The 57,383-nt window shown below is 54.7% G+C and carries 49 protein-coding genes and 1 pseudogene (2 of these 50 running past the window's edge); 29 read left to right on the top strand and 21 right to left on the bottom strand.

The annotated features are described in order from the left end of the window. Positions 1 to 779, top strand: partial view of a hypothetical protein gene (locus tag ACLRDN_RS27190; protein WP_413460525.1) — the 3' portion only. The gene continues 124 nt to the left of window position 1, outside the view; the window shows 779 of its 903 coding nt (coding positions 125-903); the start codon falls outside the window, past its left edge; its stop codon occupies positions 777 to 779. A gap of 127 nt (positions 780 to 906) precedes the next feature. On the opposite strand, the gene ACLRDN_RS27185 is transcribed toward ACLRDN_RS27190, so the two are convergent. Next, entirely contained in the window at positions 907 to 1,152 is a 246-nt protein-coding gene (locus ACLRDN_RS27185) for a helix-turn-helix domain-containing protein (RefSeq protein WP_413460524.1), read from the bottom strand. Between the two features lie 168 nt (positions 1,153 to 1,320). Here ACLRDN_RS27185 and ACLRDN_RS27180 point away from each other — a divergent pair, with 168 nt between their 5' ends. Beyond that, positions 1,321 to 1,980, top strand: a complete 660-nt coding sequence (locus tag ACLRDN_RS27180) for a hypothetical protein (RefSeq protein ID WP_413460523.1) — start codon at positions 1,321 to 1,323, stop codon at positions 1,978 to 1,980. Positions 1,981 to 2,063: 83 nt separating this feature from the next. Here ACLRDN_RS27180 and ACLRDN_RS27175 read toward each other — a convergent pair whose 3' ends face one another. Next, complete coding sequence (locus tag ACLRDN_RS27175; protein WP_413460522.1) at positions 2,064 to 2,990, bottom strand: hypothetical protein; 927 nt, start codon at positions 2,988 to 2,990, stop codon at positions 2,064 to 2,066. Positions 2,991 to 3,684: 694 nt separating this feature from the next. On the opposite strand from ACLRDN_RS27175, the gene ACLRDN_RS27170 reads away from it, so the two are divergent. The 3 genes from ACLRDN_RS27170 to ACLRDN_RS27160 are packed head-to-tail and all read left to right on the top strand — an operon-like array spanning position 3,685 to position 8,151. Continuing rightward, positions 3,685 to 4,608: a hypothetical protein gene (locus ACLRDN_RS27170; protein WP_413460521.1), complete on the top strand. Its 924-nt coding sequence runs from the start codon at positions 3,685 to 3,687 to the stop codon at positions 4,606 to 4,608. Positions 4,609 to 4,615: 7 nt separating this feature from the next. Further along, positions 4,616 to 6,847 (top strand): hypothetical protein, encoded by a 2,232-nt coding sequence (locus ACLRDN_RS27165; RefSeq protein ID WP_413460520.1) that lies wholly within the window; start codon positions 4,616 to 4,618, stop codon positions 6,845 to 6,847. Continuing rightward, complete coding sequence (locus ACLRDN_RS27160; protein ID WP_413460519.1) at positions 6,844 to 8,151, top strand: AAA family ATPase; 1,308 nt, start codon at positions 6,844 to 6,846, stop codon at positions 8,149 to 8,151. Before ACLRDN_RS27165 ends, ACLRDN_RS27160 begins: the two co-directional genes overlap by 4 nt. 26 nt (positions 8,152 to 8,177) lie before the next feature. On the opposite strand, the gene ACLRDN_RS27155 is transcribed toward ACLRDN_RS27160, so the two are convergent. Then, positions 8,178 to 9,485, bottom strand: a complete 1,308-nt coding sequence (locus ACLRDN_RS27155) for a TniQ family protein (protein WP_413460518.1) — start codon at positions 9,483 to 9,485, stop codon at positions 8,178 to 8,180. 126 nt (positions 9,486 to 9,611) lie between these two features. On the opposite strand from ACLRDN_RS27155, the gene ACLRDN_RS27150 reads away from it, so the two are divergent. The 3 genes from ACLRDN_RS27150 to ACLRDN_RS27140 all read left to right on the top strand — a co-directional run bounded on the left by ACLRDN_RS27150 (position 9,612) and on the right by ACLRDN_RS27140 (position 13,676). Then, entirely contained in the window at positions 9,612 to 10,544 is a 933-nt protein-coding gene (locus ACLRDN_RS27150) for a TniQ family protein (RefSeq protein WP_413460517.1), read from the top strand. 429 nt (positions 10,545 to 10,973) lie between these two features. Then, the gene (locus ACLRDN_RS27145) at positions 10,974 to 12,530 is read left to right on the top strand and encodes a hypothetical protein (RefSeq protein ID WP_413460516.1); all 1,557 of its coding nucleotides are present in this window, start codon (positions 10,974 to 10,976) and stop codon (positions 12,528 to 12,530) included. A 510-nt stretch (positions 12,531 to 13,040) separates the two neighbouring features. Continuing rightward, complete coding sequence (locus ACLRDN_RS27140; RefSeq protein ID WP_413460515.1) at positions 13,041 to 13,676, top strand: hypothetical protein; 636 nt, start codon at positions 13,041 to 13,043, stop codon at positions 13,674 to 13,676. A gap of 376 nt (positions 13,677 to 14,052) precedes the next feature. Here the strand turns inward: ACLRDN_RS27140 and drt2 are convergent, their stop codons facing one another. Then, the gene (drt2, locus tag ACLRDN_RS27135; protein WP_413460514.1) at positions 14,053 to 15,327 is read right to left on the bottom strand and encodes an antiviral reverse transcriptase Drt2; all 1,275 of its coding nucleotides are present in this window, start codon (positions 15,325 to 15,327) and stop codon (positions 14,053 to 14,055) included. Between the two features lie 775 nt (positions 15,328 to 16,102). Between drt2 and ACLRDN_RS27130 the strand changes: the two genes are divergently transcribed. From ACLRDN_RS27130 to ACLRDN_RS27120, 3 genes are read left to right on the top strand one after another with little or no spacing between them, the layout of a single operon-like run. Continuing rightward, positions 16,103 to 17,347 (top strand): aconitase X, encoded by a 1,245-nt coding sequence (locus tag ACLRDN_RS27130; protein ID WP_413460513.1) that lies wholly within the window; start codon positions 16,103 to 16,105, stop codon positions 17,345 to 17,347. Continuing rightward, positions 17,344 to 17,835: an aconitase X swivel domain-containing protein gene (locus ACLRDN_RS27125; protein WP_413460512.1), complete on the top strand. Its 492-nt coding sequence runs from the start codon at positions 17,344 to 17,346 to the stop codon at positions 17,833 to 17,835. The genes ACLRDN_RS27130 and ACLRDN_RS27125 overlap by 4 nt, the downstream gene beginning before the upstream one ends. A 17-nt stretch (positions 17,836 to 17,852) precedes the next feature. Further along, entirely contained in the window at positions 17,853 to 19,589 is a 1,737-nt protein-coding gene (locus tag ACLRDN_RS27120) for a ClcB-like voltage-gated chloride channel protein (protein WP_413460511.1), read from the top strand. Positions 19,590 to 19,600: 11 nt separating this feature from the next. Here ACLRDN_RS27120 and ACLRDN_RS27115 read toward each other — a convergent pair whose 3' ends face one another. After that, positions 19,601 to 20,380, bottom strand: a complete 780-nt coding sequence (locus ACLRDN_RS27115) for an IclR family transcriptional regulator (protein ID WP_413460510.1) — start codon at positions 20,378 to 20,380, stop codon at positions 19,601 to 19,603. A 252-nt stretch (positions 20,381 to 20,632) separates the two neighbouring features. Between ACLRDN_RS27115 and ACLRDN_RS27110 the strand changes: the two genes are divergently transcribed. Together ACLRDN_RS27110 and ACLRDN_RS27105 are read left to right on the top strand one after the other, a co-directional pair. Next, positions 20,633 to 21,205: a thiamine pyrophosphate-binding protein gene (locus ACLRDN_RS27110; protein ID WP_413460509.1), complete on the top strand. Its 573-nt coding sequence runs from the start codon at positions 20,633 to 20,635 to the stop codon at positions 21,203 to 21,205. A gap of 10 nt (positions 21,206 to 21,215) precedes the next feature. Continuing rightward, positions 21,216 to 21,815 carry a thiamine pyrophosphate-dependent enzyme gene (locus ACLRDN_RS27105; RefSeq protein WP_413460508.1) on the top strand — a complete coding sequence of 200 codons (600 nt, stop codon included), beginning with the start codon at positions 21,216 to 21,218 and terminating at the stop codon, positions 21,813 to 21,815. A 59-nt stretch (positions 21,816 to 21,874) separates the two neighbouring features. Here the strand turns inward: ACLRDN_RS27105 and ACLRDN_RS27100 are convergent, their stop codons facing one another. After that, positions 21,875 to 22,681 (bottom strand): GntR family transcriptional regulator, encoded by an 807-nt coding sequence (locus tag ACLRDN_RS27100; protein ID WP_413460507.1) that lies wholly within the window; start codon positions 22,679 to 22,681, stop codon positions 21,875 to 21,877. Positions 22,682 to 22,877: 196 nt separating this feature from the next. Between ACLRDN_RS27100 and ACLRDN_RS27095 the strand changes: the two genes are divergently transcribed. From ACLRDN_RS27095 to ACLRDN_RS27075, 5 genes are all read left to right on the top strand, one after another. After that, positions 22,878 to 24,557, top strand: a complete 1,680-nt coding sequence (locus ACLRDN_RS27095) for a GMC family oxidoreductase (RefSeq protein ID WP_413460506.1) — start codon at positions 22,878 to 22,880, stop codon at positions 24,555 to 24,557. Between the two features lie 91 nt (positions 24,558 to 24,648). Continuing rightward, on the top strand, positions 24,649 to 26,007 hold the full coding sequence (locus tag ACLRDN_RS27090) for an MFS transporter (protein WP_413460505.1): 1,359 nt from the start codon (positions 24,649 to 24,651) through the stop codon (positions 26,005 to 26,007). A gap of 136 nt (positions 26,008 to 26,143) precedes the next feature. After that, a complete protein-coding gene (locus ACLRDN_RS27085) occupies positions 26,144 to 27,574 on the top strand; it encodes an NAD-dependent succinate-semialdehyde dehydrogenase (protein ID WP_413460504.1) in 1,431 nt (476 codons plus the stop codon). Between the two features lie 34 nt (positions 27,575 to 27,608). Next, a complete protein-coding gene (locus ACLRDN_RS27080) occupies positions 27,609 to 27,905 on the top strand; it encodes a hypothetical protein (RefSeq protein WP_413460503.1) in 297 nt (98 codons plus the stop codon). Then, positions 27,892 to 28,581 carry a winged helix-turn-helix domain-containing protein gene (locus tag ACLRDN_RS27075; RefSeq protein ID WP_413460502.1) on the top strand — a complete coding sequence of 230 codons (690 nt, stop codon included), beginning with the start codon at positions 27,892 to 27,894 and terminating at the stop codon, positions 28,579 to 28,581. Before ACLRDN_RS27080 ends, ACLRDN_RS27075 begins: the two co-directional genes overlap by 14 nt. Before the next feature lie 254 nt (positions 28,582 to 28,835). On the opposite strand, the gene ACLRDN_RS27070 is transcribed toward ACLRDN_RS27075, so the two are convergent. Beyond that, complete coding sequence (locus ACLRDN_RS27070) at positions 28,836 to 30,791, bottom strand: methyl-accepting chemotaxis protein (RefSeq protein ID WP_413460501.1); 1,956 nt, start codon at positions 30,789 to 30,791, stop codon at positions 28,836 to 28,838. A gap of 1,440 nt (positions 30,792 to 32,231) precedes the next feature. Between ACLRDN_RS27070 and ACLRDN_RS27065 the strand changes: the two genes are divergently transcribed. Then, positions 32,232 to 33,587, top strand: a complete 1,356-nt coding sequence (locus ACLRDN_RS27065) for an SLC13 family permease (protein ID WP_413460500.1) — start codon at positions 32,232 to 32,234, stop codon at positions 33,585 to 33,587. A gap of 134 nt (positions 33,588 to 33,721) precedes the next feature. Here ACLRDN_RS27065 and ACLRDN_RS27060 read toward each other — a convergent pair whose 3' ends face one another. Further along, complete coding sequence (locus ACLRDN_RS27060) at positions 33,722 to 34,621, bottom strand: LysR substrate-binding domain-containing protein (RefSeq protein ID WP_413460499.1); 900 nt, start codon at positions 34,619 to 34,621, stop codon at positions 33,722 to 33,724. 279 nt (positions 34,622 to 34,900) lie between these two features. On the opposite strand from ACLRDN_RS27060, the gene gcl reads away from it, so the two are divergent. From gcl to glxR, 3 genes are all read left to right on the top strand, one after another. Then, positions 34,901 to 36,691, top strand: coding sequence for a glyoxylate carboligase (gcl, locus tag ACLRDN_RS27055; protein WP_413460498.1), 1,791 nt, complete (start codon positions 34,901 to 34,903; stop codon positions 36,689 to 36,691). A gap of 79 nt (positions 36,692 to 36,770) precedes the next feature. Beyond that, positions 36,771 to 37,547, top strand: coding sequence for a hydroxypyruvate isomerase (hyi, locus tag ACLRDN_RS27050; protein WP_413460497.1), 777 nt, complete (start codon positions 36,771 to 36,773; stop codon positions 37,545 to 37,547). Positions 37,548 to 37,631: 84 nt separating this feature from the next. Next, entirely contained in the window at positions 37,632 to 38,489 is an 858-nt protein-coding gene (glxR, locus tag ACLRDN_RS27045; protein WP_413460842.1) for a 2-hydroxy-3-oxopropionate reductase, read from the top strand. A 943-nt stretch (positions 38,490 to 39,432) separates the two neighbouring features. Here glxR and ACLRDN_RS27040 read toward each other — a convergent pair. The 8 genes from ACLRDN_RS27040 to ACLRDN_RS27005 form a co-directional block, all read right to left on the bottom strand. Further along, positions 39,433 to 40,224 (bottom strand): HNH endonuclease, encoded by a 792-nt coding sequence (locus ACLRDN_RS27040; RefSeq protein WP_413460496.1) that lies wholly within the window; start codon positions 40,222 to 40,224, stop codon positions 39,433 to 39,435. Next, positions 40,217 to 41,293, bottom strand: a complete 1,077-nt coding sequence (locus tag ACLRDN_RS27035; protein ID WP_413460495.1) for an AAA family ATPase — start codon at positions 41,291 to 41,293, stop codon at positions 40,217 to 40,219. The genes ACLRDN_RS27040 and ACLRDN_RS27035 overlap by 8 nt, the downstream gene beginning before the upstream one ends. A gap of 77 nt (positions 41,294 to 41,370) precedes the next feature. Next, entirely contained in the window at positions 41,371 to 41,862 is a 492-nt protein-coding gene (locus ACLRDN_RS27030; RefSeq protein ID WP_413460494.1) for a hypothetical protein, read from the bottom strand. 379 nt (positions 41,863 to 42,241) lie between these two features. Continuing rightward, positions 42,242 to 43,198: a hypothetical protein gene (locus tag ACLRDN_RS27025; RefSeq protein WP_050470055.1), complete on the bottom strand. Its 957-nt coding sequence runs from the start codon at positions 43,196 to 43,198 to the stop codon at positions 42,242 to 42,244. A gap of 70 nt (positions 43,199 to 43,268) precedes the next feature. Then, positions 43,269 to 44,510, bottom strand: a complete 1,242-nt coding sequence (locus tag ACLRDN_RS27020) for a TolC family protein (RefSeq protein WP_050470053.1) — start codon at positions 44,508 to 44,510, stop codon at positions 43,269 to 43,271. Continuing rightward, positions 44,507 to 44,809, bottom strand: a complete 303-nt coding sequence (locus ACLRDN_RS27015; protein WP_050470052.1) for a DUF3240 family protein — start codon at positions 44,807 to 44,809, stop codon at positions 44,507 to 44,509. The genes ACLRDN_RS27020 and ACLRDN_RS27015 overlap by 4 nt, the downstream gene beginning before the upstream one ends. Continuing rightward, positions 44,802 to 47,897 (bottom strand): efflux RND transporter permease subunit, encoded by a 3,096-nt coding sequence (locus ACLRDN_RS27010; protein ID WP_061286720.1) that lies wholly within the window; start codon positions 47,895 to 47,897, stop codon positions 44,802 to 44,804. Before ACLRDN_RS27010 ends, ACLRDN_RS27015 begins: the two co-directional genes overlap by 8 nt. Beyond that, on the bottom strand, positions 47,897 to 49,000 hold the full coding sequence (locus ACLRDN_RS27005) for an efflux RND transporter periplasmic adaptor subunit (protein WP_050470050.1): 1,104 nt from the start codon (positions 48,998 to 49,000) through the stop codon (positions 47,897 to 47,899). Before ACLRDN_RS27005 ends, ACLRDN_RS27010 begins: the two co-directional genes overlap by 1 nt. A gap of 324 nt (positions 49,001 to 49,324) precedes the next feature. Here ACLRDN_RS27005 and ACLRDN_RS27000 point away from each other — a divergent pair, with 324 nt between their 5' ends. Beyond that, complete coding sequence (locus ACLRDN_RS27000; protein ID WP_050470049.1) at positions 49,325 to 49,507, top strand: hypothetical protein; 183 nt, start codon at positions 49,325 to 49,327, stop codon at positions 49,505 to 49,507. A gap of 221 nt (positions 49,508 to 49,728) precedes the next feature. On the opposite strand, the gene ACLRDN_RS26995 is transcribed toward ACLRDN_RS27000, so the two are convergent. From ACLRDN_RS26995 to ACLRDN_RS26985, 3 genes are read right to left on the bottom strand one after another with little or no spacing between them, the layout of a single operon-like run. Beyond that, positions 49,729 to 51,033, bottom strand: a complete 1,305-nt coding sequence (locus ACLRDN_RS26995) for an MFS transporter (protein WP_050470046.1) — start codon at positions 51,031 to 51,033, stop codon at positions 49,729 to 49,731. Positions 51,034 to 51,046: 13 nt separating this feature from the next. Beyond that, on the bottom strand, positions 51,047 to 52,144 hold the full coding sequence (locus tag ACLRDN_RS26990; RefSeq protein WP_050470042.1) for a nickel/cobalt efflux transporter: 1,098 nt from the start codon (positions 52,142 to 52,144) through the stop codon (positions 51,047 to 51,049). 9 nt (positions 52,145 to 52,153) lie between these two features. After that, positions 52,154 to 52,423, bottom strand: coding sequence for a metal-sensing transcriptional repressor (locus ACLRDN_RS26985; RefSeq protein WP_050470040.1), 270 nt, complete (start codon positions 52,421 to 52,423; stop codon positions 52,154 to 52,156). Between the two features lie 112 nt (positions 52,424 to 52,535). On the opposite strand from ACLRDN_RS26985, the gene ACLRDN_RS26980 reads away from it, so the two are divergent. The 6 genes and pseudogenes from ACLRDN_RS26980 to ACLRDN_RS26955 all read left to right on the top strand — a co-directional run bounded on the left by ACLRDN_RS26980 (position 52,536) and on the right by ACLRDN_RS26955 (position 56,483). Beyond that, complete coding sequence (locus ACLRDN_RS26980; RefSeq protein WP_050470039.1) at positions 52,536 to 53,495, top strand: chromate resistance protein ChrB domain-containing protein; 960 nt, start codon at positions 52,536 to 52,538, stop codon at positions 53,493 to 53,495. Further along, positions 53,492 to 53,857 (top strand): annotated as a pseudogene (locus ACLRDN_RS26975) (chromate transporter); the annotation flags it as partial. The gene ACLRDN_RS26980 and the pseudogene ACLRDN_RS26975, both read left to right, overlap by 4 nt. 143 nt (positions 53,858 to 54,000) lie before the next feature. Next, positions 54,001 to 54,336, top strand: coding sequence for a PepSY domain-containing protein (locus ACLRDN_RS26970; protein WP_050470036.1), 336 nt, complete (start codon positions 54,001 to 54,003; stop codon positions 54,334 to 54,336). Positions 54,337 to 54,393: 57 nt separating this feature from the next. After that, positions 54,394 to 54,579, top strand: coding sequence for a hypothetical protein (locus tag ACLRDN_RS26965; RefSeq protein ID WP_050470034.1), 186 nt, complete (start codon positions 54,394 to 54,396; stop codon positions 54,577 to 54,579). Position 54,580: 1 nt separating this feature from the next. Continuing rightward, positions 54,581 to 55,798 (top strand): TniQ family protein, encoded by a 1,218-nt coding sequence (locus ACLRDN_RS26960; RefSeq protein WP_050470032.1) that lies wholly within the window; start codon positions 54,581 to 54,583, stop codon positions 55,796 to 55,798. Positions 55,799 to 55,859: 61 nt separating this feature from the next. After that, entirely contained in the window at positions 55,860 to 56,483 is a 624-nt protein-coding gene (locus tag ACLRDN_RS26955) for a recombinase family protein (protein WP_003155741.1), read from the top strand. A gap of 248 nt (positions 56,484 to 56,731) precedes the next feature. On the opposite strand, the gene ACLRDN_RS26950 is transcribed toward ACLRDN_RS26955, so the two are convergent. Both ACLRDN_RS26950 and ACLRDN_RS26945 read right to left on the bottom strand, forming a co-directional pair. Next, positions 56,732 to 57,103: a hypothetical protein gene (locus tag ACLRDN_RS26950; RefSeq protein WP_071040654.1), complete on the bottom strand. Its 372-nt coding sequence runs from the start codon at positions 57,101 to 57,103 to the stop codon at positions 56,732 to 56,734. Next, a protein-coding gene (locus ACLRDN_RS26945) for a transposase (RefSeq protein ID WP_071040855.1) crosses the window boundary here: on the bottom strand, positions 57,100 to 57,383 show its 3' portion. 217 nt of this gene lie beyond the right edge of the window; only the last 284 of its 501 coding nucleotides appear in the window; its start codon lies beyond the right edge, outside the window; its stop codon occupies positions 57,100 to 57,102. The genes ACLRDN_RS26950 and ACLRDN_RS26945 overlap by 4 nt, the downstream gene beginning before the upstream one ends.

Below are 57,383 nucleotides of genomic sequence, written 5' to 3'. Positions count from 1 at the left end.
CTTTTCTTGTATTTCTCTATTGTTTTGCTGAGGGAATTCGTCCGAATAACCTTTCTGTGTCTGACACGATCACGTTGCTTTACGCCTTATTCTCTTTCGCTGTTGTTCTTGCGGTAGGAATCGGGGTCGGCATCTGTTCAAGCATTTGGCTCATCCGATTATTTCAATGGGTAGAAAAAAAGCGTAATCGGCCTAATATCGTTAAGTTTATCTGGTCCGAGTTAGATAGATGGTATGTATCCTCGTTGTCAATTTTGGCGACCCTCATATTGGCATTTTTCCCTATCAGCGCAGATCAAGCTACGGAGTATTACCACATTGTGGCCTTTTTCTACGTCGTTGGATTTTTCTTTGCGCTGTTCTATTTGTGTGATGGACCTAAACTTCCCGCTAAGGAAGCCAAGGTCTATTTCGCAATTGCTGTATTTTTTGGTACCTCAGCTATCTTTACGCCAAAGCTACTTAATTTCACCTTTTCTGTGATCGGAATTCGTTCAGCACAAAGTGATGTAATTCAGCTTGATGAAAAAACGCAAAAGGAACTAGCGGGTCACTTCAAGAATATCAAGCGCAGATGGCTTGCGTGCCCATCGGCAGATGGCGTGCATTGGATTACAACGGATATCAAAGCCATTTGGACAGGATTTGGCGATACCAGTTATGTCAGGTTAATTGGGCGAGAGGAGATAGAGACGCGACATCCGATCCAACCATTGGTGCCTGTTGCCAGTGGCGGAATACAACTGCTACGAGGTGCTCGGTCGGTTATGGTTTGCTGAACTTGGACCTGGACAAGCAGCTGCGGTGGCAGCCTGCCCGTCTTTAGTCGCTAAATCAAATCAATGATTAATAGACACAGAGACTGCGTAGGGCTGTTGGAATAGCCGATGAGACTCTCAGCGGAGCTTACAGTCCTGTTTTTTCGATGATGATGGCCAAGCGAATGTCTAGAGCATTGGCAATTCGCAGCAGGTTGACGACGCTCACGTTTCGTTCGCCTCGCTCAATTTTTCCCATGTGACTGCGGTCGATCTCTGACCGATCAGCCAATTCTTCTTGCGAAAATCCCCGTTCCTTGCGCAGCGTTCGGATCGTTGATCCCAATGCTGGCAAGGCATTTTCATAATCGACTTTGACGGAGGCTCTTGGCATCCCGTAATCGTCGGATTACAATGCAAAAACGGCCACGGCATTTACGACCCATTTATGTAAGGAGCGCTCGCTTGGGGGCGTGCGCAACTGCCGGCTGAGATCAAGATCTCAGCGCCGATTCCTGAAAGTCTCTATTCATTCCCGTCTCATATTGATCTCGGAGCTCTAATGCATTCCGCTGTTGCATGCTGCGCGCGAGCGCTGACGTTGGTCGCCACATCCATGGCATTGTTTGCTTGTTCAAGTTCCGTCGAATTGACGCCGGATAGCGCTAAGAGAGCGTTGGACGAGTACTACAAGGTCAATGGAGACCTCTGCGTATATTTGGGGAAATTACCGATCTCGGTGTCTGAGCGAGAGCTAAAGCCAGCAGTCTTGTCCATCATGACTGATGATCCTCCTGCGAAATTGCTGGCGCTCGAGCAGCTCGGCATAGTCTCGCGAGAGAAGGGCGGTAAGGATTTTACGAACTCACCAACGGTCCGTTTTGACGTCACAGAGAAAGGGCGGAGTAGCGTTCGCAACGTTGATCGTCAGGTTTTGACGCTGCGGGGGCCGCAAACCGTGAATCGCGATGAATTTTGCTTTGCGAAGCTGAGGGTTGCGAACGTGCTCAAAGTCGAGGAGAAGGAGGGGGCAGACAAGCAGCCCCAGAGAGGGTTGGTCACCTACAAGGTTGAGGTGTCTGACTTTGCAGTTTGGGCCGATGATGCTGCAGTCATGAAATCATTTCCTGAGATTCGTGCAGCGCGCAAGTTACCTGAAAAGGAGATGGCGAAGGGCGTCATGTTCACGAACGGGAAATGGGAAGTGGGAACCTCTTTCTGATCTCAGACTGAACACAAACGAGGTTTTTGGCCCGCGAAACTTCCCGGCTGGCGTGCTTTTTTAACCTCGTTCCTAGATGGATCTCAGGCAGACAGATCTGTCTTGGCTTCTTGGAATTCTTGTTCCAAATCGGTTCCTTCTTTGGTTGGAGGGCCGATATCAAGCAACGGCCGGCGTGGCGGAGTGATCTCGCAAGGCTGGCCAGGAAGATCACCTAGCACAGCGTGCATTATGTTGTACTCATGACGATGATGTTGCTGCCCAGGCCGTCGCGATACTGCGTAGACGACCATCTCCGTGGCGCCGCATATGTTCTCAAATTCATACAGATCCCACTGACGGCAATATCGCCCGTCTGTCGCATATTTCAGAACGCGATCGACGTAGACACGATAAATGAGGGTTCCCACTTTGCCTTTTTCGAATGTGACATTTAGCAGCAGCAGGAGCTGAAAGATCGAGATTGAGCAGGCCCACATCGCAGGTGGATTCTCGGCTTCCTGGTCGAGGCGAAACAGAATGGTCAACGCCGCCAATGCATCGAGATCTTGTTCTCGAACAAGTGAATCCAGCTGCAATTGAGTCGCTGGTGTGCGTACGGCCCCACCCGTCTTCAGCATCAGTCTTCGAACTCTCCCTCCCAATTGTGCAATCCAGGCTAGTGCGTGAGGCGCGACGCTGCCTTGGTGCCGTAACACCGTCCAGAGAACATGATTGATCAAGGCACGGCTACCGGGTGCCGCGAGATTTGCGAGATCGATAAACGTGCTGTTGGGCATTCGGGCGCCTTTACGAAAGAGCGCCATCTTTTCGTTCTTGTCTGGTTCCCCGAACCGATTTCGACCACTTTTGTGGGATTCGATGATTTTACGAATTGCGGTCGCAGTGTCTACCCGAAGGGCACCGGCGATGAAATAAAACCAGTGGATTGATCGAATCATATCCACTTGGTCGTCACGCCTACTTTTCCGAGTTTTCTTTGTTGTCTCAATGTCAATTTGATTGCCCAAAGCAAATTTCTCAAATCAAAAAATATTTTCAATAAAGTTGCATCTTTGGCAACCGTCGTTTTAAGGTAGTAAAGTGACAAAGAGTTCTGAAGTTTCGCCTAAGTATGCAGGTTTCACGGGGGGGGCTGTGCAACGGTGGATATATCATTAAATTAATTCGTCAGGTTTGCAAGTGATGAATTGCTATTTATTCTTGGGAAATATCCAGCACTACGGCAACTCAGAATTTGAGTTTGCATAGAGGAAATCTCGCTATTGCGTGCCGAGGACGATGAGGTTAGTGCTGGTTGGAAACTTTGCAGGCACTCGTTTGAGAGTGTTTTCGTGTTGCGAGCAACATTGCAGAGAGAGCCTTCGAAGAATGAAAATTCGACAGATGGCGGACCTGAAATTGAATTTTTTCGGAGCGATGCCGGCGATGTTGCCGAACGGAGATCGTCTATAGACGAAATTTAAAATTGACCTGCGGAAAAACTTGGTTTGTGAACCGTCGTGTGCGTTCACAAACCAATTTTTTCACGCGCCTAAAGCAAAAAACCGACCAGAGGCCGGCTTTTCGGGTACCGCACAATTGAGATGCGCAGCAGACTAGGAACCTGCAGTGTGCATTTTCAAGAGTCCCCCGTCAAGTTTTCTCCGCGGATTTTTGCGTCCATTTCAAACGTTTCTTTCGGGAAGCGAAAAAGGAACACGCATGTCCAAAATTGACAGGGCACCTGTTGCCACGCCACTTCGCAAAAAGCGCGCATCGCCGCGTAGTCCGCTGCAACGTCAAAAAAGAGCCCTCAAGCAAAAGCGTGGCCTTGGCTCGGGAGCCGCGTACCAATCTTTTATTCGAGTCGAAAGACATGAATTCGGTAGCGTTGGGCGTTCCCATATCTGGCTTGACCCGATCAATCCGAAAATCACCTCGCATTTACTGAGTGACCTTGAGCGCTACGTGCTGATGCACTTGGCGACGGCCGGCGCACAAGTTCGGAGTCAATATCCGTTGTGGCGAGCCGGCGTCGAGCCCGAATTCGTGGGAAGTACGGCCATTCCTAATAGCGGTTCCGTCAGGATCGCCAAAGAGATGAGCATCACGCACCCAGCGATGCAAGGGGAGTTTCTCGTCCTGACCCTGGACCTTCTGGCCAAGTTCGACAACGGCAAGTATTTGGCGATCTACGTCAAGTATCGTAAGGATCTGCCGCCGCGTGACAGTCGGGGGTACGAGTTGTATCAACTCGTGAAAAGGTACTGGCGCCGCCGAAACGTCCCGCTACTAGTCATCACGGAAGAGCAGGTCAAGATTCCCGAGACGATCCGCTGGCTGGATTGGGCGTCCTCGATCAGGGGAAGCTATGTACCTGGTACGGAGCACGCTCTCCTGGCATTGGTAAGGAAGGTCGTCACAGAAACTGATCCTCTGTCAACGATGCACGCAAGGATTAGCGCGCTTGGAGAGACCACGTGGGACGTTGTTCATGCAATCAAGTATGCCTTATGGACGGGTCACGTCAGCATCGATTTTCTGCCCGGTGGCGCAGATCTAAGTGAGGTCTGGAATATCAAGCTTCGAAAACACAGCGTAGGCGCGAGTTTTCGTCGCGTACTTGCCTTGGCGACCAAGATATAGGTGCGCTATGGATATCACCGCATTTGACTTTGTTCTCGTCAAGGCCCCGATTCCCGGCTTACCCGAAGGTATGTATCGCATTGTTTGGCATCTTGAGTCCAAGCCAGAGATTTTGCTTCTTGCAATGCCGAAGGCGAACGATCCAGACAAACCTTGGAAGCTTCAATCCAGCCTCAGCCAGCCCTATGTGTTGGCCAAGCCAACGTTGGAAAGGGCCATTGAGGAATCTGTGGCCGATGTCGCCAAGAGTACCGAATTCGCAGAGACCTCAAGAATTTCTGCTCGTGCCAATTTGAGCGAGCAAGAGAAGCAAAAGGAAAGCCTTTTGCGGGAGTTTGATTCCGTTAATTTATGGACCATCGTCGTCACCGGTGGCTGGTCTGCGGAAATGAGTCGGCTTTCGAAGAGGTACGGTTTTGGGGTGTCCACAGTGAAGAGACTGGTGACGACGTATTTGCTATCTGGTCGAAATTTCGAGGCGGCATCACAGAGGAGGCCGAGACCCAAGGGGCTTCCACGTGTGGTGAAGAAGAAGCTTGGTCGCACTCGCGACATAGTGAAAGCGGGGCGAAGTACCAATGAAGGTGTGAATAGCGCCGACTATGAGCCGTTAGTACGAAATTTCATGCGTGCGAGAGGGAAGAAGAGGGGGACGATTGCTGAGCAATACGACGACTTCTACACGAATTTCGCGATCGAAGGATTTTCGCAAGACGAACATGGCCGGCCAGTACCAGTTCGAATACCGATCGAGAAGCGCATCCGGGCTCCGGCATTCAGGGCACTCATAAAGAAGTTCGATATTGAGGGATACCTGACGAGAGATGAGTCGGAGCGGGTTACTCAAAAAAGGCAAAAGCTCAGATCAGGAAGTTCGCGAAGTCAATGCCCGTTTCCTGGGCATACCTATTTGATTGACTCCACCGTTGGAGATATTTATCTCGTCTCGGCATTTCACCGATGGCGAGTGATAGGTCGTCCAGTTATTTACATCGTGATAGATGCATTGACGTCATATATTTTGGCAATTCACGTGACGCTTTGGGGGCCAAATTTTAATGAGGCGAGGAGGGCAATTTACTTGGCGATGGCAGATAAAACTGCGTATCTGAGCTATTTAAATCTAGAGGAGTTTGCGCCCTACTTTCGCAAAGGCGTGCGCCCCAATTTCTTGTTTTACGACCGAGGCGAATTGCATTCGAAGAACGGTGAATACCTTGGGCAGGAGATGCAATTCTCGTCCTCGGTAGCTGCTGCTTATGCAGCCGTTTGGAAGACTTTGGTGGAGAGATCGTTTGGTGTTCTGAACAAAGAAGTGATTCATCGTGCTCCCGGCGCAGTGCCAAAAGAGCGAGAAAGAGGTGACCCCGACTACCGCTTGCAAGCCATGTATACGTTGTCTGAGTTCAGAAGATTGATGGCTTTGGCACAACTTAGATGGAATATAGGTAAGGACATGGGACAACATTTAAACAAGAACATGATGGTGGATTCGACGCAAGACGCTAACCCTTTAGCTATGTGGGATTGGGGCTTAGCCAATCTGCACGGCTCTCCGAGTTACTACTTGAAGGACCAGTTAATCTCTACTGTGTTAGCGCCGAAGGAAGTGCCCATTACCGGCGCTGGTTTTAAGCTGGACGATATGTCGCTTGGAGCTACGTGGATGGACGATCATCCGGATGTTCGGTTGGCGAGTTACATGAACACCAAGGCGCGGATCGCTTTTACACCAGAAAACCCGCGGATGGCCTATTGCCAGATGCCATCTGAGGCTACGTTCCGCGAGCTTCATCTGATCAATATCAAGGATTTTTCCACTGATATTTTGCTTCCATCGCTGGAAGATGAAGAAGATATGAACGCTCTGCGGAAGTTTGCCAATGAATACAAGGACGAGAACAACTTCAAGCTGTTGGATGAGGTGTCTGCAAAGGTGCATCAGATGGAGGCGGAAGCCAAGAAGGCTACAACTACCAGTGTTGCTGCTGCTTCTCCGACGATCAGTGGACGGGTGAATCATATGAAGAAACACCGTCATGTGGAAGACGAGTATGAACGTACTGGGAAATATCCCGAAACCGCTTCCGGTGCAACTCCTCCAGAAAAGCCTGCTGAACGAAGTCCGAGTGTAGCTGTAGCGCCATCAGTGGCAAAGCCAGTTAAGCATGTGCCAGTGCCTAGTGTGGCATCTGTCCAAAAAGCGATCAGTGACGAAATGGAAGGGTGGGGGGCATGACGCTTGCCGTGTATAGCGAAAAGGACGTTCATCCAAGCCATTTAGGCAACCCGCTGATTCTAGCGCTCCGCCCGAGTATGTCTGATGTTGACGCTTCGACGGCCTTGATGGTCAAGCCAGATTTGGTGGTCAGTGAAGAACGAAAATTGCCTCCACACGTCAGGGTGCATGGAGTGGCAGCGATTGCAGATATCTTTATACCGACGCAGAACACGATCAGCTTGTACTCTCGCGTGGACATCGAGCTTAAACGGGCGTTGCGCAGGAAGTCGCCATTTCTTGCGGAAACGCAAAGGAGATTGGATACGCTTCAAGAGACAGCATCCGACGCATGGAAGCAAACGGAGGGACAAATTGGAAAGGCAGTCAAGAGCAATAAAGATCCATTGCAAGAGATTGGCGCTGGCCTTCCCAATATCCGCTCGATACTGGTTGTTGGACCAAGTGGCAAAGGAAAGTCAACCTCAGTAAGACGTGTGCTTATGGCAAATAGCCAGGTCATCGAGCATCTGGAATTTGAAGGCAAGATATTCAGACAAAAGCAGCTGGTTTGGCTTTCTGTCCAGGCGCCGATCAACGCTTCTATTAGCGGTCTGTGTGAAAGTATCCTCCAAGCGATCGACCGAGCGCTGGGGCTGAGCGGTGATAAAAGCTACAGTAAGCAGTACACCGGGAAAAGGCTGACCAACGACGTTTTGATTGCAAAGGTTGCGCAGGTACTTGCCTCGCACTACTTGGGGATCTTGCATATCGACGATTTGCAAAGAATTGCGGAAGGGACGAAGGCGAATATCAGCGCCCTCATCAGTTTCATCATGCAGCTCTCCGATGTGGTCGGTTCTCCATTGGTTCTCTCGGGGACGCCAAAACTGGTCGGCATTTTGAGCCGCTCGGTAGAAGTGGCTCGACGCTGCTGTTCTGCTGGGATGGAGGAGTTGACGCTAGCCGACGAGTACATCGAGAAAGGTAATTTCGATCTTTTGATGAACGGTCTCTTCAAGTTTCAGTTGCTTCCCAAGGATTGCGAATCAAAAGAAAAGGTCACGAAGGTCATTCTGGAGCGCTCGCAGGACATCACCGCAGTGGCCGTGAGTTTGTTCATTCATGCGCAGATTATCGGTCTGCGCACAGGAAAAGAATCGCTTGATTCTGATCTGATCGAGCAAGCTTATGAAGGGTTGAGGCCTTTACACGTGGCGTTGGATGCTCTGCGAAGGAAGGATCACGATGCGTTGTCAAAATACGAAGATATCGTTTCAGTCAATGATGCGCTAAAGCTCGCGATATCAGGCGGAGCAATGTGAGCGGGGCGTAGGTTCGGCAGGCATGGTCAAAACAACGTGCCTTGCCGTGTTCGCCTGAAGCCTGATTGTTGCTCGCGGGCTAGCCAATCTGGCTCGTGAGCTTTGAGCCATCGCAGTGCTTCGGCAATTTTTGAGTCTGTAATATTCGGCGTGGCGCTTTCGCTATGAATGCTTCGTAGTGCGATATCTCTGAAGCGTCGGCGCGTGATCTCGTATGTCGTGCTCATGAGGAGTCTGAGGGCCGGCGCGGACGAGGATATCTCAACCATATTTTGATCGCGAGATCGGAGCAATTCTGCGCCCGTGGCGGAAATCGACCGATCGGCAGCAAGTACCGCGCGATATAGGCGATCAGTCTCGTCTTCAATAGGCGAGGGGAGTTTACTTGCGGGCGGAAAGGGCAACTCTGTACTGAACGCGGTTTCAGATTCGAAAGCGAAATCCCAATGGTCGATGGGGATGAAATGGGCAATCAGTGCTGACCACTCTATGGGGTGCAGGGTAGCGTGGGGTAGAGAGTGTTTCTCGATGGACCGCAGTAGCGCTTGAATTTCCAGAATATCTAATCCGATAAGTGGCGTCAGGAAATTCTGACGGCAATCCCTCAGCATATCTTGGAAGAGAGTGTGCTTTGTGAGAGTAGATGTTCCCTCTTTGCTTGCTTGGGTAAGTATTTTTGAAAGAAGTGGGGCGCTTAGATGTCGTTGCCTGCTGAGAAAAGTCGCTGCCTTTGCGAGTGTGGAGAGGGTTCGCTCGATCTCTGGCTTTAGTGATACGGGGGGCGTACTGGCGATGTCTGTTGCTCTTGGCGGCAATGCCCAGGAACGCTTGCTTGATTGACCACCACGGAGAGGTGTCAAAAGTACGTTATGAACTGGGCATAGCCACGCACCAGGTAGTTGATGCGCGTTATGCCAATAGGAATAGCCGTGCTGCTTGGCGTCATCGCGTACGCAATGGAGGCAGTATTTCAGTGGGTGCTCAAGAAAATCTTTATGCCCAAACAATCCATATTTCTTGCTCAGGGAATTCGTTGGGGAGGCGCGGCGGGCGGCCACAAATGATGCAGCCTGGTGTTCTGTCAGGAAAGCGAGATAAATGCCGGCAATTGATTGCTCGGTCAGTAGGCTCAGCGGACTGGGTGCGTCTACCTCCAGGGCGAGGAAGTGCTCAAGGCTGCTAGGGATTTGATGGTTAGTGCTTGCCTGGTCATCCCCAAACAAGATTCGACTGGTTGCGGCTGAAGAAGCGTGGCCGGACAAACGATGGTAATGGGCACACTGACTATAGAAGGTTTCATCAACAGCACGCTGAGGGAAGAAAGAGATTTCCATGACGTCGTCTCGTGTAGATGGGCGCTTACGGGCTTACTGAGATTGACTTCGAGTTTGGACGCAGCGGCGTGCCTAAAAAACTATAGGCTAGTTGTAACTGCAGGCTGACCTTAAAAGGAGTTTTCGATGTTGAGTTTCGATGTGCCAGAAGTAGAAGATGAGCTGTACTACAGCTGGTTTATTGCTTTGTTTAAGCGTTCTGGTTACCGCAGTGTGAAAGAATTTCAGAAAATGTTGAGAGGGCATCGGACGTTAGCTCTACTTTCGCAAGCGATGCATCCTGCGGAGCTGTTCGGACTTCAGCAGTACTCGCAGAGGGATTATTCGCCTGAGAAAATTGCTTCCTTAACGATTTTTCCATACTTCCGTCCCTTTATTTCCGAGTGGGGGCGCGAGAAATTCGTGGACCAATGGAACGATGTGTCGCAACGTGATCGCGGATATCTATCGACATCAAGTTTCATGGCTGACGGGGTCAAGTATTGCCATGGTTGCCGTCAGCTAGATTTTCTTGATAGTGGACGGTATGTATGGAGGAGAAGCCATCAGTTGCCCGGCGTATTTGTTTGCGAACAGCATGGACAACCTCTGTGTGTAATCAAAGAGTACGCAACTAAATGTGAAATAGCATTGGAAGCGTTAGCAATGAAAGGGGAGCAAATTGTTGATGATGTGAGCGATGATCTAATTTGGTTGGCTCAAAAGTCGAAAGAACTGCTGGACCTCGCCCAGCCATTTTACTCTGACCGTGTACTTAAGGCGTTGTATGGCGATGGCTTTGACCAATTGATTCCCTACAAGCGGGTGACTGGATGGACTGAATTTTGGTCGGAGAAAACATTGTTGTTGCTACTGCGCCAATATGGTGCATTAGGCGCTACTCATCCCGATCATCCGCGTAGAAATCCTATCCGTGGAAAGATACTAAAAATTGGTGATAGCTCAAGGCCGCTTATGTTTTTATTGGACGCCAAAGGCTATTGCGAAGATTTGGAATCGCACTTCAAGGTGTGTCGTCTCTTTGAAGAGAGTACATCGCAAAAACAATCTGCCAACTAGAGTAGGAATTTTGTGGTTCGGGTTAATTGAATTGAAGTGCCATCTGTGTCGAGAGGAAGCCGTCTTCATAACATGGGAAAATTTAATTCCGTGTTTCCTACTATTTTTAATTTCCCAAGTCATCTTGCCATATCGAAAAAGATAGATGGGGGCGAATCAAAGGCCGTCGTCAGGTCGTTTTTTGGGGGCGCGGCAGGCGAAAGAGCCAGCCGTTGCAGCAAGTTCTTGGCACTTACTAAAGATGATCTTTCAAAGATTTAAGGTCGTTCAAAATATTGAGTCGGGGACGGCTGCACATTATCTTTCTATGTCGTCGGTCTGGAGCCGAGGACTCGCTCTAGGTGTTTTCTGAGGCAATAATCCGCATGGAATAAGTCTCCTGGCGCTTCACCGCATTTAAATGAGAGCATTTCAGAAAAGGAGAGAGGAGTGAGAGATCTTGGGGAAATGGGAGAAAGTACATTTAGCCTTTGGTGCGCCCAAGCTGGACTAGCAAGTAACGGCTCTAAAATTGATAAACATGGATGGGATTTCTTCGTTGAATTTCCTTCCGAGCCGAGTATTGACGTAGAAATTCTTCATCAGCCTGCCATTGAATGTAAGGTTCAAGTTAAAGCCACTGATAAGACCAAGCGAAAGCTCGCTATTAAATTGTCTAATTTAAGGCGCTTGATCACGGCCTCAATGCCTGCTTTTTTTGTATTCATTGAATTCGATGGCGGAGATAGCGCCGCAAAAGCATTTTTAGTTCATGTCAACAAAGATTTGATTACAAAAACGCTAGAGAGAATTCATCAGCTCGGAAGCGAGGGGGAAATAGATCTTCATAAGAGATCAATGACAATCCAGTATGGTCCGGAAAATGAAATCGGATCTATGACTGGTTCAGCTCTTAAGGCTGCAATCGAAGGACATGTCCCGCGGGGGATGATGAATTACGTTTCTGAGAAAAACGAGCACCTACGCACTACGGGCTTTGAAGATGGGTTTGCCCAAATGCGCATCACTACATCGGGTGAGGAAAATTTAATTGATTTGATCGATGTTTCTATTGGTCTTAAAAAATCTGTTCAAATTGCGACATTTGAAAGTGCTTTTACCAGATTTGGGATTAAAACATCCGATCCCTCCTCGGTTCACTCAGATGCCCGCCTTGAGATGCCTGATCTCAAACCAAGCGACATAGGAAAAATTATTTTCAAGGAGGATCCACTCCTTCCTGGGCTAGCGTTTCCTTGTCGCTACTACTACTCGCCATTGAACAAAGTTGTACCGAAAAAATTCGTAAAAATACGAATCGAAGCAGATTGTTTTGACTTGGTAATAAATCCATTTACGGGTGCCGCTACGTATAGTTTCAATGCAGGTGCGGGCGTCCGCCTTCAAGTGAAGGAGCTTAGAAACGTCATCAGGCTGATGTACATGCTGTCATCTTCGGCGAAGTCCATTTCTCTCAGCATGATGACAAGTACATTTAAAAACGTTGGCTTTTGGATCAATGCCGCCGATGTGCCTTTCGCATACACCAAACTACTAGATGCCCTTGATACAGCGGTAAAAATTTGCGACTACTTTGAAATGAGTGAGCCCGTGCTTGTGTCGCTGGAAGAGGTGATGCGGGATGCTCCTAAAATTAATTCACTGATCCTCGTGATAAGTGGAAACCCTCGCACTGTTCGGTGTGACTTCTCAATTCAGGGCGAAGATTGGGATCCTTCTAAAGAAACCGCGTGCGTTGCCGTCAGCTCGATACGAATTGGCCGTAGAATTTTCGGAATTATTTTTGTCATTATCGGAAAGGTGACTGAAATAGGTGAGAATCGTTACTCACTGGCCGGAACACTTACCAAAGTTGAGCGAAAATTTGTATCTCTAGAAGATGGGGAGTTGAATCGGGATGATGTAATTTCCGCCGTAGAGGAAATCGAGAAGATATACGAGGCGGGCTACCAGGTCATCACCACTGTTGATAAATCGGCCGCCTGAATATTCTCTGCAAGGAAATCACGCCGTCTTTTTCAGCAGTGCTGAGCATGCTGTGGGATTTTCGGCCCTGTGGAAGGTCATCCTCTAGACGTAAAGACTGTAGATCGTGATGCACGGTCGTTGGCCAAATTTAAATTCTGGTGACCATGCTTGGAATTTATGAGAGTGGTCTCAATCTTGATGTATCGTCTTCGCTCATATTTATTTCCTCGGTTGCCTCAAATTTTGGCTCGAAGATGTCTGTGGAAGTCTGGTCAGTCCAAATGCCGTTCGGCCGCACAGCTCACTGAAATACCGGTCGCAGGCACCGCAGGCTACACTACCGGCAACAACCCCAGTACCACTGCGGCTTTCCGCTTAGACTAACTTCAAGTCTGAACCAGTTGTTTCAGGCCGGCCAGGTTAATCTGCAAGCAAATAAAAAAGGGTCGACCGCAATGCGACATCGTAACGGCCTCCTGCTTCAGAAACCTCTCCTCTCTATTTTTGTAATATTTTCTTGAGTCAGCTATGACAGCTCTTGTCTTCGCACTTCAGTCCGAGCAAATATGTATAGCGATGGACACCTTGGTAATTGGTGCCAAGGACAGAATGCCACTTTATTTTCAACGAAAATTCTTGTCGATTCCAGAGAGTGATTTGGTTGTTGCCGGGACAGGCCATGCAGGCTTCATCAATGGATGGCTTCAGTTTCTACAGGCCCATTTCCGAGAAACGACGATTGACGATTTGGATGCGGAGGTCCCAGGCATCCTTTGTGCATCTGTTGAAGCCGTAGGGGGGCTAGACGGCCTGACAGCGACGATTTACCACTTTGGCTACTCAATCAAAGAATGTAAGTATGTCGGGTATGTATATCGTTCTGAACGAAACTTTCGCTCTGAAAGACTTCAGGAAGGTCTGGGCTATAAGCCGGTCATTCCAATCGCAACAAGTGATGACATTCGCTTTCCTGACTTTCTCATTGGGATCATATTGGAGCAGCAGCGCCGAGACAATCTTCAGCCAATAACTGAAAGGGTTGGCATAGGCGGTGAAATTGAGTTTGTCGTTATGTCAGATCGATTGATCAATGTTGAAACCGTATATCGTTTTTCTTCGTATGAATCGGAGCTGATCCAGATCGGACGGCGTACAAAAGCATAAGCATGTTTCTCATGAAGGGCATTTGGAAAAATCGAGGCAATTAACAATTGTTGATTTGCTCGCAGAGATTTGACCGCCTCTGCGCTGAGCTAGGCGAAGAGCTTGGCTGTGAAGTCGTCGAGCGAGCTTGGCAAACGCATTGCTGGATAAGCGGGGCGCCGATATCGGATTGGATGTGGTGGCGAACTGCGTTGCGGGAAATGTAGAGCGTTGCCCGCGATTTCTCGAATTGAAATGCGGCCTCTGATATACCAGCGTCGAAGATTCCAAGTAGGGCCACGTCTATCACTCCGTTCTCCTGCGCGCTGTCAATGGGCCAACTTTGCATGCAAATCTCTCGGGAACGCGGAGCAGTTCTCAATGCAAATTAATATTGCTACTTCGCCATTTCATTTTGAAGGCGTTTCCACAATGGTCTGAGCTGACGTTTAATGTGGTTAGATTTCATTATGTCTGCCGCCCGGTATCCATAACTCAAGAAATTGCGCCGACCAACACAGGAATACATACGGTATAGCTTCTTCTTGAACAAAGGGCGTGCTTCTTCGCCGCGAGAACTTCGTAAAGCATTGCGGCTTTCCATTGTCGCCTTTGCTAAGGCCGTTCCTTTTCGCATTCGTTCTGAGAAGCGTGCCAATGAAGCTGATCGTAATAAAACGCGCTGGCCATCAAAGAGAAAACCCAGATATTGGAGCGGTTTGTCTGCCTGCAGCACCCCAGTAGCTAAAGAGAACGTCCTTCTTTCGGTTTTCTTTTCTTGTATTTGTAGTCGGATTTTCTTGATCTCATCCAGTGCAAGCGCATATAAATCGTCCCCCATGTTTTGGGGACAAACGATTAAGATATCGTCGCAATATCTTAGGTAGATCCCTTGAACATTGCTGATTGCAGTGCTCAGTCTTCGGTCAAATTCAAGCATGTAGATATTGGAGAGAAGCGCGCTTATGGAGGTGCCTTGGGGGATGCCTGTCTTCTCTCTATGCGTTTTTATCAATTTTTCTGATGTTCGCACCTTATCTCGGAACTCATTTGGTTCGCACAAGCGCCTGCGACGAACACCAAAGTTACGCCGAGTAATGCCAAGCGCTGCATGGAGTTCCTCTTTCGGAACGATCGAATATTTGGTTAGCGAACGAAAGACAGAGTAGTGATCGGCCGGCAAAGATGGCTCCGCGAGTAATGCTCGCCATCTGTCTTTAAGGTAGCTATGGTTGAGATTGTCGAAAAAGCCTTGAATATCTAATCCGATAACATCGCATGCGCCGAACTGCCGAATGCTTTCAAACGCTTCGGCCGCGAAATGTATGTTGCTTTTGCCGAGCGATCGAAATGCCAAAATGGATTTAGTTAGTCCATGTTCTGTCAACTTGGTCTCATAAAGAGCAGCAAGTTTCCGTGCATAAAACGAATAGATATGACTGTCGAGATGGGACGCGTAGACGATTGGGCGATTCTTTTCTTTGCGTTCTAGTTGTCTTGAGGTTTTGTCGAACTTTACTTTGACTGATTTAACAGTGAAGTGGATGAGCGGATAAAACGAGTGACTTGCCACTCGAGACGAATTATTTACCAGACGTTCTGCGCTGGAGCGATCAACTGGTTCATCAAAGTGTAAATAGCGTCGACGTCTAAACCAGTCTGATGTATCCATACTATCCCCCCAAAGGATAGATCTAGCAAACCGGGGAGGCGATTGATGGCGGCGATCAGTTTTTCGCCCACCCCGGATAACCAAAATAATCTTATTACCATCTGCCCGACTTAAAGCCGAGGCGAGCCGCATATGTTAGCAATGATGTATCGTGTACATATCAGAGTCGAGGTAAATGTGATTACGCTCTATCCAGTCGTGTTGTCGATGCTGCTGGCGGCCCTCTCAGGGATGCCGGCGGGTATTGACAACCTGTACGGTGCCTCAACTCCACGTTCAAGCTGAGCTTTTTAAATATACGTCACAATTTCCGCCAGCTCAACAGTGGTGACGAAAAATCAACAAAAAGTATCCACTTATCGATTGCGGGTGTGATTGAGCCTCTGTGAAGTGGCTTCGCTGGGTGCGGGCTTGTGCAAGCGGAGTCGTAGATTCATCTCTCGGGAGCCGAACGCGAAGGGTGGGCCGACTAGCTTTCAGTGGGCACTCACGAGTCATCCAGCGTGTAGCGTTTTTCAACAGATTCAAGTGGTACCGGCACAGCTGCGTCCACTTTTTCTCTCCATCTCTACATCTACTTCGTACCAACACAATGCATCCCCATGCGTTGACAACCAGCTTTTGCCTGTTTACTATTCAAACACGTATTAATACAAGCAAATACATGTAATGAGTCGATTAAGTACATCTAATCGGTGCTCATGCTGTTGTTGGCCACCCAGCCGGTATGCCGGACGTTGCGGTGCCTCACTTTTAAACGTCGATGGAGACAGGGATGAGACTGAATGATGAAGAAACCGCCATGCTCAATGGCGAGTGCGGGAAGGTGTTGCAGATGGCCATGCGCCATCAGGTGCAGGTAGGGGAGTTCTTCGGGGCCGCAGATTTCGTGCCGGTCACCCAGGCACACATCATGGCGGACACTGAAAGCCTGGGCCAGGCCGGCGTGCTCTGGCTCGAAAAGCTGGCAGAGATCAATGCGGGTGGCGCAGGCCTGCGCGGTGTGCGCATTCCGACCATCACCGATCCGCGCGGTACTGACTTCGCCCATGCCAACAACCTCGGCCAGCGCGACTGGATGGTCGACCTGGAGCGCCGCGCCATTGGCGCCTTCGAGCGTCTGGGCGTGAGCATGACCGATACCTGCATCAACTACCAGACAGTGCTGGCGGCCACGCGTGGCGAACACGTTGCTTTCGGTGACACCGGTGTAGTGATCTATTCCAATTCCGTGTGCGGTGCGCGCTCCAACTTCGAGGGCGGCCCGTCGGCGCTGTCGGCAGGCCTGACCGGCCGCACGCCGCGTTACGGCTTCCACCTGCCGGAACGCCGTATGGCGACACGCCGCTTCGTGGTCGACGTTACGCCGACCAGCTGGAACGAGTGGGGCGCGCTGGGCGGCGTTATCGGCCGTCTCGCCGGCAATTATTGGGAAGTGCCGGTGATTGAAGGCATCGAAGGTGCGCCGACATCGGACGACCTCAAGCACTTTGGCGCGGCCATGGCGAGTTTCGGCTCCATCGCGCTGTTCCATATCGTCGGCGTGACGCCCGAGGCATCCTGCCTGGCCGACGTTGGCGGCGATCGTCTGCCAGTGCATCACCGTATCGACCGTCAGCAGATCGAAGCCCTGGCGGCGAGCTATGCAGTGACCAAGCAGGTGGATGTGGTGGTGTTCTCGGCGCCGCAACTGAGCATTTATGAGCTGCGCCAACTGGCTGAATTGTGCGATGGCCGCCGCTTCAAGGTTCCGCTGCTGGCGGTGACCAGCCCGCAGGTGTCGCCGGATTCCGAGCGTTTCGGCTATACCAAACGGATTGAGGCGGCTGGCGGCACGGTGCTGTCCGGCATGTGCTTCTACCAGTCGTATGCCCGCGAAATGGCCGAGGCCAAGGGCTGGAAGACCCTGGCCACCAACAGCGCAAAGCTGGTCAACATCCTGGGCGGCTATGGCTACACGCCGATGCTGGCGTCCATGGCGCAATGTGTCGAAGCAGCAGAAAAAGGAGAACTGGCATGACCGAACTCGTCTTCACCGCGCGTCACGCGCTGGGCAACAAGGTGACAGCACAGGCGCTGGTCGCCAAGGATGGTTTTTCCGCACGTTACGACCTGAACCGCCTGGAAGGCGTGTTCTCCCGTCCGGCGCACAAGCTGGTGGGGCAGTCGTATGTCGGCCGCATCCTGATTCTGGATACCGCCAAGGGTGGTGTCGCCAGCGCCTGGATGCTACACGAAATGCAGTCGCGCCACATGGCACCGGTGGCGATCGTCTTCAATACCGTCAATCCGATTCTGGCGCAGGGTGCCGCGCTGGGCGACATCGCCATGTTGGCGGGCTTCGATGAAGACGTGACGGCGGCCATCCCGCACGGTGCGATCGTCGAGGTGGACCCTGAAGCCAAGACCCTGCGGGTGGTAGCGCAGCCGGATGACGCCGTGGCGCAGGATAAATTCCGCCACGGGCAGCCGGACTTGTCGCCGGTGCATGTCGTGCCACGCGGCTGACGCAATACGAGGGTGTCATGGGGATGAAGGACGGGGGAGGGCGCTGGTCGTTCTTGCGTCTGCAAGGCGACCACACGATGCTGCTGTGGGCGGTGGTCGCAGGATTGGCAGGGGCATTGGCGACGGCGGCCTTCCGGGAAGCCATCGATCTGCTGCAGCGGATGATCGGTAGCCGTCCCGGCGACTTTGTGCAGATGGCGCGGCATTTGCCGTGGCCGCTGCGCTTCGCGTTGCCGGCCGCAGGGGGTGTGATTGCGGGGCTTTGTCTCGTGATCGCGCAAAAGCGGCCATCGCCCAAAGGTGGCGCGGACTACATGGACGTGATCGTGGTCGGCAACGGCGCGATCCCCGTCTGGCAAAGTCTGTGGCGCAGTCTCTCGTCTCTTTTCTCCATTGCAAGCGGTGGGTCCATTGGTCGCGAAGGCCCGATGGTGCAGTTGGCGGCCCTTTGCGCCTCGCTGATCGGCCGGGTTGTCCGCTTCGACACGGCGCGCCTTCGCGTGCTCGTGGCTTGTGGCGGCGCGGCGGGTATCACCTCCGCCTACAATGCACCGATCGCTGGCGCATTTTTCATCTGTGAGCTCGTGCTGGGCTCCATGGCCATGGAATGGTTCGGGCCGATTCTGGTGGCTTGCGTCGTTGCCAATATCGCCATGCGCAAACTGGGTGGTTATCACCCGCCTTACGAGATGCCGGCATTTCCCGCGATCGAGGGCATGGAAGTGGTGCCGTTCGTGCTGTTAGGGCTGCTCTGCGGCGTGCTGGCACCGCTGTTCCTGAGGACGATTACGGTCTCCAAGCGGTGGGTGGCCGGTTTTACCATGCCCTTGCCGGTCAAGTTGGGGTATGGCGGCCTGGCAGTTGGCTTTGTGTCTATTTGGGTGCCGGAGGTGTGGGGCAATGGCTATGAAGTGGTCAGTGCGCTGCTGCACAATCCCTGGACGTGGCAGGCGCTGTTGCTGGTTCTGGCGGCCAAAATCGTGGCAACTATGGCCAGCGTTGGATCCGGTGCTGTGGGCGGTGTTTTCACGCCGACTCTGTTCGTCGGGGCGGTGCTGGGCAATCTGATCGGCCTTGGCGTGCATGCCATGTGGCCTGCAGCTGCCGCGGCGCCCTATGCCTACGCCATGGTGGGAATGGGCGCGTTCCTGGCGGCGGCGACGAACGCGCCGATGATGGCGATCCTGATGATTTTCGAGATGACCTTGTCGTATCAGATCGTTCTGCCTTTGATGCTTTCCAGCGTGCTGGCCTATTTTGTCGCGCGCAGCACGCAACAGACCGTGATGTATGAGGTGACCGAGCGTCGTCAGCATGACCTGCGTGACCGTCTTCGGCTGGCTGAAACCCGGATGGCCGACTTGCTACGCCCGGCGGAAACTGTGGTGCCTCTGACGGCGGGCCTGGACGAGATGATGAGCATGTTTACCGCGCATTCGGTCAAATACCTGTATGTCACTGATGAGGAAGGCGGTTTCCGTGGCGTGGTGGCGCTGCGGGAGCTGACTACGTATCTGCACAGCGGCGGGGAAGGGAGGTCGATGGCAGCGGACTTCCTGACACCGGGGTTCTACGTCCTCACCTCCGATATGTCCCTGACGGACGCGCTACACCTGTTCCGTGAATTCAAGGGGGAGCGACTCCCTGTCATCAACGACAAGTTGATGTCCCGGCATCTGCTGGGGGTGGTCCATAAGACGGCGTTGCTCGACGCTTATGTCCGCCTCGGCCCGGCGCCAGCGGCGAGCCGCTGATGCCAGTCCCGTCAGGCGTTGCCGTGCTCTGCAAAGATCGCGGTGAACTGCTTGGCGGTCTCCGTCATCAGGGGCAGCTTCTCCATCAACTGTTCAAGGCTGCTGCGCGCCAGCGCCGCATGGCACACCAGCGCAATCGCACTGCGCTCGTCGCCGGTGGCGATGGGCACGGCCAGTCCGACCATTCCCTGAATAAACTCCTCGCGATCCGTCCCGATCCCCTTTTCAGCGAGGCGCCTGAGCTCTTCGTTGAGCTCGCTGCGTGACGTGATCGAATGCGGCGTGCGCTTCTCCAGCGTCATCCGGTCCAGCAAGGCCGTCCGCTCGGCCAGTGGCATGCGCGCCAGGAAAAGCTTGCCGCCGGCGGTGCAGTGCAGCGGGTGGCGCGACCCTAGGTCGAGGTGCATGCGCAGGGGTTCAGACGTTTCCACACGATCCAGATACAGCACGCAGTTGCCATCCAGCGCTGACAGGTTGCAGGTTTCGCCAAGCTTGTTGACCAGGCCGCGCAGCATGCTGCGGCACAGGCGCCGGAACGAGCTGTTGCCCAGCGTCGTCAGCGCCAACTGCACTGTTTGCGGGCCCGGCACCAGTCCGCGTGATTCGGGCAGTCGACTGATATAGCGATTGGCCACCAACATCTCTACCAGGCGCGCCGCGCTGGCCTTCGGGATGTCCAGGCGCATGGCGACCTGGGCGATGGTCACCGGCTCGGCAGAGGACGAGATGCGCTCCAGCAGGCGCAAGACCCGCAAGAGTTTGTGTTCGTGGGATGAATCGTCTTGCAGCATAAGTCTCCAGGTGTGGTCGTGGCCGCAGCGAATTCAGTTCAAAGAACCGTTTTCCGGCTCAAATTCCGTTCGCGTGGCCGATTCTTGTTGTTCTGTGGTGCCAGTTGTTATATCTAGATATTAAGACATGTTGATACAAGTTGGCAAACGCGCATTGCCCGGCGCACGGTTTGCTCACTGCATGGCGAAGACCATTTTGACGCATCAGACACGCAAGGCGCAAACGGCGCAACGCGGATAGAGAGGAATGTGATGGAGAACGACTACAAGCGGTATTCGGTGGATGCCGGAAAGGTCATTGAGCAGCTGCAGCAATGTGGCATCGATTTTGTGACGACGGTGCCTGACATGCTGCAGATTGCCCTGCACCAAGCGCTGGAAGACGAGCGTCATGGCATCCGTGTGGTGCCGACCACGACTGAGGACCAGGCTGTCGAAGTGGCCGCCGGCCTGTATGCGGGCGGTAAGAGCGTGGTCATCCTGGTGCAGAACCAGGGCTTTTACGCCGCGATCAACAGCGTGCGCGCGCTGGGACTAGATTCTAAGATTCCGCTGCTGTTCATCGTCGGCCAGTTTGGCCGGGAGTTCTCGAACCTGGGCAAGCCGCCTGCAGAGTCGCGCCGGTTGATGGTGCGCATGCTAGAGCCTTTGCTCGATACGCTCGATATTCCCTATTGGCACCTGGATGCGCCCGGCGATGAGAAAAACATCACTGCGGCCTGGAAGGCATCGCGGGATCGCAAGGGGCCGGTCGTGTTGATCGCCGGCCATTTCATCGGATTTTCGGCGTCGTCCGCGGCAGCGCGACCGGCGCAGGCAGTGTAAGGAGAGCGCCATGACCATGACCGCCATGCAGGCATGCAGCACCATTCAACATCATCGCGGCGATGCCATTGTCGTCACCACCATGGGGGCAATGAACACGCTCGACAAGATCTCCAACAATGCGCTTAATGTGGCGTGCGTTCCCCTGATGGGCGGTGCTGCATCGCTCGGTCTGGGTCTGGCGCTGGCTCGCCCGGAGCGACCGGTGCTGGTGCTCGACGGTGACGCCAGTTTGCTCATGGAGCTGGGCGGGCTGGTGAGTGTCGCTCAGGCGGCTCCGCCCAATTTCGCCCACTTCGTCCTGAACAACAGCACGCAGTTTGCAGGCCTGGGCAATCTAGAGACGCCGGGCGCCAAGACGGTGGACTTTGCCGGAATGGCCAAGTCCGCAGGTTATCAGGCGACGCACCGCATCACGGATGCCGACGACTTCGAGCACCGGATCGCCGCCATTCTGGCTGGGCCGCAGCCAGCTTTCGTGGAATTGATCATCGAAAGCGATCCGCCGGTGCTGGGTGCTGATAAACCATCGGTCGAGATGACGGATCAGCGCTTCACCCGCATGGGTGACGAGTTGCGACGCATTCGCGCCACTCTGGTCGAAGCTTAAGGATTTCGTGCCACATCAAGGTCGGTCAGCTGATGCTGTGCCGGCCTTTTTGTTCTGGCTCAGTCGTTGGGGGTGACGTTCTTGATGGAGGAGCCCACGGGCAAGGGGCCTTGCACGCTCAGAGTGAATTCGTAGTTTTCGGGGCGGATGTAGAACGAGGTGTGTTCCCGCAGTGCGCCGTTGGTGCCGTAGGAGTCACGTTCCATCACCAGCAGCGCCGCGCGTGTGGGCAAGCCAAGCGCCTGACTGACGGCGCTGCCGGCGGAGGTCGCACGAATGCGGATATCGGCCTTGGTCACCGGCATGTCAAGAAAGGTCTCTAGCAGCACATAAATGGGATTGCGCGTGACCTGCTCCCAGGTAAGCCCGCTGGCTGCAGGCGGCAGATAGGACGTTACCAGCGCGACCGGCTCGTCATTGACCAGGTACAAGCGGCGCAGTAAGAAGCAATTACCTTCCGGCGAGCCGAAGGCCTCATGAATGCGGAGCGGCGCCTCGACGGGGGCGAATTCGAGCAGTTTGGTCTTGGGCTCGATGCCTTGCGCCACCAGCGCGTCGTAGAAGCCGCGCATCGGCTTCAGATCGTGCAACAGCTTCTTCCCCGAGACGAAAGTACCTTTGCCTTGCTTGCTGATCACACTGCCATCCGCCAGTAATTGAGAAATCGCCTGGCGGACGGTGACGCGGCTCACGCCAAACATGTCGGTGAGTTCGCTCTCTGCCGGCAGCTTGCTGTCTGCAGGATAGTGGCCAGCGGCGATGGCGCCACGGAGGTGATCGGCGATTTGTAGATAGAGCGCGGTAGCGCTGTTACGGTCGATTTGTGGTTCGTCTATGGACGTTTTTTTACGGGAATTGGGAGTCATGGAAAAGACCTGTCGGTGGGCTGATGGCAGCGGTTTTCAATTCGAAAAAGCATCTTCAGGCTCAATTTCCGACTGGCGGGGGCATTTTCCTTGCGACGGTTTGTGCGCTGTTGTATCTAGATACTAAGACATCTGCATACAAGATGCAAATGCCCGCCATCAACACCACGACGGGCAAATTCTGGAGACCTGAAAAATGCAAATCTTTGACTATGTCATCGTCGGCGCCGGCTCTGCCGGTTGTGTGTTGGCCAACCGCCTGAGCGAAGATGGCAAATATTCGGTGTGCCTGCTGGAGGCGGGCCCGAAGGACAGCTATGCGTGGATCCATATCCCCATCGGCTATGCCAAGACGATGCAGCACCCCAAGTACAACTGGCGCTTCTACACCGAGCCCGAGCCGAACATGGGCAACCGCAAGATGTACCAACCACGCGGCAAGACCCTGGGGGGGTCCAGCTCGATCAATGGTCTGATCTTCATCCGCGGCCAGCGCCGCGACTACGACGAGTGGCGCGACCTAGGTAACCCGGGCTGGGGCTGGGATGACTGCCTGCCGTATTTCCGCAAGCTGGAAACCAATGACCTCGGCCCGTCGGCTACGCGTGGCGTCAATGGCCCCATGCATGCCACCAGCGTGCCTCCCGGCCACGAGCTGGTCGATGCCTTTATCTCCGGCGCCGAATATCTGGGCGTGCCGCGCGTGAAGGACTTCAACGATGGCCGTCAGGAAGGCGTGGGCTATTTCCAGGTCAGCACGCGTAAGGGCTTCCGTTGCTCGACTGCCGTGGGGTACCTGAAGCCGGCACGGCATCGTCACAACCTGCATATCGAAACCGAGGCGTTCGCCAGCAAGGTGCTGTTCCATGAAAAGCGCGCTGTCGGCGTTCGCTACCGTCAGAACGGCGTGGAGAAGGAAGTGCATGTGCGCCGCGAAGTGCTGCTGTGCGCCGGTGCGATCCAGAGCCCGCAGTTGCTGCAATTGTCCGGTATCGGGCCTGCAGCATTGCTGCAGGAGTTCGGTATTGACCCGGTGCATATCTCCGAAGGCGTGGGCGAGAACCTGCAGGATCACCTCCAAGTGCGGCTGATGTACGAGGTGACCAAGCCGATCACGACCAATGACGCCATGCGCAGCCTGACCGGCAAGATGGGCATGGGTTTGCGCTGGCTGATTAACCGCAGCGGGCCGCTGGCATTGGGCATCAACCACGGTGGCATGTTCTGCCGCGCCTTGCCGGACGAGAATCCCACGCCCGACATCCAGTTCCACTTTGCGGCCTTGTCGGCGGACAGCACCGCAGGCAATGTGCACGATTTCCCTGGTTGTACCTATTCGATCTGCCAGTTGCGTCCGGAATCGCGTGGTTCGATCCGCATCCGTTCGACCAATCCGGAAGAAGCGCCGCGCATCCAGATGAATTATCTGTCGACCGAGACCGACCGGCGCACCACCATCGCCGGCGTCAAGTTCGCCCGGCGCGTCGCCCAGTCGGCACCGATGGCGCCCTATATGAAGCGCGAATACCGCCCGGGTCCGGACGTGAAGACCGATGACGAGATCCTGCAATTCTGCCGCGAGTACGGCACGACCATCTTCCATCCTTCGTGCACCGCGAAGATGGGCCCAGACAGCGACCCGATGGCCGTGGTGGACGCGCAACTGCGCGTGCGCGGTGTCACCGGCCTGCGCGTGGTCGATTGCTCGGTGATGCCGACCTTGATTTCCGGCAATACCAATATTCCGACCGTGATGATTGCCGAAAAGGCAGCCGACATGATCCTGGGGCGGGGGGCACAATCCGTCGAGTCCGAGAACATCATCACGCTTGACCGTGTTGTTGACACGAAGCGCCAGGAGGTGACCACGAGCTGACCTCATCCTGACAACAACACCGGCCTGGCTCAGGCAAACACCGATTCATAGCAACAGAACGCGAACATAGAATTGCGTCGAAGGAGACATCATGAAGAGTGAAAATGGAGGAATGCGGCGTGTCGCCGCAGCGAGCGTCATCGGCGCCATCATCGAGTGGTATGACTTTTTCCTGTACGGCGTGGTCGCCAGCCTGGTGATCAACAAGCTGTACTTTCCGCCGGGTGACGAGGCGACCTCGACGCTGTTGGCCTATGCCACCTTTGCCGTGGGCTTCATCGCCCGTCCGTTGGGTGGCGTGATCTTCGGGCACTTCGGTGACAAGGTCGGACGCAAGAGCATGCTGGTGGTGACACTGCTGATCATGGGGGTGTCCACGATGGCCATCGGCCTGGTCCCCACGTATGAACATATCGGCTACTGGGCGCCAGGTTTGCTGTTGCTGTTCCGCGTGATCCAGGGGATCGGGCTGGGCGGGGAGTGGGGTGGTGCAGTGCTGATGGCCTATGAATATGCGCCAGCGGACAAGAAGGGCTTCTATACCAGTCTGCCGCAGATCGGCCTGTCGGTTGGCGTGTTGTTGTCGGCCGCGATCATCGCGACCCTGTCTGCGCTGCTGACCGATGAACAGTTCATGGCCTGGGGATGGCGTCTGGCCTTCGTACTGTCGTTCTTCTTCGTATTGTTCGGTTTGTGGATTCGCCTGAAGGTCATGGAAACCCCGGAGTTCGCCAAGATGAAAAGCACGCACGGCGAAGCCAAGGTGCCATTCTTCGACATGTGCAAGCGCTTCCCGGGCAACATGCTGCTGGGCCTGGGCGCACGGCATATCGACGGCGTCTTCTTCAATATCTTCAGCGTGTTTGCGATCAGCTACCTGACCTCGCACATCGGCATGACGCGCAATGATGCGCTGGTAGGCGTGATGGTCGGTGCGGTGGTGCTGACGATCTTCATCCCGATCTTTGGCCGGATCTCGGATTGGGTTGGTCGTCCGAAGCTGTATGGCATTGCCTCGCTGGTGGTCGCCGCCTCGATTTATCCGGCTTTCTGGGTGTTCACTCACGCCAATGGCAACACCATGATGATCTGGGCCGCCATTGCAGTACCCTACGGCATCTTCTATGCAGCGGTGTACGGTACGGTGGCGGTCTTTCTGTGCGAGTTGTTTGATGCTCGGGTGCGTTACACCGGTATCTCCTTCGTGTACCAGTTCTCCAGCGTGACCGCCGGTGGCCTGACGCCAATCATTGCCACAGTCCTGGTGACTTGGGCTGGTGGTACGCCATGGCTGGTGTGCGCTTACGTCGCGGTGTCGGGTGTCATGTCGTCGATCTGCGCCTTTATCATCAAGAGCCGTGCCGGAAAAATGTCGCACACGGCTAACCTGGAAACGCATCGCGAACACGGCGGTCGCGCCCAATATTCGCAGAGTTCCTCCCGTATGTAAGACGCTGGTCTGTCTTGCGTTCTTGGCGGAGGTGTACGTCGGTCTGGCGTCTCCTCCGCCTTTTTTATCCAACACTTCCCTTTTGCGGCACGTCACGCTGCGCGTCTTGCGCAAGAGGGGCATTTGACATTCCGCCATGTACCCAACGCTTTATCTCTATATCAACGGTGAATTCATCGGGGCGGACGCGTCCCGTAAATCCGAGACAGTGCTGAACCCGGCTACTGGTGACGGCCTTGGCCAGCTACCTCACGCGTCGTTCCAGGACGTTAAACACGCTTTGATTGCTGCAGACGCGGCCTTCCGCAGCTGGAAGAACTCATCGCCGATGCTGCGCAGCGAGATCCTGCGCAAAGTTGCGGTGCTTGCCCGTGAACGTGCTGATGATATTGCCCGGGGCATTACTCTGGATCAGGGCAAGCCCTTGGCCGAAGCCAAGGCCGAAGTGCTTGGCTGCGCTGAACATGCCGATTGGCATGCAGAAGAGTGCCGTCGCATTTACGGGCGTGTCATCCCGTCCCGGGATCCGCGGGTGCGGCAGATGGTGGTGCGGGAGCCGGTCGGCGTCTGCGCAGCCTTTACGCCGTGGAATTTTCCGTTCAATCAGGCCATTCGCAAGATGGTCGCGGCGATCGGCGCAGGATGCACTCTGGTGATCAAGGGGCCGGAAGATGCGCCCAGTGCTGTGGTAGCGCTTGCCCGGCTGTTCCACGATGCCGGCTTGCCGCCGGGCGTGCTCAATATCGTCTGGGGCGCGCCGGCAGAGATTTCAGAGCAGATCATCCGCCACTCGCTGGTGCGCAAGATCTCCTTCACAGGATCAGTGCAGGTCGGCAAGAGCCTGGCGGCTATGGCCGGCGGGCACATGAAGCGCATGACCATGGAGCTGGGCGGGCATGCGCCTGTCATCGTCTGCGACGACGCAGACGTGGACACCGCCGCCGCGACCATCGCCAAACTGAAACTGCGCAATGCTGGTCAGGTTTGCGTGTCGCCGACGCGTTTCTATGCGCAGGCCGGTATCTACGACCGGCTTCGCGACCGGCTTGTGGCTGCGTTTGAGGAGGCACGGGTGGGCGACGGCATGTCTCCCGAAACGACCATGGGACCGTTGGCGCACCAGCGCCGTGTGATGGAGATGGAAGCATTTGTGGCGGACTCCCGGGCGCGTGGCGGCGACATCCTGACCGGTGGCTTTGCGCCGGACCGCAATGGCAGCTATTTCATGCCCACGTTGGTCGATGGTTTGCCGGAGGAGTCCTCATTGATGACACGGGAGCCCTTCGGTCCTATCGCATCGCTGAGCCGGTTTGACACCCTGGATGAGGCCATTAGCCGCGCCAACAGCTTGCCATTCGGTCTGGCTGCCTATGCATTCACGACCAATATGCAGAGCGCGCATCGGCTTGGAAGTGAGCTGGAAGCGGGCATGGTCAACATCAATCACTCGGGTATGGCCCTGCCTGAAACGCCGTTCGGCGGTATCAAGGACAGCGGGATCGGGAGTGAAGGCGGGACGGAAACCTTTGATGGTTACCTGACAACCAAATTCATCACGCAAGTGTAAGAGCATGATGAGGACGAGTGTGGAGGGGGAGAGGATGTACGGCATCGACAGCACGGATAGTCAGGTGGTGATCGACCGGCTTCTGCGTATCGGACTCGAAACGACGCATGGGGAAAGCGTGCATGAGCAAATCGGCGCCGCCCTCGAATTCGCTGCATCACGTTTCGAAGGCATGACTCCGCACCATGCAAAAGCCGCCTGGACTGGCATGCTGGCTCAACTGCGCCAGCTTGCCTGCCTGATTGCGCAGTCTTCACCATGGCAGGCGGAAGTATTGATGGATGCCTACGAACTCGCGAGAGCAGGCATTCACCTGCATGGGGGCAAATAGGGTGCGGGTGCTGTTTTGCGACGACGGCGGCCAGAACCTGGCCTTGTCTGATGCATTCCGTTCGTGCGGCTGTGTCATCGATCACGTCAATACCGGTAGAGAGCTGGAGTTGTGTCTGTCTACCGGCGCATTCGACCTGGTGATCCTCGACCTGGACCGCTACAGCGGCTGGGGCGTGGACAAGCTCGAGCGGCTTCGTTCTTGCTATCCGGAGATCCCGGTGCTCGCTCTCGGGACCTTCCGCCATCTGGACGACAGGATGTCGGTCCTTGAAGCTGGCGCCGACGATGTCGTCGCCAAGCCATTTGCGTTCAAGGAAATTCAGGTTCGTTCACGTTCACTTATCCGTCGTGCAGCGGGTGCCAATGCGCTCCCGATCCAGTTGGGAAGGCTTAGCTTTGATCGCGTCAGACGGTCTCTTTACCTGGAGGGGCGTGGCGTCATCCTGCCGGCCAAGGAGTTGCGTGTTCTGGAAATCCTGTTGAACCGTCTCGGGCACTGGGTGACGAAACAGCAGCTGATTGATGGCATGTACGCGTTGAGCGATGAAGTCAGCGGCAATGTGATTGAAGTCTATATTCATCGCGTCCGCAAAAAGATCATGCCAGCGGGTATCACCATTTCCATGTCACGCGGCTTGGGCTACCGGCTTGAGTCAGTTGTCTTCAATAACTAGCAGCTTGAAACCGGTATGTCCGGATTCTGTTGCCGGATAATTGATGGGTCGACTTCCCCTGTTGTAAAAATCCGTCTTGCTCAATTCGCTATCGCCCCGCCTGAGCGCGGTGTCGGTTTCCGTTCCATCTGCATATAGCGCCCTGTGTGCGAACAGGCCATGCGGTCTGTGGCAGTCCGGCACCTGACAAGCCCGTGTTGACGGGATAGTCGATGCCGGCTGCCGGTGCGCTCTTGCATTCCTCGACTGACCATTCAAAGCTTGAACACTGAAACAGCCGCTTTCAGACAGGTAGCCTGTTCGTCCAGAGATTGCGCTGCCGTGGCGGCCTGTGCGACGAGTTCGGCATTCTGCTGGGTGGTAGCGTCGAGCTGACACACGGCCTGATTGATCTCGTTGATTCCACGACTCTGTTCGTCCGACGCGGCGGCAATGGCGGAAATGATGTCTGACACCTGGCTGATGGATTGTTGAACTAGGTCGATCGTCGATCCGACTTCCAAGGCCTGTCGCGCTCCACCTTGAGTCGTTGTGACGGACAGGTCGATCAGGCTCTTGATTTCCTTGGCAGCGGATGCCGACCGTTGTGCCAGCACCCGGACTTCGCTCGCCACGACGGCAAATCCGCGTCCCTGGTCACCCGCCCGGGCAGCCTCAACTGCAGCGTTGAGCGCCAGCAGGTTGGTCTGGAAAGCAATGTCCTCGATCACCCGGGTAATGTTCCCGATGCGTTCCGAGCCGCTGTTGATTTCCGTCATGGTCGACAGCATCGCCAGCATGGCCTGATTGCCGGCGAGTGCCATGGTGTTCGCCTGGGTGGCAAGATCTTTGGCGTGCATGGCGTTGTCGGCGTTATTGCGCACCACCTCGGTCAGTTGCAGCATGCTGGCTGCGGTTTCTTCCAGTGCGCTTGCCTGTTCTTCAGTGCGTGCCGAGAGATCGATGTTCCCGCTGGAAATCTGTTGCGACGAATCACTCACCGATTGTGTGCCGTCGACGACCTGTTGAACGATGCCTCCCAGGCGGCGGATGAAGGTGTTCAGGCTTGCTGCGATTGCGGCGAATTCCTTGCCGCCAGTCTCGGGAACGCGGCGAGTGAGGTCGGCCTCGCCCGACGAGAGCTCATGGATCTTGGATCTCAGCGTATTGAGACGAGACATCATGGCGCGGATGCCCAGGATGACGAGCACCATCAGCAGCACGGCCATGGGGATTTGGACGCTGGAGAGCTTGGTCAGTATCCGCGTCGTATTCTTTGTCAGGCTCGATGTCGGAACGCTTGCCGCGATCAGCCATGGCGTGCCTTCTATCTTCTTCACGAAAACGCTCTGGGGCACGCCATCGGCAATATAGCTGCCACCGGCTTGCTGTTCATCAGGATGCTGCAAGAGTTCTGCGACTTTTGCGGCCATGGGGGATTTTTCGGCGAGTTCTGACACGTTCTTCAGTAGCGCAGACGCATCAATCTGACTATTGCTACTCACCATTTTTCCGTCGGATTCAATGATCATGACTTGGCCATGAATGCGCTGTTCGACGTCAGCAACCACCTGATTGAACAAGTCGAGCGTCACGTTGATGGTGACCACGCCGTAGAGTGAATCCCCCTTGTACAAGGGCATGTCACAGTTGGTTTTCGGTACCGCGCTCGCCGCATTGTTGTAGGCCGCTGCCCAGATGCATCGCCCCTTCGGTGCGCGCACGCCATTCGCAAACCATGGTTGCTCCCAGTATCGGGGGGAGGACTCGGTGTTCCAGTAATCGTTTTTCTTCAGTGCGCCTTTGGAGGGCTCCCGGACGTAGAACGTGCTGAAGCGTTCCTTGCCGGCCTCTCTTTTCCCGGGCAGAGGCCAGATGCCGCCGCCGATCACATTGGGGTCCCCAAACTGATCAATCAAGGCGGGCAGGAAGGCGTCCATGGTTTCTGGTGATGACGTTGCTGCTGCCTGTGAGATTCCGCGACTCTGGGTCTCGACGCGCTGCAGCTGCTCTCTGATGATCGACGAAATGCTGTCGACTTGGGAGATGACAATGTCACGTTCCAGATGGCTTAAATCCGGGGCGACGAAGAAGTGAATGACTGCGTACGTAGCGAGGATGATTGCGAAGAATGAACCGATGGCCAGGATTGTCAGTGTCGTCTGTATCGACAGCCGATTTTTCCAATGATGAGAAGGCTGGGATGTCGAGGGGATAAGGATGTCCATCATGGCGTCGGCTATTTTTATCTGGATTGATGGAGGATGCGATTGGGCCAAGCGTCCTAGATATCTTGTATTGGAAATTTAATACAAGTATTAATCGGTTAATTACGCTGCCTTGATCAAAAATAGCTGAATTGAAAAATCATTTAGATGAATTTTTTATGTTCGGAAGTTATTGAAAATTTTGTGTATGGACGTGCCTGCGTCAAAGATGCCTGATCGTGAGTGGATTCGGAAATCTGCTTGCTTTACTTGCGCCGAAACTGGTCTGCGCTCTCAGGTAATTTGCAACCAGTGGTGGCTCTGTTTTCAGACCGCGATCTTGTTCATCAAGTCGGGCAGGGGAGCGAGGTGATAGGCGGGGCCTTGCCCGGCATGATCCGGAACAGGTGCGTCAGAGGCCGCCCTCTCAAGCTGGAAATCCGCCTGCGCGCTTGATGTACCAGGAAACATACTTCGCCGCTGCATCCGAACAGATACCAGCAATCGCGCTTATTCAGTAAGGCGTTCGTCGAGGCCATCGACGAATTCATCGTCAGGAGTCTGTCAGGATCACCGCAGAAGATGGTCCGATCCCGGAAGTAAAGATGGCGCCTGAAGAAGCTATTCCCGGTATCAGGAAAACTGCGATGCGAGAGAACACATGACCGCGTAACAGCCTTCATAAGGCCATGGGAAATGGGGCGGGGAAAATCTGTAGGCGAACCGGCACTGTTCTTTTTCTTTGCTCTATCACCGCCAGATCATCGTATTAACCATGCGTTGACAAGTGCCTTTCGGCTGTTTACTATCAAAACACATATTAATACAAGTAAATACATGTGATAAGTCGATTAGATACGTCTTTCGGCGAGCTGTAAACGAGCACCTGGCCAGTATGGCAGCCGTGGCGGCGCCTCACTTTCAAACGTAGATGTGCTGCCACGCTTTCATATGGTCAAGGGCAAATGTCTGTCGGTATTCAATTCCAGTCTCATTTCGAAAAAACTGGTGGGCGTGCTCTGCGAAAGAGCCCTATTCGATGCTCATGTCAGCCTGAGCATCGGTGCCCTTGCCAGCGGAGGGTTCTGTCAGGAACCAGAGAAGTAGAAGGAGCTCGCGGATACCTCAAACCGCGGGGCGGTTTCAATCCCATGCGTCGTCAGAAAACAAAAACAGGCGGGACATGTTTCAAGTCCCGCCTTGATTTCGCCAGGCCAGGCCATGAGCCAGGCCTGCGTCAATTGATCAGACATCGATACCGGTCGATGGTGATCGCGGAACCAGCACCTGGTCATCCCCTGGTGCCAAGGCGTAGTGAATTGATCCAGTTTCCGGGTGAAAACCGGGGCCGGATTTGACCAGACTGTGCTGGCGGCGTCGGTTGATCCAGGTTCTTGCCAGCGATCAATCTGGAGGCCTTAGTCGATATGTCTCTGCGGTGCGAAGGTGCTGCAAGAGACCGCAATGCTGATTCACGAAAGCGTTTTATCGGGCTGCTCCAGCAACGACCGCTTGGGGCATTCACGTCAAGATCAAAGAGGTCAAAAGACCCTTCAACCGGAGACAGTTGTAATGACATCGATACAGATTTTTTCACTTTTACTATTGGGCTGCGTATTTATCCTCAGTTTCTGGCGGCATATCAATCTGGGGCTGGCGATGTTGCCTGGTGCGTTTCTCCTTGCGCATATTGCCGGTCTTCCGGCAAAGACCTTATACAGCGGCTATCCCACGCAGCTCACCATACTGGTATTGGGCGTCATGTTCTTGTGGCATCACGTCCAGGAAAGCGGCCTTACCAGCCTGATCGTGCGCAATGCGGTCAAGCTTGCGACCGGGCGCGTATATTTTCTGCCCTGGATTATGTTCTCCCTCACTGCGCTGATCAGCGGCATCGGCGCCTTGCCGGCAGCAGCGTTCGCCATCACTATTCCGGTCGCCTTGGAGATTGCCAAACGAGAAAAGATCAGCGTCGCTCTGATGGGCATCATATGCATCCAGGGCGGATGTGTCGGAGGGTTTTCCCCCTTCAATCCATGGGGAGTGCTGGTTGCCACAATGGCCAGGGGCGCAGATATCGCTTTCCTCAGCACGCACTTTTTCGTCTTTAACTTTATTCTTGGCCTGGCGGTCAGTCTGGTGGCGTTTTTTGCTTTCGGCGGCATCCATCTGCTGCGTCGCAAAGAATCGATTCAGACTATTGGCGTTAGTGCGCTGCAAGATGAAATGCCGACTTTCTCTGACCGGGCATATCGATTTTTCGCCGGCTTGTCGGTTCTGGTGTTCATCGTCATGGTAGTGATGAAATTCGATATTGGCCTGACTGGATTTGCGCTGGGATTCTTGTTGATGGTGGCGTTTCCCAACCGCGTGAAGAACGCGGTAATGAAGCTCCCATGGGCGATATTGATCATGATCGCGGGCGTACTCCTGTACGTGCATTTGCTGGAGGCACTGGGCGTCATGGAGGAAATTGGAAGTTTCCTCAGCAGTGCGAGCAATCCAGCCCTGGTCCGCATCGGCCTTTCTTTCGTCGGCACCATCGTCGCCAATTTTGAATCCTCGTCGATTGCCGTGCTCGGACTGGTCATCCCGATTGCCATCAAGGCATTACCGCATGACCTTTCCGCAGTGAGCGCGACATGGCATTTGTCCGTCCTTGCAGGAAGCATCGTCGTCATGTGCAGCAGCCCGTTCCATATTGGCGGCGCATTGGTTCTTGCAGAAGCAAGCAGTGACGAAAAGGTCTACAAGCAGTTGCTCATTTGGGTGCTTTGCCTGGCGGCATGCTTGCCATTTGTTGCGCTTCTGGCGTTATGAAATAGTGCATTGGTGCTTCATTGCGCAGTAACTCCCCTTGAAGCGCAGCGCGATGGCGTCGATACGATGTCCATCGCGCTGAGCTGGTGCCATTCGTGCCTGAGGGACCGATTTTATCAATCCATTTCGGATATCTACTGCCACCAGTTTTCGGTGAAGCGCCCTTTGAGCCATGCCACGAGCTCCCCGACTTTTGCCGGAATCATGTGCGGAGATGGATAAACTGCATGGACCTCCTGGCCAGGCAGCCGCCATTCGGGCAGGATTGGAACGATTTGGCCAGTGCGCAAGCCGTCGCTTGCGACATAGTGCGGTAGCACCGCCACGCCAAAGCCATCGCGTGCCGCAGACATCAGCACCGACAGATTGTTGGAACGCAGGCGTTCATTCACCGGCACAGCCAGTGATTTCTTTTCAGGTCCGGAAAAGCGCCAGACGGAATCGCCATGCGCAGTGCTGTACACGAGTGCGTCGTGTGCCGACAAGTCGCCGGGCTGCTCGGGCATTCCCTGTTTTTGCAGATAACCCGGCGCTGCCACAGCGATCCAGGGGCTGATGCCCAGATAGGTTGCGCCGAGGCTGGAGTCGTTGAGGCGGCCCATGCGGATAGCAATATCCACACCTTGCTCGACCAGGTTCACGTACCCATCGTTAAAACTAAGATCGATCTGCAATCGCGGATGTGTGCGCATGAAGTCCAGTACCATGGGGGCCAAGACGCGCCGGCCAAATGCGATAGATGCACTGATGCGCAAAACACCCTGGACCTGGGATTGCATTAATTTGGCAACTGATCTCGCTTCTTCGTCGAGACTCACAATGAGCTTGCATTTCTCGTAGTAGGCGCTTCCAACTTCGGTGGGTGTCACGCCATGCGTTGATCGATGCAAGAGCCTGGCGTCCAACTCTTTTTCCATCCGCGCAACCTGCTTGGTGGTTGCCGGCTGACCTATGCCCAATTCGCTGGCGGCCCTGCTGAATGAACCTAGTTCAACGACACGGGTGAATAGTCTTAGCGCTTGGATTCGATCCATTTTTTGCATCCTCTGGTGTCCGGGTTAAGCCGCGCAGGTGAAATCATTTTTTTCGCACTATAGCGTCTCATCTCTATCTGGAATAAACAAGGAATCTGTTAGTGAGTGCGATCCTCGGGAAACTGATTCGCGGATCTTTCTTTTTGACGAGATGGAGAGGAAAGGAGCGCGTATTCCTGCGTGGAATAAACGTCATTCGATGGATCTGCCTTCCGTAGCTCTGGTGAAGTTGGGATTATGCGTTCTGACTACAACATATTCATTCGGCAGGAGAGGCGTATGGCAAAGATGAAGGCTGTGCTGGCTGCAGTGCTGGTTCTGGAAAAAGAGGGCATCACACAAGCGTTCGGCGTTCCCGGTGCCGCCATCAATCCGTTCTATGCAGCATTGCGTGAACGGCAATCGATCGCTCATGTATTGGCGCGCCATGTCGAAGGCGCTTCGCACATGGCCGAGGGCTACACGCGCGCCAAAGCCGGCAATATCGGCCTTTGCATAGGCACAAGCGGCCCTGCCGGCACCGATATGATCACCGGCCTTTACTCGGCAAGTGCTGACAGCATTCCCATACTGTGCGTTACCGGACAAGCACCACGCGCAAGGCTGTACAAGGAAGACTTCCAGGCCGTCGATATCGAATCCATCGCCAAGCCTGTCACCAAGTGGGCAGTGACTGTGCGTGAGCCAGCGCTGGTGCCGCGAGCGTTTCAGCAGGCTTTTCATCTGATGCGATCAGGCCGCCCTGGCCCAGTGCTGATCGATCTGCCGTTTGACGTGCAGATGGCGGATATCGAGTTCGACATCGATACTTATGAGCCGCTGCCCGTGTACAAGCCCGCAGCCACGCGCAAGCAGATTGAAAAGGCGCTGGATCTGCTGGGCGAGTCGTCCAGGCCGGTGATCGTCGCCGGCGGCGGCATTATCAACGCCGATGCCTCCGCATTGCTGGTCGAATTTGCTGACATCACAGGTGTGCCTGTGATCCCGACATTGATGGGGTGGGGAGCGATTCCGGACGATCACCCTTTGATGGCTGGTATGTGCGGCCTGCAGACGAGCCACAGGTATGGCAATGCCACGATGTTAGCCAGCGATTTCGTTCTTGGCATCGGAAATCGCTGGGCCAATCGCCACACCGGATCTGTCGAGGTCTACACCAAAGGCAGGAAGTTCGTGCATGTGGATATCGAACCCACCCAGATTGGACGCGTCTTCAATCCCGACCTGGGCATTGTCTCGGATGCGGCTGCGGCACTTCGCCTGTTCGTCGATGTGGCACGTGAACGCAAGGCTGCGGGAAAACTGAAGACGTATACGGACTGGGCCGGGCGCTGCGCTCAACGGAAAATGGTGATGCAGAGAAAAACTGCATTCGACAATATCCCGATCAAGCCTCAGCGTGTCTACGCAGAGATGAATGCAGCATTTGACAGGGATACGGTGTTTGTCTCCACCATCGGCCTGTCGCAAATCGCTGGCGGCCAGTTTCTTCAGGTGTTCGGTCCGCGCCAGTGGATCAATTGCGGACAAGCGGGCCCGCTGGGCTGGACCGTTCCCGCTGCGCTGGGCGTCGCCGCTGCAGACCCTTCAAAGACAGTCGTGGGCTTGTCTGGCGATTATGACTTTCAGTTCATGATTGAGGAGCTCGCAGTCGGCGCCCAGTTCAACATTCCGTACGTTCAGGTCCTTGTCAATAACAGTTACCTGGGGCTGATCCGCCAGGCACAGCGTGGATTCAGCATGGACTATTGCGTGCAGCTGGCTTTTGAAAACCAGAACGTAACTGATCCTGCGCTGCAGGGGTATGGCGTCGATCACATGCAAGTTGTACACGGTCTCGGATGCAAAGCGATTCGTGTTGTTGATCCAGAGGATTTGCAAGCTGCGTTGCGGACTGCGCAAACGCTGGCGCGGGAGCATCGCGTGCCGGTCGTCGTAGAAGTGATCCTGGAGCGCGTTACCAACATTGCGATGGGAACTGAAATTGACAATGTCGTTGAATTTGAGGAAATCGACTGTCGTTATCCTGGCGGCTTGAAAGGGATCGAGGAAGCCGGCCTTCTCGAATAAACGTAGATCCAACGCCTATCAGCGGGTGCCTTGCCAATGGCAGGGCGCAGGCTTAGACATCACTTTTCAGGAGGTAAACATGCCACGCTTTGCGGCGAATCTCACGATGCTTTTCACTGAAGTGCCTTTCCTCGACCGTTTCGAACTGGCCGCAAATGCCGGTTTTACCGCCGTAGAATTCCTGTTTCCTTACGCATTTTCGGCGCGACAGATTCGCGACCGGCTCGATACGTATGGATTGGAGCTGGTGCTGCACAATTTGCCAGCAGGCGATTGGGAGTCAGGCGAGCGTGGTATTGCCTGCCTGCCGAACCGGATTGACGAATTCCGCACCGGCGTGATGCAAGCGATCGAATACGCTGCCGCCCTTGGCGTCAAGCAGCTCAATTGCCTTGCAGGCAAGGCGCCTGCCGGTATTGCGGATGACGTCTTGCGGACCACCCTTGTCGAAAATCTTCGGTTTGCCGCCCGTGAGCTGAAAAGCGCCGGCCTGGATCTGTTGGTCGAACCGGTCAATACCTTCGATATTCCGAACTTCTATCTGTGCCACACAGAGCAGGCGGTAAGCATCCTGCGAGATGTCGATGAGAGCACCGCTTTCCTTCAGTATGATATTTACCACGCGCAGCGCATGGAAGGAGAGTTGGCTGCCACTGTGCAAAAACACCTGCATCTGATCCGCCATATCCAGCTGGCTGACAATCCGGGCCGTAATGAGCCTGGAACAGGGGAAATCAACTACCCGTTCCTGTTCTCCTTGCTGGACCGTCTTGGATATAACGGCTGGGTCGGGTGTGAATACAAGCCAAAGTCCTCCACTGAAGAAGGTCTGACCTGGCGCCAACAGCTCATCTAAACATCATTCAAATTTCATCCCAAGGAGAAAATCGTGAGATCGACTTTCCAAAAACTCAAGATCGGCTTTGTCGGCCTCGGCATTATGGGGGCGCCAATGGCAAGTCATCTTGTCAAGGCAGGCCATCAGGCATTCGTCTACACCCACGGAAAAATCCCATCGGAAATAGCGGAATCTCCTGCGATTCAATGCCTCAACGCTCGTGACGTCGCGGAACGTGCGGACATCATTTTTATCATGGTCCCGGATACGCCCGACGTAGAGGCCGCGCTATTTTCGCCAAACGGCATCGCCGCCGGCCTTACAAAGGGTAAGACGGTCGTCGACATGAGTTCAATCTCGCCGATCGCGACAAAAGGCTTTGCCAGAAATATCAGGGATCTCGAGTGCGACTATCTGGATGCCCCGGTTTCTGGGGGCGAAGTAGGTGCAAGGAACGCGACACTGTCGATCATGGTAGGCGGTGACGAGGCTGTATTTGAACGGGTGAAGCCACTGTTTGATCTCATGGGAAAGAACATCACGCTAGTCGGAGGCAACGGTGATGGCCAGACTGCGAAAGTCGCCAATCAGATCATCGTGGCGTTGAATATCGAAGCGGTCGGAGAGGCTTTGTTGTTTGCTTCGCGCGCAGGCGCTGATCCGGAACGTGTTCGTGAGGCACTGATGGGAGGCTTCGCGTCCAGCAAGGTCCTCGAAGTTCATGGCCCGCGCATGATCAACCGCAGGTTCGAGCCTGGCTTTCGCATTGAATTGCATCAGAAGGACCTCAACCTGGCTCTCTCCAGTGCGCGCGCACTTGGTGTTTCGTTGCCTAACACCGCCACGGCGCAAGAGCTCTTCAATTCTTGCGCTGCACATGGCGGAAAGGCCTGGGATCACTCGGCGATGGTGCGCGCCCTCGAGAAGCTTACCAACTTTGAGATCGGTCAAAAGGCATGAAAAGGTCCGCGCCCGCAGCTCTGTTGCATCACATGTTCGAGGCGGCCCAGGCGTTCCGCCATATTTTCGCATCCAGAGATCTTGCGTAGGGCCGCCGTATTATTGTCATTTGTGCCGGCAAGGCGTCGGAAGTGGGGCCAGCTTTGCTACAGCTCTTCCTTATTTTCCGGGGAATCGGTATAGGGGAGAGGGACTCGGTGCCGATGGTCGAAAAGCACACGCCAGGGAATGATGGGCCGGCCGGGGTTCAGTAGATACTTGCGGATCTTTAAGCGCTTTCAAAATCTATAAGCGACAGATGCCAGCGTAAGCATGTCGGCGAATCTGGTTGTAGAACATCTCAATGTATATATTTCGGGAGCGCTCGTGAGAACTCAGTTCGGTTTGAGTCGGGTGCTCAAATCGGATTGAACTGGACAGTGCGGCGGCTAGCTTGATGGAGCGAAGCGTAGAAGTCCGTTATTGGCCGATTGCAGCCCTATCCAGCAATTCAATAGTGGGGTAGAAGTGCGCCTGGTGGGGCGTTTGAATTGCAACTACCTAGTGCTTTTAGAGGCAATTTGGTGGGGAAGACGAGTGCACATATTCAGTCAAATCTCCAGATGAGGTTTTAACGCGCCAGTTTGATGAAAATGCAGCCCATCGACAGTCACGCCGAATTGATATGGACATAGGCACCCCACACTTTCCCCAGAACGCCTCCTTAATACTCTACGCGCGACGACATCACAGGCACTCAAGGTTTGGCCATCGGGGCCAGCGCCGGGAATTATCTGACACCGTTGCCCGATGCAATTTCAGCGTCTCTGGACAATTTCGACACTGAGGATGAAGGTTCACTCATTTTCACTGAGCAGGCTATGGGACATCAACGACCGCTGGTTATCGACAGAGAAGGAATTTGGGCTGAAACCCTCCATATCCACCGCACTCGTTCCCAAAATCAGGCTAAACGATCAATATGTATGCCTGCCAATTCCAGCAGTTTTCCCCGTAACTCGACATCATCACCCGCAGCAACCATGCTCGCCTCAATTAAACGGAAGAACTCGTCACCGCCTAACGCTGCAAGTTCCTGCCGTATCTCGAGCCGCCATAATTTAAAGACCTGGTAAATTTCGTTAGCGATATTTGTTTGACCTAGCGTCGTTGATCTTTTGTAAGCAACGACATTGCTCGTTGGCGAAATGAGAATCTTATACGAGATATAGTCTGCATAATTAGCTAAGTTGGGATGAAAAGTATGCCGTGCAGTTCTTTTCGCAACATTGCAGTCAATGCAACAGACAGCTAGATTTTCAACATCAAAACAGAGTTTACGCGCATGGCTCTGCGCAAGTGCCGACTTGGTCCCCGGTGTTTTGGGTAGGACATGATCGATGTTGATGGCCATACCATGCAGATATAGTTGTCGGCGGCAGTAGCAGCAGAAACCTCGTTGGCGATCAGTCAGATACGTGCGCAGTAAATTTCTGGTCTTACTCAAACATTTTTCGTTGCCATTCTGCAGCGTCTCGAAAAACGTGTCGGCCCTTTTCTTGTAGGCAAGCTGATTAGGTGTTGGTTTTTTAGGCAGCGATATCTTTGGCAGTTTTCCTCCAGTCGAAAAGAACGCCCACGCATCTACGGTTGCAATATCGCCATAGATCGTTTCCCACCGAAGCGTATCTAGGATCTCTGCTTCATTAAGGTCTTCCTTGGTCGGATCAGGGAGGAGGTCGATTAGGTTATTCATCGTGAGCGTCGGCGATATCGATAATTTCTAGCGCTTTTTCCAAAAAAAGTTTGTCACGCGGCGTCAGATCGTTAGCATAGAATTTTTCCAGTTCTTGGCGTGCTTGTACTGATGTGGTTGTTTCATGGGTCAGGCTGTGCAGAATCTTCGCGCATGTCTCCGGCACGATACTGCTCGACAAGGGAAGGTAGTGGAACCGGTTAAATAAAAGTTCTTCGATATTCGATGGGATTTCCTGCGATGTGACGGTTTCACCGTCTGGAATCGTGTAGATAAAGTCTAGCTCTTGCGTCGTGTTGGAAATGATCACAGGCGAGTGTGTTGCAACTATCAATACACATCCTGTTAGAGACGAAAGGGTTGAGCGAAACAGTTTGGGCAACTCTGCCTGCCATGTCACATGCAGACTGATCTCCGGCTCATCGATCAAGATCAGGCAATTGTCTTCTGCCTCTTGTGCCACTGTGAGCAGCAACCGGATTTTTTGTACGTACCCCGAACTCAAATCTTCTGGAAAATAGCGGTCCGGCTTGCCTTTTGGGCCAAGCTTGCAGAAGAACCGCAGATCGAGACTCAGGCACCGCTCCAAAATATCTGCATCGTGAACAGCAATCCCCCGCCAATCGACTTCCTCACAACGCTTAATCGCGCCTTCTGCAGTTGTACGTTGAGCCTCATTTGCACGGCGGCCCAGCGGGGTACGCTTGTCCCACATCGTAGCGGCAGGAGAAAACGACAGCTCCATGTGCAAGTCTTCTAGGATGGTTTCGATCAACTTTTTTTTCCCGTTCTTCAACAAGCTTAATATCAGCAACGTAATACTTTTATTTAAGGTCGTAAGAAAAACTGCATTTTGTTTGGAGCGATAGCCTAGGTAGCGCACCTTTCCGGTCGATCTCGGGTCAAATCGATCCATCATCCCGCAGGGTAAAGCGATGATTTTGCCGAAATCGTTGGCATAATTTTTCGTGCATTTCTGCAAAAAAGTACTTTTCCCGGATCCGTTATCTCCGATGATGTAGAAAAACAGGTTATCTTTTGAGCGAGTATTGCGGTCTAGAACTATCATGATTTTATTGTTAAGGAATCTAAGATACTTGGTGACCCGAGAGGAGAATTGTCAGATCCTGGCCGTTAGATGCCTACTCAAGCGCTAGTCCGCTCGTAGTAGCCTTTGAGTTCTGCGCATGCCTTATCAAAGTGTTGATAATAAGTGCTGCAGAAAGCTTCCTCATTGTCAGAGAGTTGCAGCCACGATGGCAGCACTGAAAGCTTTGCGTCTTGCGCAAAACGGGCCAAATCTGAGAGAGCCGTTTTGGCGCCCATGTCCTCTAACGGCCCAAAACAACCTGCATTTCGGACTGAATAGTCGATTAACCACATCCAGTGAACAGCACGTTCAGGTGCAGATAGAGCACTTTCACCCTGTTCGGCCATTTTCTGAATAGCAAGGCCGCCAGCATCAAGTAACCACGTTTCAAGGTCAATATCCAATAGTTTCCCCTTTTTAGAAGCAATGTACTCAGTACTGCTGGATGCCTGCTTCTGGCCGAGAGTGGACTTCTGTGCCTCCAGTTGTCGATCTGTCCTCTTGGCCGTCAGGCTGTCTTGCTTGCTAATTCCATTTTTGATGTCCAAGTCCAACTGAGACCTGTCCAGAAACATCCGGAATATGCATTTTCAGCATACAAATTATAAATGGACAGGAATTCCACATATAAAGCCGTTTTTCGCGCGCAAATTGTGTTTCCAAGTGCTTGATTTAATAAGGGGGGCTGTCCATTTATAATTTTTCTCTACAACAAGCAACCAAGATCGGAATCGCCACGAGTGCGCTGACATAGGCGGCGATCTTGCTGTGCCTGGCGTGCACCACCTTGGTGGCCTCAAGTAAATTAGACAGAATAGACATCATTAACCTCACCCATATCAATACCTTGAAGATGACGCGCATACCCCACCGAACTGGGGCACTCCGTCACACGACTTAAGCGATCTCACCGAAAATCGAAGGAATTCATTTTCTGCTTTCATTTTTCACACTTTTTATCCGAGTGAATAAGTAGACCGCAGATCCCAACTCAGGGGGGATCAGCATTTTCGCTAATTCTGCTGCCTCCACCATCTCAAAGTTCTCTTGTTCAGAATAGGCTCCCCAACTTCCACTCGCCACTTGATACTGGCTTCCGATCATGATGTAGAGCTGTACGCTGGATGTCTGAAAAATATGATGCTCAAACGGATTTTCTGCCGGGGGCCACGAACACACTACGACTTCTGGCGCATACCGCTCAAGGGCAGAGACCGCATCGCATTTCACTACGTCAGAGGGATACTTTATCCGGTGGCCCCAACTGTAATCATCGGTTGCGGTAACCTTCACTCCACATCCCTTTAAGAAGCGTGTCAGAGTTCCGTCGCCCGCACCTATTTCCAGCGTTTTTCTAGGGCCGATCAGCTTTGCAAGAGTCCTGACGAAATCGCGACTGTAAAAACAGTAAATCCCCTTAGACGATACCAACGGCATCAGAAGCTCCCGCTGGCCCAACAAGGGCCAGATCAGCCTGAATAGTCGCAAGCTGACCATCTTCCGTTCCAACCCGCGGGAGAATAGCAGCCACTGAGCAAGCCCCCCGTTCCAGAAGTTGAAGCGCACTTTTCCTCTGGCATTTCCGCTTGCCAACGACAAACTGCAGTCCTTCACGGCCAAGCAAATCATCTGATATCGAACCTGCCTGTATGTCGCCTCCCACATGGCCTTTGTTAGCACCTCTTGCCGAAAACCCTTACGATGCCGTGGCCACTCGGGCGGATTCTCTGTCAGTCGCCTCAAATCCTCGGGACTGCCTGTTGTAATCACTTCGTTCAATTGCTGCTGGGCGATTTCCCATTGTTCTGGAAACTCATTACAGAGATCCATCAGTTTGGGTCTGGTTGCCAACCAGCGGACGATATCTTGGGGCGTCTTCATCATCTATAGACGTGAACATACATATCCCGGGCCGTCTGCCAAGCATTCCATCGATCAGCCGGCGGCGCTCAGGTCAGTTCTGTTCCAGCCCCCAGATCAGATGAGAGTCAATCAATAGTTGGTAATAACTCCTGATCGCCGAAGTCTTGGCTCCCAATGCCCCTTGCTGGGCAGTGGCGGCTTGGCGTTGGGTAAGCAACAATCCTTGCAAATCGCCCTCACCCAACAAGTAGGCTCGCTGCATCAGACGCGCGTTCTCACGCATGGAGTTCGCGCTTTCCTCTGCCAGTAGCATGCCATCGTAGTTGCTTTGCACAGTGATGATCGATGAATCGATTTCGGCGCCGATCTGCCTCCGAATAGCCTCAAGTTCCTGGCGTTTGGCCTCCGCCACATGCGTCGCTTGGATAGCCCTCTCGCTGCGGGACCCACTCGGGATCGGGATGCTGATCGATACGCCGACGAGTCGCTCCCTGCCGCGCGCCTCGGATCCACTGAAGACCCCAAGAGTGGGGTCTGGCGTCCGTTCGGCTCTGCTGCGCTGTGCTTGTGCATCTGCGCTTCGCCATGCGGCCTCGGCAGCCTTAAACCGGTCACTTTGCTCGCGAATTCGGGCTTGTAAATAACCAGAATCCTGCGCCAGCGCGGAGATGTTGGGGAAATTGGAGAACTGTCCATCAAAACCTGGGAAGCGGCTATGCAGTTGTGTCCATGTCAATGAAGCACCAAGCTTGGCTTCGTTGGTCTGTCGACGCTGTTCCGCCAACTCGGACTGCGCCAGGCTCACATCGAGCTTGGCGGCATCACCGGCTTTCGCACGCTTCTGTACGGCAGAAAGATTTTCTACCGCAAACTGCTGCATGCTCTTGCTGAGTTCATAGTTGGCATTGGCCTGCAACCAGGCCATCCATAACTCCAGTAGATCGCGCGCAGCCTCGTGCATGGCTTCGCCGTAGCGCGCCTCGGCTTCATCCACCGTCGCCTGACCAAGTTTGCGGTCTGCCGACGCCTTGGCGGGCAGGCGGATCGTGCGCTCCAGAGCGACGTTCCACTCATTCGAGTTCGCTTCGTTTTCGACACGACGGCGCTGGCCGGTAGCGCGCGCCGTCCATTCATAGGGCGATGCGTCAAGAATATTGGATTCTCGACGTGCCGCATCCAGCGTGGCCCGCGCAGCAGCAACGGAGGGATCCTGTTCCAACAGGGGGCGCGCAACCAGCGCCGGGATCGGACCGTCCGGTATGCCGGGGGAGCTTTGGGCTTGCGCGAACAACGGCAGAAAGAGCGCTGTCAGTAAAGTGCTACGAAGATTCATGCAAATTCTCCTTGTTCGAACACGGCCGTCACCCAGTAGCGCAGCCCCGAACGAGCAAATGTGTTTTTCAGACCGGAGAGCAACTTATCTTTGGCTTGCTCAGTGCAGAGGATTTGAACTTGCGTCATGACCGCACGCCCCAGAACTTGTTCGGACGCGGACAGGCGTTCCCGCTCAACCCCGTGTGCTGCCACGGTTACGCTGGTAAACACAGCGACGTCAGGCGCGACGAGCAATGAATCCAGCAATTGCTCTTCAAGATTGCGTGGACATAAGATAGTGATGATGGAATCAGACATGCTTGATCTCCTGGCTGGGTTCTTTGTCGGCGCCAGCGAACTTAAGATAGAGGATAGGCAATAGCATCAGGGTCAATGCGGTTGCAGTAATTAGGCCACCAATGACCACGATGGCCAGCGGGCGCTGGATCTCGGATCCGGGACCGCTTGCGAACAGCAGCGGAATCAGGCCAAACGCCGTGATGGACGCGGTCATCATCACAGGCCGCAAACGTCGCTTGGCACCGGTGACTACGACTTCGCGCAACGGCATTCCCTCATGTCGCAGCTGATTGAAATAGCCCACGAGAACGACACCGTTGAGCACCGTAATCCCGAGTAAGGCGATGAAGCCCACCGAAGCAGGAACAGACAGGTACTCACCGGTCAGCCACAAGGCCACGATGCCACCCACAAGCGCGAACGGAATGATGCTGAGAATAAGCAGTGCCTGCCTGATCGACCCGAAAGTGGCAAACAGCAGTACGAAGATCAATCCCAGCGAAATGGGCACTACTACGCCCAAACGGGCCGCAGCACGTTGCTGGTTTTCAAACTGCCCACCCCAGCTCATACGATAGCCGGTTGGCAATTTCAGCTTCTGCGCCACTTTGGCTTGCGCTTCTTGCACGAAGCCCACCAGGTCGCGGCCGCTGACGTTGGCGATAACAACACTGTAGCGGCTACCCATCTCCCGGTCGATTTTGACTGGTCCAGCCGCGCGCTCCAGAGTCGCAATACTGGACAGAGGAACCGTCATACCATCTTTTCCAGTGATACGAACTGCCGAAAACTCGGCAGGTGACAGCCGAATCGATTCAGAAGCACGTAACAGGATGGGGGTACGACGGTTGCCTTCGATCACCGTGCCTGTCTGCTGGCCCTCGATCTGCACCCGCAGCGCATCCTGGACGTCTTCCACCGAGAGGCCCAAGCGGCCTGCCTGCATACGGTCGACGATCACCCGCATGTATTGCACCCCATCGTTTTGAACCGTATATACGTCCTGATTGCCGGAGATGGTCTTGAGCACTTGTTCAACCTGGGTCGCGTATGAGTTGAGCTGTTCAAGGTCGGGGCCGAATATTTTGACCGCAATGTCGCCCCGTACGCCAATGATCATCTCGGAGACGCGCATTTCGATAGGCTGGGTAAAACTGTAAGAGATGCCAGGCAGGGTATCCAGGACCTTGCGAATTTCTGCCAGCAACTCGTCCTTTGTCTTCATGCGCCACTCACTCTGCGGCTTAAGCAGCAGATAAGTGTCGGTCTGATTAAGACCCATTGGATCCAAGCCAATCTCATCGGAACCGGCGCGCGCCACCACTCCCGTCACCTCCGGGATCTCTTTCATCAGTGCCTGATGAATCTTCAAGTCAATTGCTGCGCTTTCCTCCAGGCTCACGGAGGGGAGTTTTTCAATGCCGACAATCAAGCTCCCCTCATCCATGGTCGGCATGAATGTCTTGCCTACCTGCGTGTAGAGCACGCCAGCCAGCGCCAACATCAGGACTGCGCCAATCGATACCACCCGCTGATGTCTAAGTACCCATTCAAGCAAAGGGGAATATGCTTGCAGCAGCTTACGCGGCAGCCAAGGTTCTTCATGGCTGACATTCTTGATGAGATAAGATGCGATGACGGGAATGACGGTGAAGGAAAGCAGCAGGGAGCCGGCCAACGCGAAAACGATAGCCATTGCCACCGGCGCGAAAAACTTGCCCTCCAGATCCTGCAAAGTCAGCAACGGCAAAAATACGGTGATGATGATCAGGATTCCAGATGTCACGGGCACTGCAACTTCCTTTACGGCCCGATATACGATATGCAATCTGGGAAGTTTTCCGTCACTCTTGTCGTCGGCCAGCCGCTGCACGATGTTTTCAGTTACCACCACTGCTGCATCCACCAGCATACCGATCGCAATCGTCAGCCCTCCCAGGCTCATAAGGTTGGCCGACATGTCAAAGCTGCGCATGAGGATGAATGTGATAAGAGCCGCGAGCGGTAGTACTAAAGCGACGGTTACTGCTGCCCGCACGTTGCCGAGGAACAGTCCGAGCAGTACCAGAACCAAAATGGTCGCTTCCAGCAGTGCACGAGAAACCGCACCTACCGCCTTATCAACCAACGAGGCCCGATCATAAAAGACATCGAGCGTTACCCCTTTGGGTAAAGTCGACTGGATCTCTTCAAGCTTCTTTTTGACTCCTTCGACTACCTTTTGTGCATTGGCGCCGGCCAACCCCAATACCAGCCCTTGCACCGCCTCGCCTTGTCCGCTCTTGGTGACCACACCATTGCGTGTCATCGTTCCGACACGAACTTCGGCCAATGAACCGACACGCACGGGCGAGCGGTCCTTAACGGTGACGACAACGGAACGCAGGTCATCCAGATTCTGGATACTGCCTTCGGTTCGGACCAGGAGAACCTCGCCACCTTCAGACAGGCGTCCGGCACCATCATTCATGTTATTACTGCGCAATGCATCTTTCAGTTGCGCCATCGTGATACCGGCGCTGGCAAGTTTGAGTGGATCGGGGATGATCTCGAACGAACGGACCATTCCACCCAATGAATTTACATCCGCTACGCCTGGGACCGTACGCAACGCGGGACGAATTACCCAATCGAGCAAACTGCGCTTGTCCGCCAGACTCATTCCATCCGCTTCGATGGTGAACATAAACATTTCACCTAATGGTGTTGTCACGGGGGCCATGCCGCCGCTGATTCCCTGAGGAAGCAACTCTGCGATCCCGGCAAGGCGCTCGTTAACCTGCTGGCGTGCCCAATAGCGGTCGGTTCCATCTTCGAAGTCGATCGTGACATCGACCAGTCCGTACTTGGTCACCGAGCGCAGGATCTTGGTCTTGGGAATGCCAAGCATTTCCACCTCGATCGGTACTGCAATACGGCTCTCGACCTCTTCGGGGGTCATGCCGGGCGCTTTCATGATTACCTTGACCTGCGTACTGGATACATCGGGGAATGCATCGATCGGCAGTTGGGTGAACGCAAACCATCCGGCTCCGGCAAGCATAAGTGCCCCTAGCAACACGAACAGTCGCTGGGATAGGGAGAACTGGATAAGTCGGGCGAGCATTATTTCCCTCCCTTGTCATCCAACCACGCGCCTTTCAGGGCAACGATGCCGCTAGTGGCAATTTTTTCATTGGGTTGCAGCGCGCCCAGGATACGCAGACGCTGAGCTGCGCTAGCTTGCACCTTAACCGGACGGGCGTCGAATCCTTTTGCCGTGCGCACGAAGACAACCGCATAATCCCCGTCGTACGCGATGGCGGATAGCGGAACATCCCAGCTACCGGGTGTTTTCTCAGGCATCAGCTCCATGGTCACGAATTGGCCGGGCAGCAGCGCTCCCTGGCCGCCCTCCAGAGAGGCGCGCAAGGTCACGCTCTGGCTGCCCGCGGCCACGCTGGTGCCAACGCTAAGGAGTTTGCCCTTGACATTGATGCCTTTGACCTTCACCGGCGTCCCGGCACGCCAAGTGGCTGCATCCGAAGCAGAAACATGGATATCTGCTGTCAATACGTCAGCCTGTGTCAGGCGCATCAGCGGCGTACTGGCATCAACACGCTGCCCAAGTTTGACCTCGATATCAGTCACGATACCGCCCTTGGCGGCGCGTAGAATGAAACCATCCTCGACCGTGCCGGCGGTGCCCAGCCTGTCCATAAAACCTGCCATACGGAGAGCTGCTTTGACCTGGAACAGGGCCGCCTCACTCTCCTGCAGCGCGGCTTGCGACTCCTGCACCCGGCGCTGGGCAATGATGCCTTCATCAAAGAGCGCCTTCTCTCGCTGAGCATTTTGCGCGGCCAGGCTGTACTTTGCATTCGCTGTCATCAACTGCATCTGCAACTGACTAAAGTCCGGACTCACGACGCGCAGTAGCGGCGCACCTTGCTTCACGGTCTCGTTATGACGTACAAGAATCTGCGATACCATGCCGGCCAGCGGAGAACTAATGATTTGCTCGCGATCAGGCGGCACGGTGATTTGGGCGGGATACTGTACTGCCAGCGCTTCGGATTGCTGATCGAGCCGCACGAGCTGAATACCCAGTGCCTTAATCTGTTGATCGGTGATGGAGAATGATTTTGGCCTGTCGGCTGCATGGGCCGACAATGCTTGGAAGATGAGAATGGCAAGAGCAAGTCGCCCGACGAAAGCAGGTGTTTTCATATGGATGTCCTGATCTCCATCCGTCCGGGCAACACAAGGCAGCCCAGAGGCAGACGGATTAGTTCACTGCGAGAAATGTTGAGACGCGATGCAGCGATGGCCGAGCTGACGAAGACAGCCCCCGAACGGCGGGTCACTCCAAGTCGCCAGGATTACTGACGCAAAAAAATGGCGAAGGAATTAGATCGACGAACGTCGAGGGGGCCGGAATGGCGCAGGAAATACCGACTCCGGAACACGGGAAGCCAGTAAGGAAAAGATCAGGATGGTAGCTAACGCCCATACCTGCAGTGTCGCAGACATGGAGGCAGGAAGGGGCTGCCCGTGATCCGCAGCATGCAGCAATTGATGTTCTGCGCCGGTGAGAATGCCATGATCATCTTCGTCGGCATGCTGATCCATCAAGGAAACAAGTTTCCCATTCAGGGTGTGATCCAGATCATGATGAAGCCATTGCGTGCGCAAGTGCGCAATGCCAATGTTCGCAATAAAAATCGCGAGCATTAGTAAAGCAACACGTCGGCAGATGGTTCTTTTCATAAAATTGGATAAAGCACATTTTAAGTGCTGAATATTTCAAATTATCCGTTAAGGCCTGCTAGTTCTCAACCGTTATCAGGGGTAGAAAACATCCTTAATTTAATCCATTAGGATGTATTGCAACAAAAAATACAGGCTGAAGCATAGCACCAGCACAATGGTGATATAAGCGATTATCTTGAGCCATGTCATGGATGAGGCCAGTCACGATGATAGTCATCGATGACGTAATGGTGGCAATGACGCTTTCCGCCCCCAGCGAGATGCACATGCTCTTCATCTAAATCTGCATGCTCGTGCTCTATTTGCTCAGGATCAACAGCGGGCCATAGTTTTGCAGCGGCAATTACAGCCACTAGGGCAATCAAACCAAGGACGACAAATGTTAGCGACAAGCCGATACGCGCTCCGAGCCAGCCCGCAACCGGATAAGTAACTAGCCAGCAAGCGTGCGACAGTGCGAATTGCGCGGCAAACAGAGACGGCCGATCTTCCGCTGACGAGGATCGACGTAACAGTCGCCCGGACGGTGTCTGCGTCAAGGAGTAACCGATACCCAGCAACCCCCACAGTACTAGCATCCAATGATACGAGTCTACTGTACTACCCGCGAATAGGCCGATTATCAGTACCGAAGCACCGGATAACATCGCAGTACGATCAGAAATGCTTTTTAGGAGGCCCGGCAAGATAAAAGCGGCCGCCATCGAGCCTCCACCAAAAGCGGCGAGAGCCCAAGCAGTTTGCGTCTGCGTCAACCCGAACCTGGCCTGGACGTACACCACGGTGTTGACAATCACCATCGCGCTCGCCGCAGCAACAGCTAGATTGAGTGCCAGAAGGCCACGCAATCGGGGCGTAGCCAGGTAAGTCCGGAGGCCCTTGGTCGTGCGATCGTAGATGCCGCGGGGTGGTGATAGCTTTGCTTTTGGCAACACGACGGAGACCACTAGCAAAGCGGATCCGATGAATCCGATTGAAGTTCCCGCAAACAACATGTGAAAACTGATCACGCTCACTAGTGCAGCCGCTAGCATCGGACTGACGACACTTTCCAAGTCATAGGCCAGGCGCGACAGTGACAAGGCCTTGGTGTATTCGTCCTCCTCCGGCAACACATCAGGAATGGTGGCCTGGAAAGTCGGAGTGAAGGCAGCCGATGCCGACTGGAGCACAAAGATCAGGATGTATATCTGCCAAATCTGTGTAACGAATGGCAGCGAAATGGCCACAGCGGCGCGAATGAGATCAAGGGTCACCAAGGTAGTGCGTCGCGGCAGGCGTTCGGAAAACGCGGACGCGATCGGCGCCACGCCAATGTAGGCGATCATCTTGATCGCCAATGCAGTCCCGAGTACCGTGCCGGCTTTATCTCCTGCGAGGTCAAAAGCCAACAAGCCCAACGCAACTGTGGCAAGTCCCGTACCCACCAGCGCAATCACTTGCGCCAAGAATAAGTGGCGGTAACTGCGGTTTCGAAATACGGAAAACATGGTATTTCCTTCTTTAAGCCGGCAGTGCAATCCAGCCGTGATAGAACACATACAAGCCCACCATAATAATGACTGCGCTGGAGAAGTAAGGCGCCTTGCGGGCAAATGTACCGAAACCCGACCAGCGCTTGCTGACATGACGGATGCTCAGGGCTGCCACGATACCCGAGGCCACCATGGTCAGCGCCAGACCGATACTGAAGCACAGCACCAGGCCTGCGCCCAAGGAAACCTTCTTCAGCTGTAGGCACAGCAGCAGCACGGTAATAGCCGCCGGACACGGGATCAGGCCGCCGGTCAGGCCGAACATGACGATCTGGCCGGTGCTGATGTCCCTATTAGCGAACCGCCGCTTGATGTCGTTCGCGTGGGCTTGCTCGTGAGCATCCTGGTACGTCCCATCCGATACGTCCAGTCCATCATCGCCATGATCGTGGTGGTGATGCTCTTCATATTGGACGTCATAAATGTGGAAGTGACCGCCGTGCGACAGAAACACTTGTGCTTTGAACTCATGCGGCTCGGGAATCTCATCGATCGACTCCAGAAATGCTCCCTTGTCGACAAACTTGAAGGTCTGTTCGGTGCCATCTGGGCGAGTTGTGTGAATCTCGACGCCAGCGGCTGGCCAGCGATGCATGCCGTGCTCGGTCGATAACCGGAAGCGCGGCGGCACATTCTCTTCGAAGATATCGACACGCAGCATGCCATGGCCGGTATTGATCCACTTGGTCTCGTCGTGATGATGGCCATGCACCTCTTCACGTGCCTGCTGCCAAGTTCGGTACGCCATCCAAAGCGCCACGCCGATGATCAGTACGCCGGAGGCGACCTGGAAGTAAGGCTCCGACGATTCCGCGCTCCACTGACTGCCGAAGTACATGCCGGCTAAGGCGACCAGCCACACCACGGCCGTATGCGACAGCGTGGCAGAGATGCCCAACAGCACCGCCTGCGAGACGGTGCCGCGAATGGCCACAATGAAAGCAGCCATCATGGTTTTGGAGTGCCCTGGTTCCAGGCCGTGCAGCGCGCCCAGGAGAATAGCGCTGGGGATGAACAGCCAGATGTTGCCGGCGCCTTGCTGGAGCAGGCCTGCGATATCGATCATGGAGGTGCCTCAGAGGTATTTGGTGATTTCTTTGAATTCGCGTACCGCCTCGGCGGCGTCCTGGCCGTCTGACTGCATGGCGTGATCCAGGCAATGGCTGATGTGGTCGTGGATCAGAGTGCGCTTGGCATTGCCGACAGCGCTTTCGACGGCCTGCAACTGCTGGGCGACATCCAGGCAACTGCGTCCTGTTTCCATCATGGCAATAATGCTGCGCAGATGGCCTTCGGCCCGCTTCAGGCGTTTGATGATGTCGGAATGGGAGGCGTGGGTGCTCATCGCATATTTATCCTATCGGGGGGGATAGGATATCACGATTGCTAATCAGCACGATAGCAATGCCCTTAAAGTTAACTTTGTAATTTTCGTTACATGGTGTAGAGTTTTATACATGAATACTACATCGACACACTGGCACCTCCTCATTGCCAGCCTTCCCACCACCGGCGCCACCGCCCGCATGCGCCTTTGGCGGGCCATCAAGGCCCTGGGGTGCGTCCCGTTGCGCGACGGCGCCTATCTCCTTCCCGAACGCCCCGGGCATGCCGACACCTTGGCCGAACTGGTCGACCAAACCAATGCCGAAGGCGGCGAAGCCTGGCTAGTGAAGGTGGTTCCCCGGAACGCAGACGATGAACAGGCCTTCCTGGCACGGTTTGATCGTGCCAAGGAATATGGCGAATTTCTGGAAATGGTGGTGGAGGCCAAGAAGTCGCTGATGTCGCAAGCCACGGCGGATATCGCCAAGACGCTCAAGAAGCTGGCCAAGGAACGTGAAGCGATCGAGCGCATCGATTTTTTCCCCAATGAAGCGGCCCTGGCCGCCAATGCTGCCTGGGCCGATTTCGCCGAGAAGGCCGATGCGATCTTGTCGCCTGGCGAGCCGCAGCCGCAAGAACGGGACATTCCCTACTTGCAAATTCAGGATTACCAAAGGCGTACCTGGGCGACGCGACGCCATTTATGGGTGGATCGGGTGGCTAGCGCGTGGCTGATCCAGCGCTTCATCGATTCCAAGGCGGCCTTTTTGTGGCTGGACAGTCCTGCCAATTGCCCTGTGGATGCCTTGGGCTTCGATTTTAACGACGCCACGTTCACCCACGTTGGTAACAAGGTGACGTTTGAAGTGCTGGTCGCCAGCTTCCAACTCCCCTCGACGCCAGGCATGGCCAAACTGGCCGCCCTGGTGCATGCGCTCGATGCCGGTGGCGAGGCGCCGGCGGAAGCGGCCGGGTTCGAAGCGATCCTGACCGGTGCGCGTGCCCGTTTGGCCGACGATGATGCGTTTTTGGCGGAAGTCGGTTCCATCCTCGATTCTCTCTACGCTCATTGCAACAAGGAAACGCCATGAGTGCCATCGCAGAAAAAATACCGTACACCCTCTGGCAAATGGCGCTCTACATGCTGCGCCTGGGCACCCTAGGATTTGGCGGCCCGGTGGCCTTGGTCGGCTACATGCACCGCGACCTGGTCGAAGAGCGCAAGTGGATCAGCGATGCCGACTACAAGGAAGGGCTCGCCTTAGCGCAATTGGCACCGGGGCCGCTAGCGGCCCAACTGGAAATTTACCTGGGCTACGTCCACTACCGCATCTGGGGTGCCACCATCGCCGGACTCGCCTTCGTTCTGCCGTCGTTCTTCATGGTCGTGGCGCTGGGTTGGGCCTACATGCATTTTGGCGGCCTTAGCTGGATGCAAGCTGTGTTCTATGGGGGGTCGGTTCAGAAAACGGAAAATAAAGCACGCTAAGCCGTTGCCCGACATCCCAAAGGACGATGGCCCGGCTCAGTGAGAGCTAAGTCCGCCTGCGTACCTTCTCCACTGTGCAAATCCCTGCACTCTTTTGGAGAAGCATCATGTACCGCTACACCAGACTTTCCCTTCTAGCCGTCGCCATCGCTACAACCGGCGCGGTCGCCTACGCCGCCAATGGCGGTATGGGAAACGACGCAATGGCTATCGCCAAGGCCAAGATTCCGCTCACTCAGGCGGTCACCGTTGCCGAGCAGCACGCCAATGGCAAGGCGTCACGCGCCGAGTACGAGAACTCGAAGCAAGGCTGGGTCTATGACGTCGAAGTCGTCAGCGGGGCCAAGGTCTTCGATGTCCGGGTCGATGCCAACAAGGGCACGGTCATCTCGTCCGCCGAGGACAAGGCGGATCACGATGACGACCACGACAAGCGTGACTGAATTCCCGACAGCATGGCTGGATCGCCCACGTGTGAGGCGATCCAGCCCGGAGACCCTATGGAATCACTCAACCAAACATTGTTTCTCTGGCTTAACGCACCGGAGCACCCCAGCGCTTTGGCGCTGACGCTCGCCGTCTTTTTTGCCGAGCGGCTTATCTGGGCGATGCCGCTCGTGATAGGTATCGGCTGGCCGACTACACCGGCCCAAGCGAGCGGCGACGACAGTTCGAGCGGGAACTGATGTGACGCCAGCGCCGCGCTGGCCGCTGCATCCGGCTCCCAGAGAAGGCGAAGCCTTGTCTTCGTGGCTCAACCGCGTGGCCCTTTGCTATCACATGGAAGTGTCCGAGCTGCTGGAGCACGATCTTGGTCACGGCCAGGCTGATGACATGGATACCGCGCCACCACAGTCGCTGCTGACAATGCTCTCCCGGCGGAGCGGCATCGAGCTGGATCGGCTGCGTTGCATGAGTTTCGCCGGCTGGGTGCCTTGGTTACTGGACAGCCTTGATGATCAGATTCCTGACGCTTTAGAAACCTATACGTTCCAGCTCTCGGTGTTGCTGCCGAAACTCCGCCGTAGGACGCGATCTATCACGAGCTGGCGCGCCTGGCTGCCCAGCCAGCCATTACATCGCGCCTGTCCACTCTGCCTGAACGATCCGGCAAACCAAGCCGTATTACTTGCGTGGAAGCTGCCCCTGATGCTGAGCTGCCCGCTGCATGGGTGCTGGCTGGAATCGTATTGGGGCGTGCCTGGGCGGTTTCTCGGCTGGGAAAACGCCGACGCCGACCCACGCACGGCCAGCGACGCGATTGCGACGATGGACCGGCGTACCTGGCAGGCACTGACGACCGGCCATGTTGAGCTGCCGCGCCGACGCATCCACGCCGGATTGTGGTTTCGGCTGCTACGCACGCTGCTTGATGAGCTGAACACCCCGCTTTCGGCGTGCGGAACCTACGCGGGGTATCTCCGCCTGATCTGGGAACGCTGTGGGTATCCGCTGCGTGCTGGGCAAAGTCTGTGGCGACCGTATGAAACCCTGATCCTAGCAGTAGGGTTGCAGATGCTGGAGGCTGCGGCAACGGCAATCAGCTTGATCGAAGTGAGGGATATAAGCCCGCCTGGCGAGCATGCAAAGCTATTCTGGTCCGAGCCCCAAACCGAGTTCACCAGTGGCCTGCCGGCGAAAGCGCCGAAGCCCGAACCCGTCAATCACTGGCAACGTGCAGTCCAGGCCATCGATGAAGCCATCATTGAAGCGCGGCACAACCCCGAGACGGCACGCTCGCTGTTCGCGTTGGCTTCCTATGGTCGGCGCGACCCAGCTTCCCTGGAACGGTTGCGAGCCACCTTCGTGAAGGAAGGCATCCCGCCGGAATTCCTGTCACATTATGAGCCTGATGGACCCTTTGCATGCCTTAGACAGAATGACGGGTTAAGTGACAAATTTTAACGGCCTGAGCTTTCCGGCGCACACTGTCACATAATCGAACGTATACGTGACGGGTGAAAAGGTGCTGATCGGCTACATGCGGGTATCGAAGGCGGACGGATCCCAGTCCACCAATTTGCAACGCGATGCGCTCATCGCCGCTGGTGTGAGCCTTGCGCACCTTTACGAGGATCTGGCCTCGGGCAGGCGCGATGATCGCCCAGGGTTGGCTGCTTGCCTGAAGGCGCTTCGTGAAGGGGACACGCTGATCGTGTGGAAGCTCGATCGGCTTGGCCGTGATCTGCGCCACCTGATCAACACCGTGCACGACCTAACTGCGCGTAGCGTGGGCCTGAAGGTCCTGACCGGTCACGGTGCGGCGGTCGACACGACGACTGCCGCCGGCAAGCTTGTGTTCGGTATTTTTGCCGCGCTGGCCGAGTTCGAGCGTGAGTTGATTTCCGAGCGAACAGTCGCTGGACTTATCTCGGCGCGCGCTCGCGGCAGGAAAGGGGGGCGCCCCTTCAAGATGACCGCCGCCAAGCTACGCCTGGCGATGGCCAGCATGGGGCAACCGGAAACCAAGGTGGGCGATCTCTGCGAAGAACTCGGGATTACCCGGCAGACGCTCTACCGGCACGTGTCGCCCAAGGGCGAACTGCGGCCAGACGGCGTAAAGCTGCTCTCCCTCGGTTCAGCCGCATAAATGGAGGCGACCTGGAACGGGGCGCTGTTCAGTGCGGCAACGATCCGATTACCGGTGTCGACCCTCAAGAGCCGCTCAGAATTTCTGGCCCAGCGCCGGCAGTGCAGCGGTTGCGGTCAGTGAGATGCGCGCAGAGAAGGTCAGCTCTCGGCCAGAAGCAGACATTCGTTTTGCTATTTATATTCTATTGAGCCTAAATCCGGAGAATGGGGTTGTAAGCCGGAACCGCCGAAAATTCCGTCAGCCGATCAACGTGGCTTATCTCGCGCCCGGTCGATACGTTCCTGCATCGCCTGCATGACTTCTTCGTGAGTGTACAACTTGGCGTTGGGGTCGTTGGCTTCCCGTAGGGCTTCTTGGACCTCGCGGGTCATACGATCATAGTCCTCTGGCCACAGTACTTGCTCCATGCGCAGCGACGCCTGCCCCAGCAAGTGCAGCAGGCCGAACAGCCGCATGTCGTTGGTGGCGACGATGTGTTCCCGAATCCGCTCCTGAATGGCTTCACTGGCCTCATGCGCTTCGGGCGAAGCCGTGCCCTCGTAGTCGGCGGGGAACTCCACTTCCTCGGCAATTTGTGCCCATGCGCTGGCCAGCGCCTCGATGCTCGGCATGCTCATTTCCGTCGCTCCTGCGCTCTTTGGCGAATCAATCGGCCAAGAGGCCATGATGCGAAAACCAGCAGCATCACGCCTATCGGATACCAGGTCGAGAAGACCACCAAGGCATCGAAGGCTGGCCGTCCCGTGTTGGTCGGCAGAACAGTAGTCACGGCCATCAACCCGCCGACCGTCCAGATGATGCGCCACACGTAGGGCACCACGCGGGACACGTAGCCGTCATCGAAAGCGATCTGGTAGTAGCGGCGCAGGTTGCGCTGGGCAAGCGCCTGGCGCTGAC

The sequence above is a fragment of the Herbaspirillum huttiense genome (assembly GCF_047300815.1).
Taxonomy (GTDB): Bacteria; Pseudomonadota; Gammaproteobacteria; order Burkholderiales; family Burkholderiaceae_D; genus Herbaspirillum; species Herbaspirillum huttiense_A.
The sequence above is the reverse complement of the archived record's forward strand: the minus strand, read 5'-3'. Positions and strand labels throughout refer to the sequence as shown.

What these genes read in the sequence shown, in the direction of transcription:
- ACLRDN_RS26950 (WP_071040654.1), bottom strand. Translation starts at nt 57,103, where the DNA reads ATGAGCATGCCGAGCATCGAGGCGCTGGCCAGCGCATGGGCACAAATT.
- ACLRDN_RS26995 (WP_050470046.1), bottom strand. Translation starts at nt 51,033, where the DNA reads ATGTTTTCCGTATTTCGAAACCGCAGTTACCGCCACTTATTCTTGGCG.
- ACLRDN_RS26980 (WP_050470039.1), top strand. Translation starts at nt 52,536, where the DNA reads ATGAATACTACATCGACACACTGGCACCTCCTCATTGCCAGCCTTCCC.
- ACLRDN_RS27125 (WP_413460512.1), top strand. Translation starts at nt 17,344, where the DNA reads ATGACCGAACTCGTCTTCACCGCGCGTCACGCGCTGGGCAACAAGGTG.
- ACLRDN_RS27100 (WP_413460507.1), bottom strand. Translation starts at nt 22,681, where the DNA reads ATGACTCCCAATTCCCGTAAAAAAACGTCCATAGACGAACCACAAATC.
- ACLRDN_RS26970 (WP_050470036.1), top strand. Translation starts at nt 54,001, where the DNA reads ATGTACCGCTACACCAGACTTTCCCTTCTAGCCGTCGCCATCGCTACA.
- ACLRDN_RS27090 (WP_413460505.1), top strand. Translation starts at nt 24,649, where the DNA reads ATGAAGAGTGAAAATGGAGGAATGCGGCGTGTCGCCGCAGCGAGCGTC.
- ACLRDN_RS27035 (WP_413460495.1), bottom strand. Translation starts at nt 41,293, where the DNA reads ATGATAGTTCTAGACCGCAATACTCGCTCAAAAGATAACCTGTTTTTC.
- ACLRDN_RS27015 (WP_050470052.1), bottom strand. Translation starts at nt 44,809, where the DNA reads ATGTCTGATTCCATCATCACTATCTTATGTCCACGCAATCTTGAAGAG.
- ACLRDN_RS27115 (WP_413460510.1), bottom strand. Translation starts at nt 20,380, where the DNA reads ATGCTGCAAGACGATTCATCCCACGAACACAAACTCTTGCGGGTCTTG.
- ACLRDN_RS27080 (WP_413460503.1), top strand. Translation starts at nt 27,609, where the DNA reads ATGTACGGCATCGACAGCACGGATAGTCAGGTGGTGATCGACCGGCTT.
- ACLRDN_RS27105 (WP_413460508.1), top strand. Translation starts at nt 21,216, where the DNA reads ATGACCATGACCGCCATGCAGGCATGCAGCACCATTCAACATCATCGC.
- ACLRDN_RS27040 (WP_413460496.1), bottom strand. Translation starts at nt 40,224, where the DNA reads ATGAATAACCTAATCGACCTCCTCCCTGATCCGACCAAGGAAGACCTT.
- ACLRDN_RS27065 (WP_413460500.1), top strand. Translation starts at nt 32,232, where the DNA reads ATGCTGATTCACGAAAGCGTTTTATCGGGCTGCTCCAGCAACGACCGC.
- ACLRDN_RS27130 (WP_413460513.1), top strand. Translation starts at nt 16,103, where the DNA reads ATGAGACTGAATGATGAAGAAACCGCCATGCTCAATGGCGAGTGCGGG.
- hyi (WP_413460497.1), top strand. Translation starts at nt 36,771, where the DNA reads ATGCCACGCTTTGCGGCGAATCTCACGATGCTTTTCACTGAAGTGCCT.
- ACLRDN_RS27180 (WP_413460523.1), top strand. Translation starts at nt 1,321, where the DNA reads ATGCATTCCGCTGTTGCATGCTGCGCGCGAGCGCTGACGTTGGTCGCC.
- ACLRDN_RS27160 (WP_413460519.1), top strand. Translation starts at nt 6,844, where the DNA reads ATGACGCTTGCCGTGTATAGCGAAAAGGACGTTCATCCAAGCCATTTA.
- ACLRDN_RS27005 (WP_050470050.1), bottom strand. Translation starts at nt 49,000, where the DNA reads ATGAAAACACCTGCTTTCGTCGGGCGACTTGCTCTTGCCATTCTCATC.
- ACLRDN_RS26985 (WP_050470040.1), bottom strand. Translation starts at nt 52,423, where the DNA reads ATGAGCACCCACGCCTCCCATTCCGACATCATCAAACGCCTGAAGCGG.
- ACLRDN_RS27150 (WP_413460517.1), top strand. Translation starts at nt 9,612, where the DNA reads ATGTTGAGTTTCGATGTGCCAGAAGTAGAAGATGAGCTGTACTACAGC.
- ACLRDN_RS27025 (WP_050470055.1), bottom strand. Translation starts at nt 43,198, where the DNA reads ATGATGAAGACGCCCCAAGATATCGTCCGCTGGTTGGCAACCAGACCC.
- ACLRDN_RS27120 (WP_413460511.1), top strand. Translation starts at nt 17,853, where the DNA reads ATGGGGATGAAGGACGGGGGAGGGCGCTGGTCGTTCTTGCGTCTGCAA.
- ACLRDN_RS27070 (WP_413460501.1), bottom strand. Translation starts at nt 30,791, where the DNA reads ATGATGGACATCCTTATCCCCTCGACATCCCAGCCTTCTCATCATTGG.
- ACLRDN_RS27010 (WP_061286720.1), bottom strand. Translation starts at nt 47,897, where the DNA reads ATGCTCGCCCGACTTATCCAGTTCTCCCTATCCCAGCGACTGTTCGTG.
- ACLRDN_RS27060 (WP_413460499.1), bottom strand. Translation starts at nt 34,621, where the DNA reads ATGGATCGAATCCAAGCGCTAAGACTATTCACCCGTGTCGTTGAACTA.
- ACLRDN_RS27140 (WP_413460515.1), top strand. Translation starts at nt 13,041, where the DNA reads ATGACAGCTCTTGTCTTCGCACTTCAGTCCGAGCAAATATGTATAGCG.
- ACLRDN_RS27165 (WP_413460520.1), top strand. Translation starts at nt 4,616, where the DNA reads ATGGATATCACCGCATTTGACTTTGTTCTCGTCAAGGCCCCGATTCCC.
- gcl (WP_413460498.1), top strand. Translation starts at nt 34,901, where the DNA reads ATGGCAAAGATGAAGGCTGTGCTGGCTGCAGTGCTGGTTCTGGAAAAA.
- ACLRDN_RS27185 (WP_413460524.1), bottom strand. Translation starts at nt 1,152, where the DNA reads ATGCCAAGAGCCTCCGTCAAAGTCGATTATGAAAATGCCTTGCCAGCA.
- ACLRDN_RS26965 (WP_050470034.1), top strand. Translation starts at nt 54,394, where the DNA reads ATGGAATCACTCAACCAAACATTGTTTCTCTGGCTTAACGCACCGGAG.
- ACLRDN_RS27170 (WP_413460521.1), top strand. Translation starts at nt 3,685, where the DNA reads ATGTCCAAAATTGACAGGGCACCTGTTGCCACGCCACTTCGCAAAAAG.
- ACLRDN_RS27020 (WP_050470053.1), bottom strand. Translation starts at nt 44,510, where the DNA reads ATGAATCTTCGTAGCACTTTACTGACAGCGCTCTTTCTGCCGTTGTTC.
- ACLRDN_RS27155 (WP_413460518.1), bottom strand. Translation starts at nt 9,485, where the DNA reads ATGGAAATCTCTTTCTTCCCTCAGCGTGCTGTTGATGAAACCTTCTAT.
- ACLRDN_RS26990 (WP_050470042.1), bottom strand. Translation starts at nt 52,144, where the DNA reads ATGATCGATATCGCAGGCCTGCTCCAGCAAGGCGCCGGCAACATCTGG.
- glxR (WP_413460842.1), top strand. Translation starts at nt 37,632, where the DNA reads ATGGGGGCGCCAATGGCAAGTCATCTTGTCAAGGCAGGCCATCAGGCA.
- ACLRDN_RS27085 (WP_413460504.1), top strand. Translation starts at nt 26,144, where the DNA reads ATGTACCCAACGCTTTATCTCTATATCAACGGTGAATTCATCGGGGCG.
- drt2 (WP_413460514.1), bottom strand. Translation starts at nt 15,327, where the DNA reads ATGGATACATCAGACTGGTTTAGACGTCGACGCTATTTACACTTTGAT.
- ACLRDN_RS27075 (WP_413460502.1), top strand. Translation starts at nt 27,892, where the DNA reads ATGGGGGCAAATAGGGTGCGGGTGCTGTTTTGCGACGACGGCGGCCAG.
- ACLRDN_RS27095 (WP_413460506.1), top strand. Translation starts at nt 22,878, where the DNA reads ATGCAAATCTTTGACTATGTCATCGTCGGCGCCGGCTCTGCCGGTTGT.
- ACLRDN_RS27110 (WP_413460509.1), top strand. Translation starts at nt 20,633, where the DNA reads ATGGAGAACGACTACAAGCGGTATTCGGTGGATGCCGGAAAGGTCATT.